We start from the raw sequence: 45,076 nt of genomic DNA, 5'->3' as shown, positions 1-45,076 counted from the left end.
GCCGACGCGCAGACCTGTACCCCGCCGACTTCGGCAGCCGCAGCGGTGCCGCCCTGGTCGCGTTCATCGAGAGCTCGACCACCGACTGCGTCAACACGCTGTTCAACGTCACCGGCACCGACGCGGGCAACATCTTCAAGCAGCAGCAGATGCTGACCGTCGCCCAGGCCTTCCAGAACCTCGCGAGCACCTACACCGGCGACGACTCCACCGGCATCTGGCCAGCTGGTGCTCTTCCTGCGGGCCGGCTACTACGTGCAGTCCTACAACGCGGGCGCGGTCGGCACCTACGACGCCACCCTCGCCACCGCCACCCAGGCCGCCCTGGACACCTTCTTCGCGGCCACCACTGGACCGACGTCACCGACGCCAACGGCAGCGTGCTCTACGACGTGCTGGTCCTCACGGACAGCGCCAACCTGCCCAGAGCAAGTACCTGAACATCTACAAGCAGGTGCTGAACGGCTACAACAGCTCCTACAACGCGTCCGCGAAGATGACGAACGCGGTCAACGCCGTGCTCTTCGCGCCGCTGTGGCGGGGCAACTACAACCCGGACTTCGTCAGCGCGGTCAGCGCGGACCCGGGCATCGTCAGCACCCTGAGCAGCTTCGCGCTCAACCACAAGGACCTGCTCAGCGGCCCGAACGCCCAGCTCGACTCCAATGCGGGCAACGACCTGGCCCGGATGGCCGGTGACAACGCCACCATCGAGGCCGTGGCCAAGCCGCTGGTGAAGGCGGTCCTGGACGCCGCCCCGATCCTCGGCCCCACCGGCGCGCTGTACGTGCACACCGCGTACCAGGCGGACGCCTACGACGCTGCCCAGTGCTCGTACTACAACACCTGCAACCTGCCGGCGAAGCTCAGCGCGACGGTCCTGTCGCACACGCTCACCTGCGACTACCGCACCATCGCGACCGAGTCCCTGTCGCCGGCCGACCTGGCCGCCGTCTGCGCGAGCCTGCGCGGCGAGGACGTCTTCTTCCACAACATGGTCAAGGACAACGGTCCGGTCCCCGGCCAGTACGACAAGAACGTCACGATGGCGGTCTTCTCCAACAACGCCGACTACCTGACGTACTCCTGGGCGATCTACGGCAACTCCACCAACAACGGTGGCGAGACCCCTGATGGACGCGACGGACCCGAGCAACCAGGCCGTGTCGGTGATGTACCAGAAGTCGTGGAACGACGGGTTCACCGCCAACGTGTGGAACCTCAACCACGAGTACACGCACTACATGGACGGCATCTACGACATGAAGGGCAACTTCGGCACCCAGATCTCCGTCCCGGACATCTGGTGGATCGGAAGGGGTCGCCGAGTACGAGTCCTACGCCTACCGCGGCACCACGACACCCAGGCGATGACGGAGGCGGCCAAGCACACGTACAAGCTCAGCACGGTCTTCCAGAACACGTACGACAACTCGGACTCGACCCGGACCTACCCGTGGGGCTACCTCGCCGTCCGGTACATGTTCGAGAAGCACCCGGCCGACATCACCAACATGCTCGGCCACTTCCGCACCGGTGACTTCGCGGGCGCCTACGCGGTCTACAACAGCATCGGCACCGGCTACGACGCCGACTTCGACAACTGGCTCAACACCTGCGCCGCCGGCGCCTGCTACGCGGCCGGCCCGACGTCGCTCTTCAACCAGACGGTGAACGGCGCCACGGTCAGCCCTGACCGACACGTCCGTCGAGACCGCCAGCTCCGCCAAGATCACCTCGTGGAACTGGACCTTCGGCGACGGCACCTCCTCCACCCAGCAGAACCCGAGCCACACCTACGCGGCCGCCGGCACCTACACCGTCGTCCTGACCGTGACCGACAGCAGCGGCAAGTCCGCCAGCACCCCGACCTCGGTCACCGTGACCAGCGGTGGCGTGGTCACCCTGCCGACCTGCACCGACGTGCGCACCGACGCGATGGGCCAGAACTGCTCCCGCGCCAACCGTGCCGAGACCGCCGGTAACACGGACTACATGTACGTCTACCTGCCGGCCGGCACCAGCACGCTGAAGGTCACCACCTCCGGCGGCACCGGTACCGAGTCCCTCTACTACAACCCGACCACCTGGGCGTCGCCGAGCGCCTTCACGGCCTCCTCCACCAACACCGGCACGGCCCAGAGCCTCACCGTCACCAACACCACGGCCGGCTACCGGTACATCAGCCTCTACGCCAACACCGCCTTCAGCGGTGTCACGGTCAGCACCCAGTTCTGAGTTCCGATCCTGTCCCACCCCGGGTAGCCACGGGCACGGCGGTACGCCGTCGCCCCGTGGCTGCCCGGGCCGTTCTGCTGGGGATTTGCCCGTGACACCGAGCGGGAGTAGTGTTCCCTAGTCGCCCGACAGGGAGCACCGGACACGCATCGCGCGGACGGTCCCGGGGTGGCCAATCCTCTGAACCACCACCTCTCTTCTCCGCCGGGTCGCGTCTGCGCGCCTCTGCTCGAATTGTTGTGCGCGTTTATCGGGTTGCGGTCGGATTCGCTTTGCGAAGCGCGGTTCGACTAGAGTTTCGAAACGTCGGACAGGTCATCGCACCTGAATTCGACAAGCCTCCTGAAAGCCGGGAAGCGGGCCGGAAGCACCGGGGAGACCTGGTAGAGTCTGGATCGCCGAAAGGCCGAAGGAATAGCGGATCAGGTAAGCGAAACTCCGGAAAACGGAGCAGAGAACATCTGATACGCTGGAAACACGAAGTGCCGAACGAAACACTCGGAGAGCTTGCGAGAGCGGCTTGAAGACAGTGTCCGTTCCTTGAGAACTCAACAGCGTGCCAAAAGTCAACGCCAGATATGTTGACATCCCCGGCCTCGGTCTCTGATCGGGGTTGGAGATTCCTTTTGAAGTAAGACACAGCGAGGACGCAGTGCACGTGACCGCCCTATTCCGGTGGTTGTCGTGCCGCTCAACGCGGGTGTTCGGCCCGATTACGGGCAGACATTCACGGAGAGTTTGATCCTGGCTCAGGACGAACGCTGGCGGCGTGCTTAACACATGCAAGTCGAACGATGAAGCCTTCGGGTGGATTAGTGGCGAACGGGTGAGTAACACGTGGGAAATCTGCCCTGCACTCTGGGACAAGCCTTGGAAACGAGGTCTAATACCGGATATGACCTGTCCTCGCATGGGGGTGGGTGGAAAGCTCCGGCGGTGCAGGATGATCCCGCGGCCTATCAGCTTGTTGGTGGGGTAATGGCCTACCAAGGCGACGACGGGTAGCCGGCCTGAGAGGGCGACCGGCCACACTGGGACTGAGACACGGCCCAGACTCCTACGGGAGGCAGCAGTGGGGAATATTGCACAATGGGCGAAAGCCTGATGCAGCGACGCCGCGTGAGGGATGAAGGCCTTCGGGTCGTAAACCTCTTTCAGCAGGGAAGAAGCGCAAGTGACGGTACCTGCAGAAGAAGCACCGGCTAACTACGTGCCAGCAGCCGCGGTAATACGTAGGGTGCGAGCGTTGTCCGGAATTATTGGGCGTAAAGAGCTCGTAGGCGGCTTGTCACGTCGGATGTGAAAGCCCGGGGCTTAACCCCGGGTCTGCATTCGATACGGGCAGGCTAGAGTGTGGTAGGGGAGATCGGAATTCCTGGTGTAGCGGTGAAATGCGCAGATATCAGGAGGAACACCGGTGGCGAAGGCGGATCTCTGGGCCATTACTGACGCTGAGGAGCGAAAGCGTGGGGAGCGAACAGGATTAGATACCCTGGTAGTCCACGCCGTAAACGGTGGGAACTAGGTGTTGGCGACATTCCACGTCGTCGGTGCCGCAGCTAACGCATTAAGTTCCCCGCCTGGGGAGTACGGCCGCAAGGCTAAAACTCAAAGGAATTGACGGGGGCCCGCACAAGCAGCGGAGCATGTGGCTTAATTCGACGCAACGCGAAGAACCTTACCAAGGCTTGACATATACCGGAAACGGCCAGAGATGGTCGCCCCCTTGTGGTCGGTATACAGGTGGTGCATGGTTGTCGTCAGCTCGTGTCGTGAGATGTTGGGTTAAGTCCCGCAACGAGCGCAACCCTTGTTCTGTGTTGCCAGCATGCCTTTCGGGGTGATGGGGACTCACAGGAGACTGCCGGGGTCAACTCGGAGGAAGGTGGGGACGACGTCAAATCATCATGCCCCTTATGTCTTGGGCTGCACACGTGCTACAATGGTCGGTACAAAGGGCTGCGATGCCGCGAGGCGGAGCGAATCCCAAAAAGCCGGCCTCAGTTCGGATTGGGGTCTGCAACTCGACCCCATGAAGTTGGAGTTGCTAGTAATCGCAGATCAGCATGCTGCGGTGAATACGTTCCCGGGCCTTGTACACACCGCCCGTCACGTCACGAAAGTCGGTAACACCCGAAGCCGGTGGCCTAACCCGTAAGGGGAGGAGCCGTCGAAGGTGGGACCAGCGATTGGGACGAAGTCGTAACAAGGTAGCCGTACCGGAAGGTGCGGCTGGATCACCTCCTTTCTAAGGAGCACATAGCCAGACCTGGGCGAATGTCCCGGGTTGGTTGCTCATGGGTGGAACGTTGACTATTCGGCACACACGGTTGGTTGTTACCAGTACTGCACTTCGGTGCGTGGAACGTTTCAGCGGGTCGGGTGTGTCGGGCACGTTGTTGGGTCCTGAGGGAACGGCCGTATGGCTGGTACCTCTGGAGCCGGTCCCACGGACATTGCCTTATTCTTGGGGTTGTGTAGGTGGGTGTCTGGTCGTTGTTTGAGAACTGCACAGTGGACGCGAGCATCTGTGGCCAAGTTTTTAAGGGCGCACGGTGGATGCCTTGGCACTAGGAACCGATGAAGGACGTGGGAGGCCACGATAGTCCCCGGGGAGCCGTCAACCAGGCTTTGATCCGGGGGTTTCCGAATGGGGAAACCCGGCAGTCGTCATGGGCTGTCACCCATACCTGAACACATAGGGTATGTGGAGGGAACGAGGGGAAGTGAAACATCTCAGTACCCTCAGGAAGAGAAAACAACCGTGATTCCGGGAGTAGTGGCGAGCGAAACCGGATGAGGCTAAACCGTATTGGTGTGATACCCGGCAGGGGTTGCCAATGCGGGGTCGTGGGAAAGTTCTTCAGTCGTCTGCCGGCGGCTGGGTGAGTCAGAAACCGTATGGGTAGTCGAAGGACATGCGAAAGGTCCGGCGTAGAGGGTAAGACCCCCGTAGACGAAATCTGTACGGCTCACTTGAGCTTCTCCCAAGTAGCACGGAGCCCGAGAAATTCCGTGTGAATCTGGCGGGACCACCCGCTAAGCCTAAATATTCCCTAGTGACCGATAGCGGATAGTACCGTGAGGGAATGGTGAAAAGTACCGCGGGAGCGGAGTGAAATAGTACCTGAAACCGTGTGCCTACAAGCCGTGGGAGCGTCGGACACCAGCTTGCTGTGTGTCTCGTGACTGCGTGCCTTTTGAAGAATGAGCCTGCGAGTTTGCGGTGTGTAGCGAGGTTAACCCGTGTGGGGTAGCCGTAGCGAAAGCGAGTCCGAATAGGGCGGTTGAGTTGCATGCCCAAGACCCGAAGCGGAGTGATCTAGCCATGGGCAGGTTGAAGCGGAGGTAAGACTTCGTGGAGGACCGAACCCACCAGGGTTGAAAACCTGGGGGATGACCTGTGGTTAGGGGTGAAAGGCCAATCAAACTCCGTGATAGCTGGTTCTCCCCGAAATGCATTTAGGTGCAGCGTCACGTGTTTCTTGCCGGAGGTAGAGCACTGGATAGGCGATGGGCCTCACCGGGTTACTGACCTTAGCCAAACTCCGAATGCCGGTAAGTGAGAGCGTGGCAGTGAGACTGTGGGGGATAAGCTCCATGGTCGAGAGGGAAACAGCCCAGAACACCGACTAAGGTCCCTAAGCGTGTGCTAAGTGGGAAAGGATGTGGAGTCGCACAGACAACCAGGAGGTTGGCTTAGAAGCAGCCATCCTTGAAAGAGTGCGTAATAGCTCACTGGTCAAGTGATTCCGCGCCGACAATGTAGCGGGGCTCAAGCACACCACCGAAGTCGTGTCATTGCAGCATGAAGGGCCAACGCCTGCTGTGATGGGTAGGGGAGCGTCGTGTGCCGGGTGAAGCAGCGGAGGAATCCAGTTGTGGACGGTTCACGAGTGAGAATGCAGGCATGAGTAGCGATACAAGAGTGGGAAACTCTTGCGCCGATTGACCAAGGGTTCCTGGGTCAAGCTGATCTGCCCAGGGTAAGTCGGGACCTAAGGCGAGGCCGACAGGCGTAGTCGATGGACAACGGGTTGATATTCCCGTACCCGCTTTGAAGCGCCAACGTCGAACCTCTGAATGCTAAAGCCGCGAAGCCGGCCTGGAGTCTTCGGACGAAGGGACGTGGTGGAGCCGCTGACCCAACAGGGTAGTAGGTGAGCGATGGGGTGACGCAGGAAGGTAGTCCAGCCCGGGCGGTGGTTGTCCCGGGGTAAGGGTGTAGGCCGAGTGATAGGCAAATCCGTCACTCATTGAGGCTGAGACCTGATGCCGAGCCGATTGTGGTGAAGTGGATGATCCTATGCTGTCGAGAAAAGCCTCTAGCGAGTTTCATGGCGGCCCGTACCCCAAACCGACTCAGGTGGTCAGGTAGAGAATACCGAGGCGTTCGGGTGAACTATGGTTAAGGAACTCGGCAAAATGCCCCCGTAACTTCGGGAGAAGGGGGGCCACACCTGGTGATGGAATTTACTTCCTGAGCTGGGGGTGGCCGCAGAGACCAGCGAGAAGCGACTGTTTACTAAAAACACAGGTCCGTGCGAAGCCGTAAGGCGATGTATACGGACTGACGCCTGCCCGGTGCTGGAACGTTAAGGGGACCGGTTAGTCATGATTCGTCGTGGCGAAGCTGAGAACTTAAGCGCCAGTAAACGGCGGTGGTAACTATAACCATCCTAAGGTAGCGAAATTCCTTGTCGGGTAAGTTCCGACCTGCACGAATGGCGTAACGACTTCTCGACTGTCTCAACCATAGGCCCGGTGAAATTGCATTACGAGTAAAGATGCTCGTTTCGCGCAGCAGGACGGAAAGACCCCGGGACCTTTACTATAGCTTGATATTGGTGTTCGGTTCGGCTTGTGTAGGATAGGTGGGAGACTGTGAAGCGGCAACGCCAGTTGTCGTGGAGTCGACGTTGAAATACCACTCTGGTCGTGCTGGATGTCTAACCTAGGTCCGTGATCCGGATCAGGGACAGTGTCTGGTGGGTAGTTTAACTGGGGCGGTTGCCTCCTAAAGAGTAACGGAGGCGCCCAAAGGTTCCCTCAGCCTGGTTGGCAATCAGGTGTTGAGTGTAAGTGCACAAGGGAGCTTGACTGTGAGACCGACGGGTCGAGCAGGTGCGAAAGCAGGGACTAGTGATCCGGCGGTGGCTTGTGGAAGCGCCGTCGCTCAACGGATAAAAGGTACCCCGGGGATAACAGGCTGATCTTCCCCAAGAGTCCATATCGACGGGATGGTTTGGCACCTCGATGTCGGCTCGTCGCATCCTGGGGCTGGAGTAGGTCCCAAGGGTTGGGCTGTTCGCCCATTAAAGCGGTACGCGAGCTGGGTTTAGAACGTCGTGAGACAGTTCGGTCCCTATCCGCTGTGCGCGTAGGAATATTGAGAAGGGCTGTCCCTAGTACGAGAGGACCGGGACGGACGAACCTCTGGTGTGCCAGTTGTCCTGCCAAGGGCATGGCTGGTTGGCTACGTTCGGGAGGGATAACCGCTGAAAGCATCTAAGCGGGAAGCCTGCTTCGAGATGAGTATTCCCACCTCCTTGAGAGGGTAAGGCTCCCAGTAGACGACTGGGTTGATAGGCCGGATGTGGAAGCCCAGTAATGGGTGGAGCTGACCGGTACTAATAGGCCGAGGGCTTGTCCTCAGTTGCTCGCGTCCACTGTGTTGTTCTGAAACAACGACCCCACCCCGTTGGTCACGGGGGTGGTGCGGTTGACAGTTTCATAGTGTTTCGGTGGTCATAGCGTGAGGGAAACGCCCGGTTACATTCCGAACCCGGAAGCTAAGCCTCACAGCGCCGATGGTACTGCAGGGGGGACCCTGTGGGAGAGTAGGACGCCGCCGAACAATCATTCCAGATAACCCCCATCCGAGAAATCGGATGGGGGTTACCTGCGTTTCCGGGACCGTTTCCGGACCGTGCGGTCAGTACTGCGTGGTGACGGTGACTCCGCTGAACGCGGTGTTGGCGTACAGGCTGATGTAGCGGTAGCCGGCCGTGGTGTTGGTGACGGTCAGGCTCTGGTCGTCACCGGAGTTGGTGGAGGACGCCGTGTGGGAGGCGGCGGTGGCCCAGCTGCTCGGACTGTAGTAGAGGTAGGGGTTCCCGGTGCCGCCGGTGGTGCTGACCTTCAGCGTCGTGCTGCCGGCCGGGAGGTAGATGTAGAGGTAGTCGGACGTGCCGGCCGCGGCCGACTGGTTGAGGACGGCGCAGTTCTGCCCCAGCTCCCGTGCGTCGGCGTTGCTGCACTGCGGCAGGGTGGGCGGCGGGGTCGGGGCCGCGCAGGCGCCGGCCGCGCAGGCGGTGAGCCAGCTGTTGAAGTCGGCGTCGTAGCGGGTGCCGATGCCGGAGTTGTAGACCGCGTCGCCGCCGGCGTAGTCGCCCGCGCGGAACTTGGCGAGCATGGCGTAGACGTCCTGCGGGTGCTGCTCGAACATGTACCGCACCGCGAGGTAGCCCCAGGGGTAGGTGCGGGTCTCGTCGGAGTTCTCGTACGTGCTCTGCCACAGGGTGCTCAGCGCGTAGGTGTGGTTGGCCGCCTCGCCGATCGCCTCGGTGTCGGGCACGCCGCGGTAGGTGTAGGAGACGTACTCGGCGAGGCCCTCGATCCACCAGACGTCGGGGACGGCGGTTTCGGCCGTGAAGTCGCCCTTGGTGTCGTAACGGGCGTCGAGGGCGTGGGTGTACTCGTGGTTGAGGTTCCAGATCCCCCCGACGAAGCCGTCGTCGGCGCTCTTCACGTACATGATCGACATCGGCTGGTTGGCCGGGTCGGTCGGGTCACCGGTCAGGGTGATGCCGCCGTTGTTGGTGTCGACGTTGTAGAGCACGCCGGCGTAGGTCTCGTAGTCGGTGGGGCTGGCGAACACGACCAGTTTGACCGTCGACTCGTACTCGCCCGGGATCGGGCCGTTGTCCTTGACCAGGTTGTTGAAGAACGCGTCCTGGTTGATGACGCTGCTGCAGGCGGCGGCGAGGTCGGCGTCGCTCAGCGACTGCGCCAGGATGGTGTGCGCCGAGTCGCAGACGTGGGTGATCGGCAGCGCCGCCGCGGTCAGCTCGGCGACCAGGTTGCAGGTGCCGTACGAGGAGCAGTTCGCCTGGTCGAAGCTGTCGGCCATGCCGGCGACCCCGACCCAGAGCGGCGCCGTCGGGCCGGTCATGGACGAGTCGCTCAGCAGGCCCTGCATCAGCGGGCGCACGGTGGCCGCCAGGGCGGGGTGCTGGATGAAGCGCGCGAGCTCGATACCGGCGTTGGAGTCCAGGAAGGAGTCGCCGGTGCCGAGCAGGTCGAGGTGCTCGGTGGCGAACGAGTCGAGCGTGTTGAGGATGCTCGGGTCGGCCGTCACCGCGGCCACGAAGTCGGCGTTCTGGTGGCCGCGGAAGAGCGGCGTGTACACGTCGTTGACGGCGGTGACCATGCTGGGGATGGCGTTGTAGGAGCTGTTGTAGCCGTTCAGCAGCTGCTGGTAGACGCTGAGGTAGCGGGCCTGTGCGTCGGCGCTGTCCGTCAGGACGACCGCGTCGCCCAGGACGTCGCCGTTCGCGGCGGTGACGTCACGGGAGTGCGCGTTCGCGAAGAACGCGTCCAGGCCGGCCTCGGCGGCGTTCGTCAGCGTCGCGTCGTAGGCCCCGACGGTGGACGCGTTGTTGTACTGCACGTAGTAGCCGGCGCGCAGGAACAGGATCAGCTGCCACACCCCGGTGGAGTCGTCGCCGGGGTAGTCGGCGGCGGCGCTGCCGAGCGCGTCGGCTATCGCGACCATCTGCGGTTCGGCGAACGCGTGGGCCGCGTCCGTGCCGGTCACGTTGAAGAGGGTGTTGACGCAGTCGGTCGTCGAGGCCTGGACGAACGACACCAGCGCGGATCCGGACCTGTTGCCGAAGTCGGCCGGGGTGCAGGACACCGCGGCCGCCGCCCGGGAGGCGCTCCTGGGCTGCACTCCGGGGTGCGAGGCGGGCGGCGCCGTCGGCGCGCTCAGCGGCGGGATCTGGGACGCGGGGAGCCGGCCGTGCTGCTCGGCGGCCTGGTCGGACCTGGCCACGGTCCGACCGGCGGGCGAGAACGCGCGGGGGGTCGTGCGAGCCGCGGGCGTCGTGGCTGCGGCTGCCGTCATCGCGACGCTTCGCGGCTGGGGGGCCGCGATCGCGGGCGTCGCCAGACCGGCGAGCGCGACGACGGTCGCCAGACCGCCCGCCACGATTCCGGGCAGGGGGGAGCGGTAACGCATCTGTGCTCCTTCTTGGATGGACGCCTCTGTGGGGGATTGGCTGAGGCGTGAGAGGGACGCTTCCATCCAGCACCGGCGCATTCAATACGGTGTGACATAGCACCTTGCGGGGCAGCCCATAACACAGTGCTGCCGGGCGTCCTGATCAAACGGCAGATATCCGGCTATGCCCCCGAGGCCCACGCCTGGAAGTGCGACGCCTGGGAGATGAGGTCGTGGTAGGCCGCGGTGGCGCAGCTGAAGAGGGTGTCCGCGACCTCGGCGGCCAGGCCGTCGCACCGCCAGGCCAGCACGTAGCGACACCACAGCGGCGTGCCGGTCAGCGGCTTGACCAGGACGTCGGGGATAGGCCGCATCGTCGCCTGCACGACGGACACCCCGAGGCCGTCGGCGATCATGTTCTGCAGCTGGAGCTGGTCGCCCAGGAACTCGTGGACGGCCGCCGGCGTGAATCCGGCCGCCGCGCAGGCCTGGTGGAAGACCCCCGGCCAGCCGGCGCCGTCGTCGGGGGTCAGGAACCAGGCGTCGTCGGCCAGGTCGGCGAGCGAGACCTCCAGCCGCAGCCGGAGGCGGTGGCGCGCGGGCAGCGCGACGAAGCACGGAGCGGTCGCGATCCCGCGATGCGTCACGGTGTCCGCGTGCCGCAGCGGCAGGCCGGGGTAGTCGGCGGCGATCGCCACGTCGATCTCGCCCTTCCGCAGGAGCTCGACGATCTCGGAGGACGAGTAGACGCTGCGCACGGTGAGTGCGAGATCGGGGACCCGGCTGCGGACCCGGACCATCATGCCGGACAGGATCGGCGAGTTGGTCGCCGCGATGCGCAGGGTCCGACGCGTCCCCGTTCCGCTCCCGCGCGGCCGCTGCCCGATCGCCTCCGCCCGCGACAGGACGTCGCGGGCCTGCGCCAGGACCTCGACGCCGTACTCCGTCGGCACCACGCCCGACACCCTGCGCTCGAACAGCAACTCTCCGAAGTGGCTCTCGATGCGCCGGAGTTGGGTACTCATGGCCGGCTGTGAGTGGCCCAGAACCGAAGCGGCCCGGCCCACACTCCCCGCATCGGCGATCGCACACAGCACCCGCAGGTGTCGTAGCTCCAGCTCCATTCGCGCTTCCCTCCCGAGCGAACTCTCCTCTCATCCGCGCAGCATGAACAGCTCACCCCCCGGGAGCCATGCCCCGGGGGAGTGGCCGGCCACCCGGCGTGACGGCGATCTCACCCCGGGCTCGCGCCGGGTCCCCGCAGCGAGGACTTGCTGCGGCCGGGCACCCTTGCGCGCTCGGCCGGGGTGTGATGCTGGCCATGCCCGGGATCGCCCTGGGCGCCGTCCTGTTGACGACTCCGCCGGGCTTCTCGCAGCTCATGGGGCTGATGCGGCCTGGCGCACCGAGTCGCGAGAAGGCAGGTCCGCGCGGGCGCTCACTCTTCTCTGAAGATAACCTGTGCGTGCGCATGGCCTAGCTCTAGCTCGAAAGATGGACTTGTGACTGTCAACGAAGACGTGTTCACGAACTGGAAGAACCGCGAGGAGATCGCGGAGTCTATGATCCCGATCATCGGGAGGCTGCACCGGGAGAGGGACGTCACCGTCCTGCTGCACAGCCGCTCCCTGGTGAACAAGTCGGTGGTCAGCATCCTCAAGACGCACCGGTTCGCCCGCCAGATAGCCGGCGAGGAGCTCTCGGTCACCGAGACGCTGCCGTTCCTGAACGCGCTCGCCGCGCTCGACCTCGGCCCCTCCCAGATCGACATCGGCATGCTCGCCGCGACCTACGGCAGCGACGACCGCGGTCTCTCGGTCGAGGAGTTCACCGCCGAGGCGGTCGCCGGCGCCACCGGTGCCAACAAGCTGGAGCGCCGCGACGGACGCGACGTCGTCCTGTACGGCTTCGGCCGGATCGGCCGCCTGCTGGCCCGCCTGCTCGTCGAGAAGGCCGGGTCGGGCAACGGGCTGCGGCTGCGTGCCATCGTCGTGCGCAAGAGCGCCGGCGAGGACCTCGTCAAGCGCGCCTCGCTGCTGCGCCGTGACTCCATCCACGGCCAGTTCCAGGGCACGATCACGGTCGACGAGGCGAACAACAAGATCATCGCCAACGGCACCGAGATCACGGTGATCTACTCCGACGACCCGACGTCGGTGGACTACACGGCGTACGGCATCAACGACGCCATCCTGATCGACAACACCGGCCGGTGGCGCGACCGCGAGGGGCTCTCCAAGCACCTGCGCCCCGGCATCGCCAAGGTGGTCCTGACAGCCCCGGGCAAGGGCGACGTGCCCAACATCGTGCACGGCGTCAACCACGACACCATCAAGCCGGACGAGCAGATCCTGTCCTGCGCCTCCTGCACCACCAACGCGATCGTCCCGCCGCTGAAGGCGATGGCGGACGAGTACGGCGTCCTGCGTGGCCACGTGGAGACCGTCCACTCGTACACCAACGACCAGAACCTGCTGGACAACTACCACGACTCGGACCGTCGTGGCCGTTCGGCGGCGCTCAACATGGTCATCACCGAGACCGGCGCCGCCTCGGCCGTCTCGAAGGCGCTGCCGGACCTGAAGGCGACGATCACCGGCAGCTCGATCCGCGTCCCGGTGCCGGACGTCTCGATCGCGATCCTCAACCTCCAGCTCGCGCGCGAGACCAACCGCGCGGAGGTGCTCGACTACCTCCGCAACGTCTCGCTGGCCTCGCCGCTGAAGCGCCAGATCGACTTCATCACCGCGCCCGACGCCGTCTCGAGCGACTTCATCGGCTCGCGCCACGCGTCGATCGTCGACGCCGGTGCGACCAAGGTCGAGGGCGACAACGCGATCCTCTACCTCTGGTACGACAACGAGTTCGGCTACTCGTGCCAGGTCATCCGGGTCGTCCAGCACGTCTCCGGGGTCGAGTACCCGACCTACCCGGTTCCGGCGGTCTGACCCCGCTCCCGCCGCCCTGTCCGTTCCCGCTCCGCAGCGGGAACGGACAGGGCGGCGGCGTTTTCAGCGGGCGCTGCCGAGGTTCCGGTCGCCGTCGGCGCCCTGGAGCATCAGGGTGGTCTCCTCGATGCGGCGGAACCGGCCGTCCGGGGCGATCTCGGCGAAGAGGTAGACCTCCATCCGGACGGTGGAGCCGTCGGTCTTCGTGATGTCGACGATGTGGCGGTCCGCGTAGCGGTCGCCCTGCGCGAGCTCCTCCAGGACCTCGACCGAACCGCCGGCGACCACCGTGCGCAGGTGGGCGATGTGGGACGTGAACGCGCTGTGGTCGTCCCAGCGGCCGTCGGTGCGCTGGCGGTAGTCGGGGGTGAAGTGCCGGTCCACGGCCTCGGTCAGCTCCAGGCCGGGCGTGAGGAGCAGGTCGGTGAGGGCGGCGGCGATGCTGGTCATGACGGGTCTCCTTGGGGGCTGTGTCGGGAAAACTGCGTGCGTCGAGCACGCATCTGTACGGTACTACAAAACGCGTGCTCCGCGCACGGGTTTGCCTGGGTGAAGGTCGCGTTGCTGGTCAGTGGTCCAGACCGCTTGTCAGTGGTCCAGACCTATTGACGGGTCTGGCCGACCCTCCTACGATCCGGTTCGGCACAGCCCCACATGTCCCCACCTCACCCAGAGCCGGGCGTCACGCCCCCACGCGTCGGTCCTGTCCACGGCGCTCGGCGGGAAGGGAGCACCGCATGTTCCGTCGAAGGCCGCGCACTCCACGTCTGTCGGGCGATGTCCGCCCCGGTTCCGATCCCGGCCGCGCCGAGCACGGACCGAGCGTCCCGATGCGTTTCCTGGCCGGGGTGAGCGCCGCCGCCGTCATCGCCGCCGGTATCGCGGTGGCCGGCTCCGTCACGGCCGGCGCCGCCACCACCACCAACCTGGTGGCCAACCCCGGATTCGAGAGCGGACTCTCCGGCTGGACCTGCTCCGCCGGCTCCGGCGCGGTCGTCAGCAGTCCGGTCCACTCCGGCGCCTCCGCGCTGCTGGCCTCGCCGACCGGCCAGGACACCGCCCAGTGCGCCCAGACCGTCAGCGTGCAGCCCAACGCGACGTACACGCTGAGCGCCTACGTCCAGGGCAGTTACGTCTACCTGGGCGCCACCGGCACCGGGCTCACCAGCGCCCCGTCCACCTGGACGCCGAACAGCGCGTCGTACAGCCAGCTCAGCGTCGGCTTCACCACCGGGGCGACCACCACCTCGGTGACCGTCTACCTGCACGGCTGGTACGGGCAGCCCGCGTACTACGCGGACGACGTGTCGCTCACCGGCCCCGGCGGCAGCAGCCCCCCGCCGACCACGGCCCCGCCCACCACCGCGCCGCCCACCACCGCGCCGCCCACCACGGCCCCGCCGACTACCGCCCCGCCGACTACCGCCCCGCCGACCACCGCGCCACCCACCACGACGCCGCCCAGCACGACGCCGCCGCCCGGCGACACCTGCCCCGTGAAGCCCAGGCCGGCGGGCAAGGTCCTGCAGGGGTACTGGGAGAACTGGGACGGCGCCCTGAACGGCGTGCACCCCGGCCTGGGCTGGATCCCCGTCACGGACAGCCGGATCGCCGCGCACGGCTACAACGTCATCAACGCCGCCTTCCCGGTGATCCTTTCGGACGGCACCGTCGAGTGGCAGGACGGCATGGACACCAACGTCAAGGTCGCGACCCCCGCCGAGATGTGCCAGGCCAAGGCGGCCGGGGCGACGATCCTGATGTCGATCGGCGGCGCCGCCGCCGGCATCGACCTCAGCTCCAGCACCGTCGCCGACAAGTTCGTGGCGACCATCGTCCCGATCCTCAAGAAGTACAACTTCGACGGGATCGACATCGACATCGAGACCGGCCTGACCGGCAGCGGCAGCATCACCACGCTGTCCGCCTCCCAGGCCAACCTGGAGCGCATCATCGACGGCGTACTGGCCCAGATGCCCGCGGGCTTCGGTCTGACGATGGCCCCCGAAACCGCGTACGTTACCGGCGGGAGCGTCAGCTACGGGTCGATCTGGGGCGCCTACCTGCCGATCATCAAGAAGTACGCCGACAACGGCCAGCTGTGGTGGCTGAACATGCAGTACTACAACGGCAGCATGTACGGCTGCTCCGGCGACTCCTACCAGGCCGGTACCGTTCAGGGGTTCAGCGCGCAGACCACCTGCCTGAACAACGGCCTGACCATCCAGGGCACCACCGTCAAGGTGCCCTACGACAAGCAGGTGCCCGGCCTGCCGGCCCAACCCGGCGCGGGCGGTGGCTACATGGCGCCGAGCCTGGTCAGCCAGTCGTGGAACGCCTTCGGCGGTTCGTTGAAGGGGCTGATGACCTGGTCCCTCAACTGGGACGGCTCACTGGGCTGGACCTTCGGCGACAACGTCAAGTCCCTTCAGGGCCGTTGACGTCCCGCTGACGTGCCACCGACCTCCCGCGCCCGGGTGTACCGGGGCGCGGGAGGTCGGTTCGGGTTCCCAGGGGGAGCGTCGGGCTACCGCCACCACTGGGGGAGGTCGTGCATGACCTTGCCGACCTGCTCCTCCGGGAAGGCCGTGACGAAGTACACGTTCAGCTGGCCTTCGCGGCCTCGCGAGCGGAAGGCGGTGTTCATCAACGGCCAGCAGTCCTTGCACGGCTGGCGGTCGCTGAAGAGGTTCAGCGGCTTGTAGTTCACCTGCTTGTTCTGCAGTTTATTGATGATTGCTTCCTCCGCATGGTGGTTGCGCTCGCCGGCGTTCCACGCCGCTTCGTGTTCGATCTTCCCGGTGTCCTTGTCGAGGTACTGCAGGACGGCGAAGTTGCTGTGCCAGGGGTTCTTGATCCCGAGTCGGGTGTTCTGGTACTGCGTCCTGACCTGGTGGACCCAGGGCTGGTTGGCCGCGAGGTTGTCGGGGTGATCGGCCTGGAACTCCTTCATCCAGGGGTTGTCCTCGTCCCCCGACGACCGGCAGGGGGCCAGGCCGAGCGGGTCGGAGTCGACCAGGGGGTTGGGGACGTAGGTGTCGGGGTTGGCGGCGGGGGCGATTCCCAGCGGGTCGGGGGAGGCGTAACGGGCCGTCGCCGGGTCGTAGTAGCGGTGGTGGTTGTAGTGCAGCCGGGTCTCGGGGTCGAAGTACTGCCCGGGGAACCGGAGCGGGGTGTAGGCGGTGCTGTCGCTGGGCCAACTGGTGTGGCCCCACAGGGTGGTGTTGCCGCGCCAGGCGATGGTTCCGTCGGCGGTGTCGACGAGTTCGGTGGGCGTGCCGACCAGGTCGGTCACGATGGCGTAGAAGCGCCGGTCGACCTGGTCGCGGTCGGCGGAGGCGATGGTCTCGGTCTGGGCGAGCGGCCGGAAGCCGACGTGGTCCCAGCTCAGCGTGTACGGGCCGGGCAGGGCCTCGGTGCGGGTGGTCTGTTCGGCGAGTCGCGGACCGTCCCAGCTGAAGTCGACGCGCTCCGCCACGGTGCCGTCCGCGGCCAGGCGTTCCTTGGCGATCCGGCGGCCGAGCGGGTCGTAGCGGTAGCGCCAGCGGGTGCCGTCGGGCGTGGTGGCGTGGGTCAGCTGGTCCTGGGCGTCCCACTCGAAGCGCCAGGTGTCGGGCTTGCGGGAGAGCCGCTTGATCTGGCGCAGGGTCACCCGGCCGGCCCGGTCGTACTCGTAGCGCACGTCGCCGGCCCGGGTCAGCTCGCTGCCCTCGCGGGCGCGCTCACCCCGTGCGGCCCGGGTCGCCGCGGTGGCGGGCCAGTCGGCGGCGGTGAGGTGGCCGCCACCGTCGTAGCTGTACCGCTCGTCCTGATCGGCGCTGCGCACCGCGGTCACCCGGCCGGTGGCGGTCAGCTCGAACTCGCGGCTTTGGCCGAGGAGTTCCTCGATCCGGGTCGGGTGGCCGTCCGCCCGGTACTGGTAGGAACGGTGCTGCAGGATCTCCTCGGTGCTCTGCAGGGTCTGGGTGGTGAGCCGGCTCTGGGCGTCCCAGGTGTTGGCGAGGGTGAGGTCGCCGCCGAGGGCGCGGTGCAGTTCGCGGCCCGCGGTGTCGAACGCGAAGTCGAGGCGGCCGCCGGTGCTCTCCAGGCGGACGCGGTGGCCGACGGTGTCGTAGGAGTAGCTGCTGCTGTGGCCGGAGGGCAGGGTGCGGCCGGTGCACCGCCCCAGGACGTCCCAGGCGTAGCTCACCGTGCGGCCGTCGACGGTCTCGGCGAGCAGATTGCCCAGGACGTCGTAGCTGGCGCGCAGTTCGGCGTCCGGGCCGGTCGCGGCGATCAGGTTGCCGGTCACGTCGTAGGCGTAGCTGGTCGTGTGGTCCGCGTACTCGGTGGCGACCAGCTGGTCCAGTACGTCGTAGCGGTGGCGGACGGTCTGGCCGAAGGCGTCCGTGCGGGAGGTCGGGCGCGGTCCCGCGTCCCAGCCGTAGGCGACGGTGCGTCCGTGGAAGTCGGTCTCCGAGCGCAGCCGGCCGGCGGCGTCGTAGGCGTACTGCCACTGCTGGCCCAGCGGGTTGGTCACCGCCACGAGCCGGAGGGTGGCGTCCCAGCTGAAGGTGTAGCGGGAACCGTCGGGGGAGGTGGCCACCGTGACCAGGTCGAACTCGTTGTACTCGAAGCTGCTGGTCTGGCCGAGCTTGTCGGTGTGGCTGCGGATGTTGCCCTCGCCGTCCCACGTCCACGACTCGGCCGTGCCGTCGGGGTCCTGGCGGGCGGCCAGCCGGCCCCCGGCGGTCCAGGTGAAGCGGGTGACGCCGCCCAGGGGGTCGGTGATCGCGGTGGGGCGTCCGAACGGGTCGCGCTCGCAGGAGCTTTGGGTGCCGTCCGGGCCGGTGACCTGCATCGGCAGGCCCGCCGGATCGCACCGCATCTCGGTGGTGGTGCCGAGCGCGTCGGTGGAGGCGGCCAGGTTGCCGTTCTCGTCGTAGCGGTAGCGGGTGACCGCCCCGGCCGGGTTGATCACCGCGGTGCGGCGGCCGGCGGCGTCGTACTCCTGGCGCCAGAGCGCGCCGCCCGGCACCCTGACCTCGGTCGGCAGGGTGGTCAGCCCCTGGTAGGTCAGCTCGGAGCGCTCCCCGTCGGGGCGGACCACGGCCGTCAACGCGCCCAGCCCGTCGTACTCGTAGCGGGTGGTGCGGCGCAGCGCGTCGGTGTGGGCGAGGACCCGGTGGTACTCGTCGTACTCGGTGTGCGTGGTGCGGCCCACCGGGTCGACCGTGGCGACGACCTGCGCCAGGTGGTTGACGTGGTACTCGGTGGTGTTGCCGTGCGCGTCGGTCTCGTAGGTGATCCGGAGCCCGGTGGTCGGATCGGGCTCGGTGTAGCGGAACTGGAACCGCAGGTAGCCGGCCGCGCTGCCCTGGTCGACCACCCGGCCCTGCTCGTCGTAGCGGTAGCTGTACCGGCCGCCGTTGCGGTCGGTCCAGGAGGTGATCCGGTCGTGCTCGTCGTTGGTGAAGCGCAACGCGGCGCCGGAGACGTCGTAGACCGCGGTCAGCCGGCCGTCGGTGTAGCCGTAGCGGACCAGCAGGGCGTGGTGCCCCTCACCGTCGGCGTCGGCCAGCCGCAGGGCGGTGATCCGCCCCCGGTCCACCGTCACCAGCACGCGGTACCCGGCGTGGTGGGTGATGCTCGCGGGTGCGCCGGACGCGTCGTAGTCGAACTCCAGCCAGCGGCCGGAGCGGTCCCGCAGCCGGGTCAGCAGTGCGGTGCTGCTCTGCGGCACGGGGGTGAACTCCCGTACCAGCCCGCCGGCCACGTCGGTGAGCAGGTACGTTCCGCTCTCGTCGAGCTCCAGCTCCCAGCGGTCGCCGGCACTGGCCTGGACCGGCCCGTCGCCGGGCACCGGGTGCGGGTAGAGCTGCGCGACCCGGTCGGGGCCGAGGTAGATCACGCCGTCCGTGTCGCGCTCCAGGCGTTCGTCGAAGGTGCAGGTCCAGCGCCGCCCCAGCCAACGCCCGGCCTGGTAGCCGGACTCGAAGGAGCGGCTGAAGAGCAGCGGCAGCGCGCCGGGCAGCGACACGTCCACGGCGTTCATGAACATCCGCCCGGTGGCCATGTCGACCGGCTCGCCGCCGCCGCAGATCTTGTCGTCCGTGCGGCCCGATTCGTGCGGGTGGTTCACCTGCCCCTTGGCCGGGCCCGCGCCGTCGGTGGTGGGTCGCTTGCCGTCGGGGTGCGGGTGGCCGTCGCCGGTGCCGTCCTTGCCGCCCTTGCCGTTCTCGCCACCCTCGCCGCCGGATCCGCCCTTGCCCTGGGCGTCCTTGCCCGAGTCGCCGCCCGGGCCGCCCTTTCCGGGGTGCCAGTCCTTCTCCCCGGCGTCCTTGGTGTGTAACTTCTGGAGCTCGCCGGCGTGCTTGCTGTCGTTGTCGACGTGGTTCTTGGTGACGCGGTCGAGATTCGCCCCGGTCTGGTGGTAAAGCTTCTTGACGGCTTCTCCGGTGTCCTGTCCCAGTGACTTGCCGATGCGCTTGGCGCCGTCCCCGATGATCTTGGCAATCTCGCTCATTCGAAGCTCATTCCGGAGATACGGTCGGTCAGTTCCTGCGCGTGGGAGGCGATGTCGTCGGCATGGCCGCGCATGGAGGCGGACGCGCTGCTCATCACGTCGGGGTGCAGCAGGATCCCGGTACCCGTGCCGCCGCCGGAGGACTGGCCCAGCGCCGCGGCGGTCTCCTGGTACACCAGGCCGCTCACGGCCTTGGCCACGCTGTCCTCCAGCGGCTCGATGGCGGCCTGGACCACCTGGCCGACGAGGTGGTCCTCCAGGTCCTGGACCAGCTTCTTCATGACGGTCCGGGCCGTGGCCTCCAGCGCGGGCAGCCCGGCCTCGGCCAGGCCGAAGGTGAAGATGGCCGCGGCCTGGTCGGCGACGAAGGCGGCGGCCAGCACGCCCAACTCGACGAGGGCGCCCGCCTTGAGGCCGACCACGGCGTCGGCGGCCAGGTCCAGGGCCTGGGCCACGGCCTGGCAGGCGGACTGGAGTTCTGACATGTGGGTGTTCGACATCTTCGCCCAGGTGGCGATCATGGCCTCGTACGAGGCGCCCTGGTAGCCCTCGGAGAGGTTCTTGAGGGTGACGGTGGCGTTCTGGTGCGAGTCGTCCATCTTTCCGGCGAAGTCCCGGATGTGGCTCGCCAGTTCGCGGATCTTGTCCTCGTTCACCTCCGGCCAGGTCACGCCGATGAAGGAGAGCAGTTTGACCACCGGATCCGGCAGTTCGATTGCCACGAAAGACCCCACCCTTCACTGTCCATGCAGTTTCAGATGAACCGATTATGACGGTTCGTCAGTCAGGGACACGACAGGTGACCGCAGAACGGTTCCCGGAACTGGTTCATGAACTCTTGGCACGATCTTGCTGATCGGCTGCTGGTGGGTCGTGGCCGATCTGCCGATCCGGCCGCTGGCGACGGTGTGATCAGAAGCACAGATGCCTGGTGCTCCGTCGCCGGGATCGGGCAATCTGAGCGTCAAACTCGAAGTCGGATCTGTCCGGCCGAACACAGGAGGTTTCCATGGCCAAGGGCTACTGGGCCAGTGTCTACCCCGCCATTTCCGACCCTGAGAAGCTGACTGCCTACAACGAGTTGGCGGGTCCGGCTGTCCGGGCGGCGGGCGGGCGCCTGCTGTCCCGTGACGGGCGAGTCGTCGCCCACGAGGCCGGAATCCCGCACCGCGTCGTTCTGATCGAGTTCGACAGTTTTGAACAGGCGGTCGCGGCCTACGAGAGCGAGGCGTACCAGAAGGCGTTGGTGGCCCTCCCCGCCGGCTTCGAGCGTGACTTCCGCATCGTCGAAGGCATCGACTGACCGGCGGGCCCAGCCATCGCCGGGCATCCGTCGGTCAGCGCGCCCTTCCCCGTGGCTTCAGGGGCAGTCGGGGCAGCTGGGGAGCGGCCAGCCGGCCACCGTCGTAGCCGTGCACCTCGCCGAAGCGGGTGCCGGTCATCCACTCCTCGCGTGCCTGCCTGATATCCGCGTCGGTCCGGCCGATGAAGTTCCACCACATGACGATCTTCTCCTCGAAGGGCTCGCCGCCGAGCAGCAGCAGGGAGCCGTCGGCCAGTGCGCGGAGCGGCAACTCGCGGCGTCCGGAGCCGAGGTAGAGCATCGAGCCGGGGTCCAGGCGGACCCCGTCCACCTCGGTCAGGCCGGACATGGTGAGCACGGCGTACTCGAAGTCCGGTTCCAGGGGCGGGGCGGTCGAGGTGCCCTCGGTGAGGGTGAGGTCGACGCCGACCAGCGGGGTGAAGGTGCGGCCGGGGGAGGTGGCGCCGTCCATCGAACCGAGGATCACGGTGCCGTGCAGGCCGGTGGCGCTGATCTCGGGGAGGTCGGCGTGGTGTTCGAAGGTGGGAGCCGTGTGCCGGTGGGCGTCGGGGAGGGCGGTCCAGAGTTGGGCGCCGTGCAGGAGGCGGGCGTGGTCGCGCGGGGACTCCTCGGAGTGCGAGATGGCCCGGCCCGAGGTCATCAGTCCGAGTTCGCGCGGGCGGACGGTGGCCAGGCTGCCGAGGCTGTCGCGGTGCAGCACCTCGCCGTCGTGCAGCCAACTGACGGTCTGCAGGCCGATGTGCGGGTGCGGCGGGACCTGCATGCCGGGCTCGTCGGCGATGTCGTCGGGGCCGTAGTGGTCGACGAAGCACCAGGCGCCGACCATCCGCCGGCCCAGGTTGGGCAGCAGGCGCCGGACGACGGTGCTGCCGCCCAGCGCGGTCTCCCGGGGCGCCAGCAGCTCATGGACGGGCCCGGCCGGTACCCGTAGGCGGCCACCGCGTACGGCGGGGGAGGGGGAGATGACGGGATCGGGCTCGCTCACGGCCGGTGTGCTCCCTTGCTGTCGACGGCGACGACGGGCGGGCCGCCGGTCGGGGTGCATTTAATTTATCATTCAACTAGATGATGATCAACGGCGGTGCCCGGCGAGCAGGGCGTCCACCTCGGCGCGTACGGGCAGGGCGTCCTGCGCACCCGGCCGGGTCGCGGCCAGGGCTCCGGCGGCGCAGGCGCGCCGCAGGGCCTCGGGCAGCGGGCGTCCGGTGCCGAGCGCGACGGACAGCTGCGCGCAGAAGGCGTCGCCCGCGCCGACGGTGTCCACCGCCTCGACCGGGAAGGCGGGTTGGCGGTGCCGGCCGGACGGGCCGACCGCGATCGCGCCGGCCGCACCCAGCGTGATCACCACCGTGGTGGGCCCCAGCTCCCGCAGCCGTTCGGCGCGGCCGGGCCAGTCCGGCTCGGCGGCATCGGCGTCGGCGACGGGCCCGAGCAGCCCGGTCGCCTCGGTCTCGTTGACGACCAGGACGTCCACGGCGCGCAGCAGTTCGGCCGTCGACGGCCCGGGCCCGGGCAGCGGCGCGGCGTTCAGCACGGTCAGTGCCCCGGCCGCGCGGGCCGCGCCGGCGGCGGCCAGCACGGTGCGGAGTGGAACCTCCAGTTGCAGCAGCAGGGTGTCGCCGGGGCCGACGAGCGGACCCGGCGTCAGCGACTCCAGGGCGCGCACGTCCAGCCGGCCGTTGGCACCCGGCGAGAGCGTGATGGTGTTCTCGCCGTCCCGCTGGACCACGATCATGGCCAGCCCGGAGGCGGCGCCCGGGAGGGTCGCCACCGCGCTGTCGTCGACGCCCTCGGCGGTGAGCCGGGCGCGCAGCTCGACGCCGAAGGCGTCCTCGCCGAGCAGCCCGACCATCCGCACCCGCGCGCCCAACCGGGCTGCGGCGACGGCCTGGTTGGCCCCCTTGCCGCCGGCGCCGCGCACCACGTCGGCGCCCGAGACGGTCTCGCCCGGGGCCGGCAGGCGCGGGACGGTGACCGAGAGGTCCATGTTGAGACTGCCGACCACGACCAGTCGTTCCGTCATCGTTGCGGGCTCCGTGCTTCTCTTCGTCGGCTTCGACAGCAGTCCGCCAACGGTACGGGCCCAGCCGGTCCGTGATCGATACGATCGCCGGTATGACTGTGGATGAACGGATCGCCGCGCTGTATGAGCGCGACCTGACCTGCCGCACGCTGGGCATCACCCTCGACGAGGTGTCCGAGGGGCGCGCGCTGATGCGGATGCGGGTGGGCGAGTCCATGGTGAACGGGCACGGGACGGCGCACGGCGGCTATCTGTTCCTGCTGGCCGACGCGGCGTTCTCCTACGCCTGCAACAGCTACGGTCCGGTCACCGTCGCGCAGGCCGCGCAGGTCACCTTCCTGACCCCGGCCGCCGTCGGGGACGAGCTGGTCGCCGAGGCGGTGGAGCGGGTGCGCTCCGGGCGCAGCGGCATCTACGACGTGACCGTCCGGCAGGCCGGCGGGAAGGCCGTCGCGGAGTTCCGCGGGCAGAGCTTCGTCCTCGCGGGCCCGCCGCGGAGCGGGTGAGCGACGCCTGCGGGTGAGCGGGCGCCGGGCCTGACCCGGCGCTGCCCACCCGCCCGGCGCCGGGTCAGGCCGGCGGGCGCTCGTCCAGCACCTGGCGGAGCTTGCCGGTGAGCGGGTTGGTGACCAGCTCGGAGCGCGGCACCCACTCGACGACGAGGTCGTGGACCGCGCCCTCGGCCACCTCGGAGGGGTAGAGCGGGATCGCCCGGTAGACGGCCTCGACGAGCCGCGCGCTCAGGTCCGCGGGCGGCTCCTCGATGTGCCCCAGGCGCAGGATGAGGCCGTCCCGGCCGTCCCAGCGGCGCTGCACCAGCTGGATGCCGGAGATGAACCGGCCCGGGTCGGCGGCCACCAGCACCGCGCGGATCTCCTCGGTGGGCATCGCGACGGTGCCGACCCGGGCACCCTCGTTCGCCCGGCCGACGAGGCGGAACCGCTGGCGCCCGGGGTCGACCCACTCGGCGCGGTCGCCGGCCGGGTAGCGGATGATCGGCATCAGGGTGCGGAACAGGTTGGTGACCAGGAGGCGGCCGGGCACGCCGGCGACCGTGATCGGCTCACCGGTCTCGTCGTCGACGATCTCCACCACCACGCGGTTCGCGAACGCCTCGTGCACCCGCACGTCGTCGCCCGGCACCGGCGCGCCGACCAGACCCGCGTCGTTGGACGCGTAGCCGAGCGAGGAGATGGCGGCCTTCGGGAAGGCCCGGTTCAGGATCGGGCGCAGGTCGTCGAAGAGCAGGTCGCCGGCGAAGAAGAGCAGTTCCACGGACTCGGCGCTGCGCCCGCCCTTGATGACGGCCTCGGCCACCGAGCTCAGCTTCATCGGCTCGCCCGCCAGCACCTGCACGTCGAAGGAGGCGATCAGGTCGGCGACGTACTCACCGCTCGTGGTGGCGCCGACCGAGAGCCGGACGTTCTCCACCGGCGCGTGGTGCAGGGCGTTCTCGATGTAGAGGAAGCCGCCGTAGAGCTCGCCCGCGTTGAACAGGTTGGCCACCCGGTGCCCCGGCTTGAGGCCGCCCTGCACCATGCCCGCGCCGAAGGCGGTCACCGAGTCGGCGTGCTCGGTGCGGGTCCAGGGGGAGAGCTTCGGGACGCCGCTGGTGCCGCCGGTCTTGTAGACGCCGGCGTCGGTCAGCGGGCCGGTCAGCAACCGGTTGTCCGGCCAGGTGTTGGCGGCCCAGAAGGCGGTGTGGTCGATGATCGGGAGCTGCGTGAGGTGCGAGATCGTCCGGGGTACGTCGCGGTACGCCTCGGCGTAGAACGGTGAGAGCCGCCGGGCGTGGTCGACCAGCTCCTGTAGTGACTTGGCGGGCACTGTTCCTCCTAGTTGCTGGGTTCCTGAGGGGTTGCCGGCCGCCCGATCCAGGTCCGGGCGAGGCGCTGGACGGTCGAGCCGTCCCGGTCGGCCAGCTTGTGGTCCAGGTAGTCGGCGGCCCACCGGCTGGACGGGATCCGGAAGTCCGGCCGCTCGGCCAGCAGGGTCCGCACCACGACGTCGGCGACCTCCTGCGACAACTGGCCCGCCGCCTCCCAGCCTTGGCCGCCGACCCAGGCGAGGTAGTCGGCGAAGGTGGGCGCGTAGGGGCCGGAGGCGGCCTGGATGGTCGTGCGGTTGATGTCCGGGAAGACCCCGAACGAGGTGTCGGGCACGAAGCCGGGGACCACGACGGACACCTTGACGCCGTGGGCGTCGGCGACCGGGGCCAGGCTCTCCATGAATCCCTCGACGGCGAACTTGGCCGCGCAGTAGGCCTCGTTGAACGGTTGGCCGACGAGTCCGTGCACGCTGCCGATGGTGACCAGGCGCCCGCGGGCCGCCCGCAGCAGCGGCATCGCGGCCCGGCTCACGGCGATGACGCCGAAGAAGTTCACCTCCAGGTTGGCCCGCAGCGCCTCCATCGTCGACATCTCCAGGGTGGGGTCGAAGTTGGAGATGCCGGCGTTGTTGACCACGGCGTCCAGCCGCCCGTAGTCCCGCGCGACGCCCTCGACGCAGGCCGCGACGGAGTCGGCGTCGGTGACGTCGAGGCGGCGCACGTCCAGCGTCACCCGGGCGCGGTCCGCCGCCGCCAGCAGGGCTTCGGCGCGGCCGGGGTCGCGCAGGGTCGCCACCGTGTTGAACCCGGCCTGCGCGGCGGTCACGGCGGTGGCCAGTCCGATGCCCGAGGACGTCCCGGTGATCAGCAGCGTGCCACGATCCGTGCTCATGAGGTGGAGTCCGCCAATTCCGCTTCAGTGACGACCGGTTGAGGCAGGCCTCGGTCGAGCAGTGCCTGGATCCGGACGGCCGGCAGGAAGGAGAGGGCGGCCAGCAGCGTGCCGCCGGCCATCACCGCCCGCGCCGCGTCGAGGATCCCCAGCGGGCCGGTCAGCAGGGTGACGCCCAGGCCGCCGGCGAGCGCGGCCAGCGGGATCACGCCCCAGGTCACGGTCCGGTAGGCCGCGTGCATCACGCCCTGGTTCTCGGCGGACATCCGGGCCTGCCGGGTGGGCGCGCTGCACACGTTGATGCAGGACATGAAGAAGCCGTAGCACCCCATCGTCACGGCGATCACCGGCCCGGCCGGCAGCGCGGGCGCGGCCAGCACACCGAGTCCGACCAGGCAGTGCAGCAGCAGCGCCCAGGCGAACGTCCGTCCCAGGCCCAGGCGTTCGCTGATCCTGGGGGCCACCACCGCGCCGGCCAGCGCGCCGACCGCGGCGACCGACATGGCCAGACCGAAGCCGGCGACCGAGAGGCCGAGCCCCCGGTAGCCGAGGATCGGCAGCACGGTGACGAAGACGGGCCCGCCGCAGTTGAGCGTCACCGCGGCCACGATCACCCGGCGCAGCACCGGATCGGCCCAGTTCAGCCGGAACCCGAGGGTCAGCCGCTCGCGCACCGAACCGGGCACGACCGTCCGCTCGCCCCACGGCCGCATGGAGCGGAAGCAGAGGGCCGAGACCAGGTAGCTGGCCGCGTCCACCAGCAGGGCGGCCACGCCGAGCGCGCTGTAGAGGCCGGCCGCGATCGAGGGACCGGCCACCTCGGAGACCGAACTGCTGCCCTCCAGGCGGGAGTAGGCGCGCACGAGCTGGTCCTGCTCCGACACGACGGCGGGGACGGCCACCAGGTAGCCGACGTTGAAGAAGATCGTCGCGCCGCTGATCACCGCCACGCAGCCGAACAGCAGCGGTGTGGACAGCCACCCCTGCCAGTACGCCAGCGGGATGACCAGCACCGCCACCAGCCGGACGAGGTCGCAGGTCAGCATCGTCCAGCGCTTGTCCCACCGGTCGACCAGCACGCCGGCGACCGGCCCGAGCAGCGGTATGCCCAGGTACTGGGCCATTGAGACGACGCCCACCTGGAGGGCGGAGGCGTGCAGCACGAAGATCATCAGGGTCGGCACGACGAAGACGGTGACCCGGTCGCCGGCCATGCTGACCGTCTGGCCGGCCCAGAACACGCTGAACCCGCGTCCCAGGGAGGCCGGCAGCCGGGGCCTCACGAGCCGTCCCGCAGCACGAGGTTGGCGGTCTTGCCGGTCCGGTCGTTGCTGACCAGCAGCTCGACCCGGCGCAGCTGGAAGGAGTCCGGGTCGTGCTGGAAGGCGGTGCTGAGCGTGAACGTCGCGGACAGCACGTCCCTGCGCAGCCGCTCGACGTCCACGGCGGCGCCCCGGTCGGTGAGCAGCAGGATCTCCACGGCGCTGACCCGGCCGCGCTGTTCGGTGATCACGACCTGGGCCCGGGACACCCCGGGTTCGCGTTCCACCCGCGCGATGACGTCGTCCACGTGCAGCCCCAGACCGCGGACCTGCACCACGCTGTCCCGGCGGCCCAGCACCCGCATGGCCGGGCCCGGCCGCCCGCACGGGCAGGCCACCAACTGTCCGGCGTCGCCTGTCTGGTAGCGCAGCACCGGGTTCAGCATGTCGGGGTTGAGGGTGCTGAAGTCCAGCAGCTCGTCCGGTCCGACGTGCACCAGCTGTTCGGGAAGCGGGTGGAAGGTGTCGGCCGGGCAGTCGGGGGTGTTGGTGCCCACCACCCAGGTCTCGGTGCTGCCGAACATCCCCCAGCGGCGCGCCTGCGGCGCCACCTCGGCGATGTCCTCGTCGAGTTGGGGTTGCCAGGCCTCGCCGAGCCAGAGCACCTTGCGCAGCGCCGGGAGCTTCAGGCCGGCGGCGCGCGCGGCGGCGAACCACATCCGCAGCACGCTCGGCGTCCCGCCGATCGCGGTCACCTCGCGGTCGGCGAAGAACGCCAGCCAGTCGGCGTACTCGTCCCGGCCGACCGAGCCGACCGCGATGACCTGGCAGCCCGACAGGTCGGCCAGTGCGGCGCTGAGGAAGTGCGCGCCCCACATCCGCCCGGCGCCCCAGGCGTTGACGAAGACGTCGGAGCGGTCCAGCGGCTGCCAGTGCGCGTGCACACCGGTCATGTAGAAGCCGGTCGGCGCGTAGCCGACCTTGGGCGCGCCGGTGCTGCCGCCGCTCTGGAAGAGCCAGGTGGCGCCGTGCTCGGCCTGCGGGCGCAGGTGGGCCAGGGCGGTGTTCAGGTCGTCCTTCATCAGGGGCGGCAGCGCGGCGAGGTCGTCCAGCGTGCGCGGCTGCCGGTGACCGGCGTAGCGCGGCGCCAACGCCGGTACGGTGAGCAGTCGTTCCAGGGTCCGCCGGGCCACCTCCAGGCGCGGTTCGGCCTGCTGCGGGGAGAGCGAGAACGAGGGCGTCACCGGATCCCCGTCCCCGTGCCGTTGGCCAGCCACTTCGCGTGGGCGTCCCGGTAGGCGGTGAACCGGGCGCGGGTGACGTCCCGTTGGAGCGTGCGGTGCGGATCGTCGAAGTCCGGCAGGATCACTCCGTCCGGCTCCAGCTCGGAGAACCAGAACCGTTCCCCGTCGAAGAGGAAGTCGACGCAGAAGAACGGGATCGGCAGCCGCTCGGCGAAGTACGCGGTGGCTTCGGCGAGTTCGTCCGGCAGGGCCGGGAACTCCATGCGGCCGTCCCGGCTGGCGTTGGCCACCAGCGAGCCGGGCTCCGGGACCCGCTTCATCACGGCGTACGGCTTGCCGTCGATGACGTACACCCGGTAGTCGACCGTGCCGTCGCCGAGGTAGGGCTGGACCAGCAGGGTGGTGTCGCCGCCCTGCGCCAGGCTGGCCAGGCCGCGCAGGTCCTCGGAGCTGCGGGCCAGGTTGATCCCGCCGCCGCCGCACCACCCGGTCGGCTTGACGATGGCCGGGAAGTCGACGCTCTCCAGCGCCACTTCGTAGAGGTGCTTGCCGATGTCCGGGCCGGTGCCGATCCGCAGGCTGGGTATCGGGCGGACCGGGGAGTCCTTGAAGTACAGCAGGGTGGCCATCTTGTCGTTGCCGATGAGCGAGACCTGCGGTGGGAACGGCAGGTAGAAGCCCGCCTGTTCGAGCACCGCGTACAGCGCGTACTGGTTGAAGACGTCCATCGACTGGTAGGGCAGCGAGTAGAGCGCGGTGATGAAGAGGGTGTCCTGCGGGGTGACCCGCTCGCCGTCCACGTAGACCCGCAGGTCGCCGGGGACGGTGGCGTCCACGGTCACGGCGTCGGGCGCGTGCCGGCTCCAGCGCATTCCCAGCTTCGCGGCCTCCTGGGCGTACAGGTCCCAGAAGAAGTCCTGCCAGAAGGCGGTCGCCCGGGTCGACTCCCGGTCGGGGAAGATCCAGCACATCCGGCGCAGGGAGGTGGGGGGTGGTTCGCTGTTGATCACTGCTGGTCCTTCGGCGGGGGTCAGGGACACGGCTCGGACCACCGGCGGCGGCCGGGTTCCGGGAGGGTGTCCACCGGGTCGTAGTACGGGTGGCGCCGGGCGAGCAGAGCGTCGGGGCCGCTGTCGGCGCTGTCGCCGTCGGTCTCCTGCGCGGTGCGCAGTTCGAGTCCGGTGCGGTAGTTCTTCGTCCAGTAGGAGATGCCGAGTTCGCGGTCGTAGGCGACCGCCTGGTGCACCCAGCGCTTGCCGACGTGCGGGACGTCGCAGACGATCCGCGGGGTGGCGTAGCCGGGCAGGTAGCCCATGATCGCGTCCTGGAGCACCTGGGCCTCGTGCACGGAGGTCCGCCAGTGCTCGGCGTTGGGGATCATGTCGCAGAGGTAGAAGTAGTAGGGCAGGATGTTCGCCTCGTCCTGGAGGGCGAAGCAGAGGTCGAGCAGGTCCTCGGGGGTGGCGTTGACGCCGCGCATCAACACGCCCTGGTTGCGGACGTCCTGGATGCCCACGTCGAGCAGCGCCCGGGCCGCCTCGGCGACCAGCGGGGTCACCGACCGCACGTGGTTGGCGTGGGTGTGCACGGCGAGGTTGACCGAGCGCCGGGCCGCGACCTTCGCCACCCGGCCCAGACCCTCCAGGACCTTCGGTTGCAGCCAGTGCTGCGGCAGGCCGACCACCGCCTTGCTGGCGAGCCGGATGTCGCGCACCGAGCCCAGCTCCAGCAGCCGCATCAGGAACGACTCCAGCTGCGGCCAGGGCACGTTGGCGAGGTCGCCGCCGGAGACCACCACGTCGCGCACGCTCGGCGTGCGCTTGAGGTAGTCGAGCATCTGCTCCTGTCGGTCGGCGGGCCGCAGCTCCAGCCTGGTCTTGGTGACCTGGGCGGTCGAGTTGCCGACCAGGTCCATCCGGGTGCAGTGGCCGCAGTACTGCGGGCAGGTGGCGACCAACTCGGCCAGCACCTTGGTGGGATAGCGGTGGGTGAGGCCCTCCACCACCCACATCTCGGCCTCGTGCAGCGAGTCGCGCTCGGCCTTCGGGTGGCTCGGCCACCGCGGGTGCCGGTCGGCGCGGACCGGCAGCATGTAGCGGCGGACCGGGTCGGCCAGGAACGCTTCGGTGAACGCCTGCGGCTCGGTCGGGGCGTGCGGCGCCATGGTGTTGAGCATCTGCGGTGGCAGCAGCATCGACATCGTGGCGAACTGGGCCTGGTCGGCGGCGAGTTCCTCGTAGAACCGGTCGGTGAGCAGTCCGCCGTAGACGGCCCGCAGCTGGCGGATGTTCTTGACGCAGTGGCTCCGCTGCCACTGCGCGTCCCGCCACTGTGCCGCGGTGACGTCGCGCCAGCCCGGCAGCCGGCGCCAGTCCGGCTCGGTCAACGGCCGCCGCACGTACGGGTACGGCTGCCGGGTCGCGTGGTGGTCCATCGGGTGCTACCGGCCGGTGAAGAGCGTCGCGAAGCGGGTCCGCAGCTCGCGCTTGAGCACCTTGCCGGTGGGCCCCAGCGGGAAGTCCTGCGGCTCCCGGGCGATGCTCACCGCGGCGAGTTCGGCCAGACCGGCGGCGGCCAGCGCCTTGTTGGCGGCGTCCTGGACCAGGGCGGCGTCGGCGTGTCCGGCGTCGGCCTGCAACCGGACGACGGCGATCGGGCGTTGTCCCTCACCGGCCGCTCCGGGCACGCCGACCACCGAGCAGTCCTGGACCAGGTCGGCGCAGTCGGCCAGCAGCACTTCCTCGATCGGCAGGCTGTAGACCGGGCCGGCCGCGGTGTCGATGACGTCCACCGTGCGGTCGAGGTGGTGGAAGTTGCCGTCGGCGTCGCGGCGGGCCACGTCGCCGGTGAGCCAGTAGCCGGCCAGCTCGAAGGTGCCGGTGAGCTTGGGGTTGTTCCAGTAGCCGGGGGTCCGGGACGGCGTGACCACGCCGAGCAACCCGACGGTGCCGTCCGGGACTTCGTCGCCGCTTTCGTCGAGTACGGCGGCCTTCAGCACGACCTCCAGCGGCTTCCCGACGCAGCGGTCGTCGCGGGCGCTCTCCGGAGTGGTCACCTGGCCGAACAGCGCCATGCCCATCTCGGAGGAGCCCAGGCCGTCGATGAACTGCGAACCGGGCAGGGCCGGTTGCTCGGCCTTCTGGTGCGGCAGCAGCCAGGGTTCGATCAGCCCGGCCGGGCGCTCGCCGAGCTGCACCAGCCGGCGGATGTGCCCGTAGTGCGCGCTGTCACCGGTGTTGAACCAGGAGTGCACCTTCGCGGCGCCCTTGACCGGCAGTTCGCCGGTGGCCAGCTCGACGAAGGTCCGGGGGAAGGAGGCGACCATGGTGGGCTGGAAGGCCTCCATCACCGGCTCCACGACCGCGCGCCGCCAGTCGGACATCACCACGGTCGGCAGGCCGAGCAGGGTGGCGGTGAGGAAGTAGCTGAGGCCGCCCGCGTGGGTGTGCGGCATCAGCGACATCAGCCGGTCGTACGGCTCGGCGGGGAAGCGCAGCATGCGCGGCTGCTTGCCGTCCCAGAACTGGCGGTGCGCCAGGATGGTGGACTTCGGCGTGCCGGTGGTGCCCGAGGAGTGGATCAGCGCGACCACGTCGTCCGGGTCGTGTCGGTACGGATAGACCTCGGGGAGCCGGACCGATTCGGCGTCGAAGGCCTGGATCTCGGCCGCCATGGTGATGAAGCGCGGGCGGCGCAGCGGGTCCTCGCGGTAGGCCGAGGCGAGGCGGGTGGGGTCGTCCGCGACGATGCCGACCACGCCGACGTGGTTGAGGTAGCGGACCATGACCTCGTGCCGCATGGCGTCGTTGACCAGGGCCGGGACGGCGCCCAGCGCGCTGAGCGCGAGGAAGTGCAGCAGTGGTTCCAGGCCCTCGCCGACCACCACACCGACCGGCTCGCCCGGGCGCACGCCGTTCGCCCAGTACCACCGGGCGTACTGGTCGCGCAGGGCGGCGAGGTCGAGCAGGCTGTGCCCGCGCAGCACGACGGCGCCGCGGTGGTCGGTGTGGTGGCTGTAGACGAACGGGACCGCGCGCTGGGGGTTGGCCGCGATGGCCTGGTCCAGGAAGTTGCCGGCACCGAGCGTGGGCTCGGTCATCAGCCGCTGTCTGGCGGAAAGGGGGGCGACGGAACTCTGGTCGCTCATGGCGTTCATGGCGTTCTCCCAGGGCGGGGGCGTCCGGCCCGCGCTCTTGTGGAGGCGGGGCCGGACGGACATGGGTGAAGGACGGCGGAAAGGGGGTGCTAGAGCCGGGTGAGGATCTCGGCGACCACGCGGGTGCCGGAGCGGATCGCGCCTTCCATGAGCCCGAAGTACTCGGTGCTCGTCTCGGTGCCGGCCCAGTGCACCCGGTGGTGCGCGGTGGTCAGTGTGGGGCCGTGTCGCAGCCAGTCGCCCGGTCCGAAGAGGGCGGCGTAACAGCCCTGGCTGTACTGCTCGTTGACCCAGTCGGTGACATGGAAACCGATCGGGGGCGGGAGCATCGGGAAGAGCCGGGCGGCCTGCTCGACCGCCGCCGCGCGCTGCCGCCGTGCGTCGAGTGCCGCGAACCGGTGGGCCTCGCTCCCCGTGACGAAGCCGGTCAGCACGCCGACCCCGTCCGCGGCCGGCGAGTCGTCCACGGTGGACAGCAGCGGGCCTTCGGCGTTCACCGACCAGCCGGAGAGCCCGTGTTGACGCCAGAGCGGCTCCGGGTAGACCAGGTTGACCTTGACCGCGCAGCCGCGAGCGGTCCGTCCGCCGGCCCGCCGGACGGGGAGCCCCGGCCGGTAGTCGATGGTGTCGGCGAGCAGCGGCGGCAGCGCCACCACCGCGACGTCCGCCCGGTAACTGCCCCGCGTCGAGTGGGCGGTGACCCCGTCGGCGTCCTGGTGGACGGCGAGCACGGGCTCGCCGAGCCGTACCCGGGTGCCCAGCCGCTCGGCCAGCCGCTCGCATACCTGGTGGGCGCCACCGTCGATCCGGTCCTGCTGGGCACCGCCCTCGAAGGCGTTGAGGTAGCGGATGCCGCCGCCCGAGCGCAGGTAGAAGGCCAGGTGCAGGACGGAGACGTCGGCCGGGTCGGCGGCCATCATCTCGCCCAGGAAGAGCGGGAAGAAGAGCCGGGCGTCGGGGTGGGTCAGGTGCTCGTCGGCCCAGGCCGCGGCGGTCGTGGTGTCCAGCCGTTCGGCGTCGGGGGTGAGCCAGGGCGCCTCGGGCCTTACCGCGGCGGTCAGTTCGTCCAGCAGCTCGAACATGTCGCCGAGGGCTACGGCGTTCAGCGGCGGGAACCGCCCGTCCCGGGTGGCGTGTTGGGCGCCCAGCGCGAAGCGGCTGGCGCCGAGCATCGTGGTGGGTGTGGTCTTGAGGTCCAACTCGGCGACCAGGGAGAGCAGTTCGGTGTGTCGGTCGCCCAGGTAGGCGGCGCCGGCGTCGATCTGCCGTCCGGGGGCGACCGCGAGGCCGTGGGTGCGGCCGCCGACCCGGTCGCGGGCCTCCAGCACGGTGACCTCGATCCCGCGGGCGGTCAGACCGGCCGCGGCGGTGAGCCCGGCAAGTCCCGCCCCGACCACGACGGCGGTGGCCACGGGTCGGCCGGCGGTTGGTTCGGCGGCCGACCCGGTGGCGGCGTCGCGCGGGCCGCTCATCTGCCGGCCGCGATCTTCGCGGCGAGACCCTCGGGGGTCGGCGCCAGCACGAAGTCCTCGAAGGACAGCTCCACGCCGTGGCCGCGGGCGATCGCGCTCAGCACCCGGGTGGCGATCAGCGAGTCGCCGCCGAGCTCGAAGAAGTCGGAGTCCGCCACGACGTCCGTGCTCTCCAGCACGCGGCAGAAGATCGCCACCAGGTCCTGGACCTCGGCGGTGGGCGAGGCGGTGGGGGAGGTGGTGGCGGTGCTGCTGTCAGGGCTCATCGAAGGTCTCCTTTGGCCTGGGGGTGGGCCGCGTGTCGCTGGTGCGATGCTGTTCGGTCGACTTTTCCGCTCGCGGTGAGTTCGAGTCGGGGGACGACGGTGATCCGGCTGGGCACCAGGTGGCCGGGCACCCGCTCGCGCAGGTAGGACAGGACGTCGGCGTCCAGCGTCCCGACCGTCGTGTGGGGTCTCGGCACCACGTAGGCGACCAGGGTGGAGCGGCCGGCGACGGTCGCCCCGGCCACGGCCACCGCGGTCACCTCGGGGTGGGTCGCGATGTGCGCCTCGACCTCGGCGGGGTCCACCCGGATGCCGCGGACCTTGATCTCGTGGTCCAACCGGCCCTGGTGGGTGAGGACGCCGTCCGGAGCGCTGCTCACCCGGTCGCCGGTGCGGAAGCAGCGCGTGCCGTCCAGCACCGGGAACCTGGCCTCGGTGGCCTGCGGCAGTCCGAGGTAGCCGAGCGCGAGGGCCGGCCCGCCGATCAGCAACTCGCCCTGCTCGCTGATCCGTTGGACGACGTGCGGCAGCGCCCGTCCGATCGGCGCCCGGGCGCCGGCGTCCCACCGGGCCCCGGGTGAGGGGACCCGGGGTCCGTGCAGGTCCACGGCGTGGGTAATCAATGTCGTCTCGGTGCAGCCGTAGGTGTTGAGCAACCGGATCCGCCCGGTGTCCAGGCCGCTCCAGTCGGCCAGCCGGGCCGGGCTCGCTGCCTCGCCGCCGATCACCAGCAGCCGGACGCAGCTCGGCAGGGCGAGCCGGTCCTCGGCCAGATGTAGCACCAGCTCGTGCCAGAAGGCGGTGGGCAGGTCCAGGACGGTGATCCGTTCACGCTCGACCATCCGCAGGAACCGGGGGAACGACCCCGCGTGCGCCTCGGCGTCCAGGACGAGTGTGGCTCCCGTGGTGAGCGTCGGCAGGATCTCCTCGAAGCAGGTGTCCCAGTTCAGTGAGGCGAACTGCAGCACGCGGTCCTCGGGCGTGAGCTCGAACAGCTCCCGCAGCGAGTGCACGGTGGCGGAGATCGCCCGGCGGGGGGTGACGACGGGCTTCGGCCGTCCGGTTGAGCCGGATGTGAAGAGGATGTAGGCCGGTTCGTCGGGCCCGACCTCGATGTGACCGGCCGGTGGGACCGGTAACCGGGCGGTGTTCGCGACGGATTCCACGAGCGGCTCTAACGCGACGCAAACCGGACCGAGCGGGGATGCCGTCTCCGGTTCGGCGGTGACCATTGCGCGGCAGTCGACCGCGGCCAGCATCTCCTGTCGGCGCTGAAGCGGGAATGCCGGATCGACCGGGCAGTAGACGCCCCCGGCGGCGAGCACGCCGAGCAGTCCGACGACGGTTTCCGGCGTGTGGGCTGCCTGGACCGCCACCACGCCCGGCCGGGTGCCCAGGCGGGTGGCCAGGGTGCCTGCCCAGGCGCGGAGTTGGCGATAACTCACGGCGTGTCCATGGTGGAAAAGCGCCGGGCGCTCCGGATATCGCAGGGCAATTTCCGTGAACGCGTCAAACAAGTCGGAAGAAGTCTCTTTGGTGTCGTGGTTCTTTGACATGCCCGCCCCAATTAATGCCTGCGAGTGCCCGTCTGTGCTCGGCGAATCGGGACTCTACCTTCGAACATGAGTTGCCACAATGGTTGGTAAAGGGGTCTGAGTTTGCCTCAATTCGCTTTACCTAAACTAGAGTCAGCCAACTGGGCCGCACGGGGGAGAGGCGCCGCCGCAGGGCGCCGTGCCCGCTGACCCCCGGGGCTGTGCGGCCCGGCGCCGGCCCGTATCCGTACCCGCCGCCGTACCCCTACGGGCAGGTAGGAGGACAATAGGACGCATATCGCCCGGGGAGCGCCTCGTGGCGGTCCGTGACGCCGACCTGTCCTGGAGCCGTCCGCCCATGGCCCGACACCGTTCCTCCCATCCGTCGAGCGCCCACGAGCTGCTGGGCAGACTGGGCCGGCTCACCGCGCAGGCGCTGGACCACGCCGAGCTGCACCGGGCCCGGGTCGAGCTGGCGATGGCGCTGCAGCGCGGGCTGCTCCCGGCGGGACTGCCGACCGCGCCGGGGCTGTGGACGGCTGCCCGCTACGCGCCGGCCCGCAACGGCCTGGACATCGGTGGTGACTGGTACGACGGTTTCGCCCTGCCCGACGGCACCCTCGCGTTCTCGATCGGCGACGTCCAGGGCCACGACGTCGAGGCGGCCGCGTTCATGGGACAGGTCCGGATCGGCCTGCGCGCGCTGGCGACCGGCGCCGTCGACCCGGGGGAGGTGCTGGGCCGGGCCAACGAACTGCTGCTGTCGATGGCCGGCGAGCTCTTCGCCACCTGCACCTTTCTCCGTTTCGACCCCGCCACCGGGGAGCTGTCCGACGCCCGCGCCGGCCATGTCCCCGCGCTCTGGGCCAGCGCCGACGGCCGCTGCGGGATCGAGGACGACGACGCCGGCCTCCCGCTCGGCATCCTGCCCGGGGAGGTGTACCCGGTGACCCGGCGCGTGCTGTCGGAGCCGGGCGCGGTCGTGCTGGTCACCGACGGCGTGGTCGAGGGGCCCTCGTTCCCGATCGAGGAGGGCATGACGCAGGTGCTGTCCGTGGTACGCGCCGGGGCCGAGGCGGAGCCGGGCCGGCTGGCGGCCGACGTGATCAAGGTGGCCGAGCGGACCGGCCACAAGGACGACGCCGCCGTCCTCGTCCTGCGCCACGACGGCTTCCACGAGCGGACGGGCGGGACGGAGGCGGGCACGGCCGAGTGAGGGCGCGGGGCCGCCGCGAGGGCGTGTCACGCCGTCGTCCGTCGGCGGAGGCGGTCTGATGGCTCTGTGGCGCGCAACGAGACGATCCGACGACTCACGGCGACCGGCCTGTGGATCCTGGGCGTCGCCGCCGCCTACTACGGGGGCGGCAAGCTCGGCCTCCTGGAGCAGGTGGTGGTCGGCGGGGTGCGGGTGACGCCGCTGTGGCCGCCGACGGGCATCGCCGTGGCGGGCCTGCTGCTGCTGGGCTGGCGGGTCTGGCCGGGCATCGCGCTGGGTGCGCTGCTGATCATCCTGGGCTTCGGGCCGTTGACCCTCTCCTCGTTCGGGATCGCCGTGGGCAACACGCTGGCCCCGCTGGCCGCCTGCTGGCTACTGCGGCGGGTGGGCTTCCGCGTCGAGCTGGACCGGCTGGGGGACGGGGTCGTGCTGGTCTTCCTGGGGGCGCTGACCGCGATGCTGATCAGCAGCGGCACGGCGTGCGGCGTGCTGCTGCTGAACGGGTCGGTGCCCGAGGGACAGTTCTGGCCGGTCTGGTCGGCCTGGTGGACGGGCGACGCGATGGGCGTGCTGGTGGTCGCGCCGGTGTTGCTGGCGGGCTACGCGGCCCGGCTGCCCCGGGACACCCCGCTGCTGCGCTGGGGCGAGGCGGCGGTCCTGCTGGCGAGCACCGCCGTCGTCGCGCTGGTGGTCACCCAGAGCACGCTCTCCCTGCTGTTCCTGGTCCTGCCGCTGGTGATGTGGGCGGCGCTGCGCTTTCAGCTGCCCGGCGCCGCGCCGTGCGTGCTGATGGTGTCGGTCTTCGCGGTGCCGGCCGCGACCGACCAGGTCGGGCCGTTCGCCGGCCACGGCCTGCTGGCGACCATGGTCATCCTGCAGGCGCTCAACGGGTCCGCGGCGCTGACCGGGCTGTTGCTGGCCGCGATGATCACCGAGCGCAACAACACCCTGCGGACCATCGAGCAGGCCTGCGCCCGACTCGCCGAGCTGGTCGCCCACCTCTCCCCGGCCGAGGCCGACCAGCCCTGGCCGGACGCGGACGACGACACCGCGGAGCACTGAGCCCCGGCTCGATGACGCGGCGACTCGCTGACGCGGCGGCTCGCCGACACCCCGGCTCGATGACGCGGTCCGGCGCACGCAGAATGTGCTCATGACCCTGTCGCCCGATGCGCTCAAAGCCGCCTGCCTGGACCTCAACGGGGCCGAGGAGACCTTCCCGTTCAACGCCGAGACCTCGGTCTTCAAGGTCGGCGGGAAGATCTTCGCGATCAGCGCGCTGGACGCCGAGCCGTTGCGGGTGAGCCTCAAGTGCGACCCCGAGCTGGCCGTGCGGCTGCGGGCGGAGCATCCGGCGATCGTCGGGGGGTGGCACCTCAACAAGCGCCACTGGAACACCGTGACGATCGACGGCTCGGTCCCGGAGCGCCTGCTGCGCGAGCTGATCGAGGACTCCTACGACCTGATCGTCGCCGGACTCCCGCGCCGGCAGCAGCTGGTCCTCGACTGGCCGGGCGTGGCGGCCGCGGCGGGCCGGGGCGGCGGGAGTGGGGGCGGGGCTACTGCGGCTCCAGCACCACCCACACCTGGCCGGGGTGGAAGTTCATCGGCTGCCCGCCGAAGCTGAACGTCGTGCCGCCGTTCGGATCGGGCCGGGACCAGCTGCCCTGGTAGGCGTTGCCGTCGCGCAGCACCACGGTGTTCCCGCCGCCCGTCGTCGGGGCGTAGGGGGAGAGGACCCCCGGGGAGTCCATGAAACCGCGCGGTGAGGTGGTTTCGGCGACCTTCTGGATGACGATGGTCGGAGCGCCCATCTGCCCGGCGTCGGTGGTCATCGCGGGCTTGCCGTCCATCGCGACCAGGTACCTGCCCTCACTCGCCGACCAGGTGAAGGTGAACGAGGCCGCCGGCATCCTGGCGGTGAAGCTGTTGGTCGGCACACCGCCGGCAGGTGCGGCGCCGAAGCGGAAGCCGATGTCCTTGGCCTGCGCCGAGTCGGGGAAGTCGTGCAGGACGGCCGACGGCTTCACGTACAGGTTGTACGGCGCGACGTTGCCGGTGCCCCGGAAGTAGGGCGAACCGTCCTGCTGCGGCGAGGCGTTGAAGATGTCTGCCTGGTCGAGGACCGGCAGGAACCTGGACAGCGCGCCCGAGTAGGCGAAGTCGACCTTGCCGTACTGCTGGAGGATCGGCAGGTCGCTCTCGCGGGCGCTGCGCACCGGGCCGACGGCGTCGCCCGGGGGCAGGTGGTGGGAGTCGAAGACGGTGAGGAAGCGCGAGATGCCGCCCTCGACCTCGATCGCGTAGACCACGGCGGCGGAGTTGACGCCGGTCTGCGGGCGGGCGTTCACGATGTTGTCGATCTTGATGGCGAGGACCTGGCCCGGCTCGCCCGGCAGCCCCGTGAGCGGGGAGACCACCGGGCCGGTGGGCGACGGCGCGGGCGGTGTGGCGGAGCTGCTCGCTACGCTCGGTGAGGCGGTGGTGTGCGGTTTGGAGGCCGAGCCGCATCCGCTCAGGCCGACCAGCAGCAGGGTGACCGCCGCGGCCGCGACCGCGGGAGCGGCGAGGGAGCGCCGCGGTGAACCCGGCATCGGAGACCACCTCCTGTCCCGGTCCCACTGTAGTGGCCCGGTACCACCGGCGCAGCTGGGCGGACCGGCGGCCGGATCTGCCGCGGCCCGCCGGGTGCGGATCCGGCCTTGCCCCGGTGCGGCAGTCAACACCGCACCGGGGCGAGGCTGTTGGCGTCAGCTGGCGATCATGCTGCCGACCGCGTCGGCCTCCTGGATCTGGTCCGTGACGAACCGCCACGGCACGGTGAAGTAGCCGTTGGCGCCCCAGGAGCCACCCCACGAGTTGGCGATCTTCACGCCCTGGTCGTTGTAGCCGACGATGGTCACCTCGTGGCCGCCGAGCGGCTGCCCGGCCAGCTCGTCGTCACTCGGGTAGTAGCTGTAGTCCGCGGCGGTGGAGGAGTTGAGGTCCTCCATGCTCTGGTACACGTTGAACGCGAAGACCACCGGTTCGCCCTGCGCGAGCGAGCTCTTCACCTCGTTGACCAGCGCGCTGCCGGTGTCCAGGGCGGTGTAGCCGGACAGCTTCCAGTGGGCCGCGTTGGAGGTCTCGTTGGCGTCGGGCTGGGTGGTGTAGTCGAAGTCGCCCTGCCAGTAGTCGGACTTGGTGTCCAGGCCCTGGCTGGTCAGGATGTCGAAGTGCTGGCTGGCGTAGCTGCCCTGGTCGTTGCCCTGGGCGATCTGGGCGTAGGTGTACATCGGCGCGTGCGGGGCACCGGTGATGCCCTGCTCGCCCTCCATGATGGTGATCGCCGACCAGTCGATGGCCCACGCCACGCAGGACCCGACCTGGCCCTGGTCCCCCACGGAGGGAAGGTAGTTGCTCAGGTCCACGCTCGCCGGGACGTCCGCCGCGCGGAAGGCGTGCGGGGCGATCGCGGTGTGGGTGTGGTCCCGCTGCGGGGTCAACAGCGCGCCGTAGTGGTGCTGCTGGTGGTGGCGGTGCGCGGGGGAGGCGGGCGCCGCGGAGGCGGCGGGGGCGAGCGCCGAGCAGATCGCGCCGGTTATCGCCAGGACCGCGATCGCGCGGCCGTAGGAGTTCCTGTTCACTGCGGTCTTCCTTCTGTTGTGGGGGCCGGTGCGCGACGGCAGGGGTGGGGGTCGTCGCGGACCGGCGTGCGAACGGCCTGGGGCCGTGGAGCTGGAAGGAGAGCGGGTGGAACCGGTGGTGCGGTCCGGCTCCGGTGACTGGGGGGTCGCCGGGTGGGTGCCGGGGCCGGGGCCGGCGGAACACGGCCCCGCTGTGGTGTTGCTGCTGTTGCCCGGTCATGTCAAGTGCGGGACCATCACCGGGACTTGACTGACCATAGGGCTTACTGTCAGGTACATGCCAGCAGTTACCCAGTCGCCTATCAGCCATAGCCGGAACACGACAGAAATTAATGAAGTCGGTGTTTCGAGGTTTGCAGCCTGCCGCAACTGTTCGGGCCCCGGCTGCGGCGTCGGTTCCGGTCCGCCGAACGGAGGACGGCGCGAACGCGGGCGGCCTGCCTGCGCGTTCGTCGGGCCGCGGTCGGGCAGCATGCCGATGCCATGACCAACGGTCCCGGGCACACCGGCACCCGGCACCCGGCGGTCGGCGTTCGGGAGGACGGGAGACCGCGATGGACCGACCTGATCGCCAACTGCTGAACCGCCGGGGCTGCTGGGCACGGCCGGCGCCGTGGCGGCCGGCGTCCTGGCCCCGGGCCCGCGCCGTCGGCCGCCGCCGCGACCGGCGGGGTGCGGCAGGCGGGGGGACGACCGCGCCGGAGCCGACGGCGTTCGGGCCGGTGGCGGTGGGCCCGGACGACTCCCGCTACGACAGCCTGCTGCGCGGCAACAACTTCCGGTTCGTGGGCCGCCCGGACGAGATCCGCGTCGTCGGCTCGACGGACCAGGTGGTGCGCGCCGTGTCGGACGCGGTGTGCTCCGGGCGGCGGATCGCGGTGCGCAGCGGCGGGCACTGTTTCGAGAACTTCACCGCCGACCCGGCGGTTCGGATGCTGCTCGACCTCTCGCCGATGGACGCGGTCGGCTACGACCCCGGGCGGCGGGCGTTCGCGGTGCAGCCGGGAGCCACCCTCGGGCACGTGTACCGGACGCTCTACAAGGGGTGGGGCGTGACGATCCCGGCCGGCGGCTGCCCGGAGGTGGGCGCCGGCGGGCACTTCGCCGGCGGCGGGTACGGCCCGCTGTCGCGCCGGTACGGCTCGGTGGTGGACCACCTCCACGCCGTGGAGGTGGTGGTGGTCGACCGGGACGGCGGCGTCCGCGCGGTGGTGGCCACCCGCGAGCCGGACGACCCGCACCGCGACCTGTGGTGGGCCCACACCGGCGGCGGGGGCGGCAACTTCGGCGTGGTCACCCGGTACTGGCTGCGCGCGCCCGACGCCGACCCGGCGGCCGACCCCGCCCGGCTGCTGCCGCCCGCGCCGCGCGCGATGCTCGGCTGCCTGGTCAACTGGGCCTGGGACGAGCGGATGACCGAGCAGGCGTTCACCACACTGCTGCGCAACTTCGGCCGCTGGCACGAGGCCAACAGCGCGCCCGGCTCGCCGTACGCCGGCCTGTACGCGATCCTCGCGCCGACACACCGCAGCGCGGGCAGCTTCCTCCTGACCGTCCAGATCGACGCGGACCTGCCGAACGCGAACGGCCTGGTGAGCGACTTCGTGGCCGCGCTGACCGCCGGCACCGGAGTCGAGCCGGCCTACCAGGCCCGGCGGACCCTGCCGTGGCTGCACCCGACGACCTGGCCGGGCGCCAACGAACCCGGCGACGTGGTCACCCGCCGGTACAAGCTCAAGGCCGGCTACCTGCGCCGCTCACTCACCGACACCCAACTCGCCGCCGTTCACCGCCATCTGACGAACAGAACCGGCGGCCCCACCGGCGGCCTGCTGCTCGTCGGATACGGCTGCCAGGTCGACGCGGTGCCCTCCGACGCCACCGCGGTGGCCCAGCGCGACGTGGTGATGAAGGCGGTCTACCAGACGATCTGGGCCGAGGAGTCGGACGACGCGGCCAACCTCGGCTGGATCCGCGCGTTCTACCGCGACGTCTACACGCAGACCGGTGGCGTCCCGGTGCCGGACGAGGTGAGCGACGGCAGTTACATCAACTACCCGGACGTCGACCTGGCCGACCCCGTCTGGAACACCTCCGGCGTGCCGTGGCACACGCTCTACTACAAGGACAACTACCCGCGGCTGCAGGAGGTGAAGGCCCGCTGGGATCCGCGCGGGGTGTTCCGGCACGCGTTGGCGATCGAGCCGCCCGCCTGACCGCCGCGCCCGGCTGCCTCGTCCGGAAACGGCGCGGCGCCCCGTACCGGATGCGGTACGGGGCGCCGGGCGGACCTGGATCAGGCCGGGGTGATGTTCTCCGCCTGCGGGCCCTTCTGGCCCTGCGTGACGTCGAAGTTCACCTTCTGGCCCTCCTGGAGCTCACGGAAGCCCTGGGTGGCGATGTTGGAGTAGTGCGCGAAGACGTCCGGGCCTCCACCCTCCTGCTCGATGAAGCCGAAGCCCTTCTCGGCGTTGAACCACTTCACGGTGCCGGTGGCCATGCTGTTCTCCTTGATGCGTACAGCCGCCGGCGCCCGCACAGTACGGGCGCCGAGGCGCCCGGGCCGCACCGCACCACCGATCGGATCCCGGACGCGCGAAACGCCCGTGATCGCGATCACGGGCGAGCGGGAACTCGGGAACCACGACTGCTACTGCTCTGTACGCTACTCTGCCCGGTCCCCTCGTGCCAGGAGGCACGAGAGCAGGCCACCGGCCGTGCCGCGCCGTCGGTCGGTGGGCACGGTCGGCGGCCGTGTCTCAGACCTTGTCGGCCGCGATCATCAGGTAGTGGAAGCTGTCCTCCTTGTAGGCGGTCAGGAAGGCCTCCTCGATGCCGGTGGCCACGGACGACTGGGCCCGCAGCTCCCAGTAGGGGATGGTCGCGGCGGTCAGGTCGACGACGCTGATCGGGAGCAGGTTGTTCGCCGACATGGCCGCGAAGTAGTCGCTGCGCGGGTGGATGTCGCAGATGTAGTGGGCGTCGATCTGGCTGACGGCCCGGGACGGCTGACGGCCGTGGACGTCGTTGTAGCACCCGGTGATGGTGACGTAGCGGCCGCCGGGCTTCAGGACGCGGGCGTGCTCCGCGAAGAGCTCGTGCAGGTCGACGTACATGGTGCTCTCGTTGTTCCAGATCGCCTGGAAGGAGGCGGCGGGGAACCCGTTGTCGAGCATGTTCCGGAAGTGGAAGGCCACCCGGTCGTCCACGCCCCGCTCCCGGGCCTGGTCGTTGGCGAACCGCACCTGCTTCTCGGAGATGGAGATGCCGTCCACCTGGCAGCCGAAGCGGAGGTTGGCCAGGAAGCTGGTGCCGCCCCGGCCGGAGCCGGCGTCCAGGATCCGGTCCGCCGCGGTGAGGTCGCCGAGCTGCTCCAGCAGGAAGTCGGACTGCGCGCCCTCCAGACGGTGCATCTCCTCGATGATCCGCGCGTCGCGGGTGGCGGCGGGGCCCTCCAGCACCGACCAGTCGACATCGCCGATGCCGTAGTGGTGGTGGAAGGTGCCGGAGACCTCGCCGAGGCGCAGATTGACCGGGTCCTGCTCCTTGTTCCAGTACTCGGCCACGGACTTCTGGTACTTGGTGGACAGGACGTCGGCGCCGGTGCTGTTGTCGGTCATGGTCATGGTGCGGATTCCTTAGCTCTGGTTGTAGCGCGGGCTGGAGGCGTGCCACTCCCTGTTGCCGCCGAGCCAGGCCCACAGGCCCGCGAGGTAGCGGGTCAGCACCGGATCACCGGTGCGGCCGAGCTCGGCTGCGGCGGTCTCGAAGGAGCGCACGAGTTCGTTGTGGATGTCGGCGGAGCGCTGGATCGCCACGTCGAGCGAGCAGCCGTCCTCTGCGGCGATCACCAGCGGCAGGTTGTACTCGACGCCCTCGGCGCTGCTCTCCTTGTGCACCGAGTAGACGTCGTTGAGCAGGACGGAGGCGAGGGCGGCCAGCAGCGTCGCGCGGCGCACGTCCGGGCGTCCGTACACCTGGGCGGGCAGCTCGTAGCCGCCTATCGAGTCGACCAGGGCCATGCAGGGCAGGAAGCTGTTCATCTGACGGTTCGCCAGGTACTCCCAGACGGGCGGCAGCCGGCCGCCGATCCGCCACCCCGCCTCGGCGTCCATGCCGAGGAAGAGCCCGGCGATCTCCTGCCGGAGCCGGTTGACCTGCGCGCCGCCGGCGTACGGCGCCAGCTCCTCGACGGAGCGTCGCAGGGCGTTCCACACCGGCTGCTCGCGCAGCGAGCGCTCGTAGCGCTCCCGGGTGCCGTGGGGCAGCTGGGCCGGGTCGATCGCCGACTGGGCCAGCATCAACTGCGGTCCGAGG

General features: G+C 69.4%; 30 protein-coding genes, 3 rRNA genes and 6 pseudogenes (1 of these 39 only partly in view). 17 read left to right on the top strand and 22 right to left on the bottom strand.

What is annotated here, in order from left to right:
* Positions 1–14 precede the first annotated feature (14 nt).
* The 9 genes and pseudogenes from BS80_RS42775 to rrf all read left to right on the top strand — a co-directional run.
* Positions 15–164 (top strand): annotated as a pseudogene (locus BS80_RS42775) (M9 family metallopeptidase N-terminal domain-containing protein); the annotation flags it as partial.
* Between the two features lie 64 nt (positions 165–228).
* Positions 229–291 (top strand): annotated as a pseudogene (locus tag BS80_RS43835) (M9 family metallopeptidase N-terminal domain-containing protein); the annotation flags it as partial.
* A gap of 163 nt (positions 292–454) precedes the next feature.
* Positions 455–1,078 (top strand): annotated as a pseudogene (locus BS80_RS44085) (collagenase); the annotation flags it as partial.
* 55 nt (positions 1,079–1,133) lie between these two features.
* Positions 1,134–1,547: pseudogene (locus tag BS80_RS44080) on the top strand (collagenase); the annotation flags it as partial.
* 145 nt (positions 1,548–1,692) lie between these two features.
* Positions 1,693–1,815, top strand: a pseudogene (locus BS80_RS42760) (PKD domain-containing protein); the annotation flags it as partial.
* An 18-nt stretch (positions 1,816–1,833) separates the two neighbouring features.
* A complete protein-coding gene (locus tag BS80_RS42755; protein ID WP_232246460.1) occupies positions 1,834–2,238 on the top strand; it encodes a PPC domain-containing protein in 405 nt (134 codons plus the stop codon).
* Positions 2,239–2,964: 726 nt separating this feature from the next.
* Positions 2,965–4,486: ribosomal RNA gene (locus BS80_RS14065) — 16S ribosomal RNA — on the top strand.
* Between the two features lie 284 nt (positions 4,487–4,770).
* Positions 4,771–7,892, top strand: a 23S ribosomal RNA gene (locus tag BS80_RS14060).
* A gap of 86 nt (positions 7,893–7,978) precedes the next feature.
* Positions 7,979–8,095, top strand: a 5S ribosomal RNA gene (gene rrf / locus BS80_RS14055).
* The 16S, 23S and 5S rRNA genes sit together here, the layout of an rRNA operon.
* A 78-nt stretch (positions 8,096–8,173) precedes the next feature.
* Here rrf and BS80_RS14050 read toward each other — a convergent pair.
* Both BS80_RS14050 and BS80_RS14045 read right to left on the bottom strand, forming a co-directional pair.
* Positions 8,174–10,480, bottom strand: a complete 2,307-nt coding sequence (locus BS80_RS14050) for a M9 family metallopeptidase (RefSeq protein ID WP_035796912.1) — start codon at positions 10,478–10,480, stop codon at positions 8,174–8,176.
* 164 nt (positions 10,481–10,644) lie between these two features.
* Positions 10,645–11,586 carry a LysR family transcriptional regulator gene (locus BS80_RS14045; RefSeq protein WP_035796909.1) on the bottom strand — a complete coding sequence of 314 codons (942 nt, stop codon included), beginning with the start codon at positions 11,584–11,586 and terminating at the stop codon, positions 10,645–10,647.
* Between the two features lie 378 nt (positions 11,587–11,964).
* Between BS80_RS14045 and BS80_RS14040 the strand changes: the two genes are divergently transcribed.
* The gene (locus BS80_RS14040; protein WP_035796906.1) at positions 11,965–13,410 is read left to right on the top strand and encodes a glyceraldehyde-3-phosphate dehydrogenase; all 1,446 of its coding nucleotides are present in this window, start codon (positions 11,965–11,967) and stop codon (positions 13,408–13,410) included.
* Between the two features lie 63 nt (positions 13,411–13,473).
* On the opposite strand, the gene BS80_RS14035 is transcribed toward BS80_RS14040, so the two are convergent.
* Positions 13,474–13,860 carry a nuclear transport factor 2 family protein gene (locus tag BS80_RS14035; RefSeq protein WP_035796904.1) on the bottom strand — a complete coding sequence of 129 codons (387 nt, stop codon included), beginning with the start codon at positions 13,858–13,860 and terminating at the stop codon, positions 13,474–13,476.
* Positions 13,861–14,147: 287 nt separating this feature from the next.
* Between BS80_RS14035 and BS80_RS14030 the strand changes: the two genes are divergently transcribed.
* On the top strand, positions 14,148–15,851 hold the full coding sequence (locus BS80_RS14030) for a carbohydrate binding domain-containing protein (RefSeq protein WP_035796901.1): 1,704 nt from the start codon (positions 14,148–14,150) through the stop codon (positions 15,849–15,851).
* Positions 15,852–15,937: 86 nt separating this feature from the next.
* Here BS80_RS14030 and BS80_RS14025 read toward each other — a convergent pair whose 3' ends face one another.
* Positions 15,938–19,915, bottom strand: coding sequence for a DUF6531 domain-containing protein (locus BS80_RS14025; RefSeq protein WP_051966570.1), 3,978 nt, complete (start codon positions 19,913–19,915; stop codon positions 15,938–15,940).
* Positions 19,912–20,637 carry a WXG100-like domain-containing protein gene (locus BS80_RS14020; RefSeq protein ID WP_035796898.1) on the bottom strand — a complete coding sequence of 242 codons (726 nt, stop codon included), beginning with the start codon at positions 20,635–20,637 and terminating at the stop codon, positions 19,912–19,914. Before BS80_RS14020 ends, BS80_RS14025 begins: the two co-directional genes overlap by 4 nt.
* Positions 20,638–20,924: 287 nt before the next feature.
* Between BS80_RS14020 and BS80_RS14015 the strand changes: the two genes are divergently transcribed.
* Complete coding sequence (locus BS80_RS14015) at positions 20,925–21,218, top strand: DUF1330 domain-containing protein (RefSeq protein WP_035796895.1); 294 nt, start codon at positions 20,925–20,927, stop codon at positions 21,216–21,218.
* 34 nt (positions 21,219–21,252) lie between these two features.
* On the opposite strand, the gene BS80_RS14010 is transcribed toward BS80_RS14015, so the two are convergent.
* Together BS80_RS14010 and BS80_RS14005 are read right to left on the bottom strand one after the other, a co-directional pair.
* Positions 21,253–22,224: a pirin family protein gene (locus BS80_RS14010; RefSeq protein ID WP_051966569.1), complete on the bottom strand. Its 972-nt coding sequence runs from the start codon at positions 22,222–22,224 to the stop codon at positions 21,253–21,255.
* Between the two features lie 87 nt (positions 22,225–22,311).
* The gene (locus BS80_RS14005) at positions 22,312–23,262 is read right to left on the bottom strand and encodes a ribokinase (RefSeq protein ID WP_035796893.1); all 951 of its coding nucleotides are present in this window, start codon (positions 23,260–23,262) and stop codon (positions 22,312–22,314) included.
* 92 nt (positions 23,263–23,354) lie between these two features.
* On the opposite strand from BS80_RS14005, the gene paaI reads away from it, so the two are divergent.
* Entirely contained in the window at positions 23,355–23,768 is a 414-nt protein-coding gene (gene paaI, locus BS80_RS14000; protein WP_051966568.1) for a hydroxyphenylacetyl-CoA thioesterase PaaI, read from the top strand.
* 64 nt (positions 23,769–23,832) lie between these two features.
* Here the strand turns inward: paaI and BS80_RS13995 are convergent, their stop codons facing one another.
* The 10 genes from BS80_RS13995 to BS80_RS13950 all read right to left on the bottom strand — a co-directional run bounded on the left by BS80_RS13995 (position 23,833) and on the right by BS80_RS13950 (position 35,938).
* Entirely contained in the window at positions 23,833–25,089 is a 1,257-nt protein-coding gene (locus BS80_RS13995) for a phenylacetate--CoA ligase family protein (RefSeq protein WP_035796891.1), read from the bottom strand.
* An 8-nt stretch (positions 25,090–25,097) separates the two neighbouring features.
* The gene (locus BS80_RS13990; RefSeq protein ID WP_035796889.1) at positions 25,098–25,982 is read right to left on the bottom strand and encodes an SDR family NAD(P)-dependent oxidoreductase; all 885 of its coding nucleotides are present in this window, start codon (positions 25,980–25,982) and stop codon (positions 25,098–25,100) included.
* Positions 25,979–27,265: an MFS transporter gene (locus BS80_RS13985; RefSeq protein ID WP_035796887.1), complete on the bottom strand. Its 1,287-nt coding sequence runs from the start codon at positions 27,263–27,265 to the stop codon at positions 25,979–25,981. Before BS80_RS13985 ends, BS80_RS13990 begins: the two co-directional genes overlap by 4 nt.
* Positions 27,262–28,488: an AMP-binding protein gene (locus tag BS80_RS13980; RefSeq protein ID WP_035796885.1), complete on the bottom strand. Its 1,227-nt coding sequence runs from the start codon at positions 28,486–28,488 to the stop codon at positions 27,262–27,264. Before BS80_RS13980 ends, BS80_RS13985 begins: the two co-directional genes overlap by 4 nt.
* Positions 28,485–29,498: an ATP-grasp domain-containing protein gene (locus BS80_RS13975; RefSeq protein ID WP_035796882.1), complete on the bottom strand. Its 1,014-nt coding sequence runs from the start codon at positions 29,496–29,498 to the stop codon at positions 28,485–28,487. Before BS80_RS13975 ends, BS80_RS13980 begins: the two co-directional genes overlap by 4 nt.
* 20 nt (positions 29,499–29,518) lie before the next feature.
* Positions 29,519–30,922 carry a KamA family radical SAM protein gene (locus tag BS80_RS13970; RefSeq protein ID WP_035796879.1) on the bottom strand — a complete coding sequence of 468 codons (1,404 nt, stop codon included), beginning with the start codon at positions 30,920–30,922 and terminating at the stop codon, positions 29,519–29,521.
* 6 nt (positions 30,923–30,928) lie between these two features.
* On the bottom strand, positions 30,929–32,587 hold the full coding sequence (locus BS80_RS13965) for a class I adenylate-forming enzyme family protein (RefSeq protein ID WP_198045514.1): 1,659 nt from the start codon (positions 32,585–32,587) through the stop codon (positions 30,929–30,931).
* A 146-nt stretch (positions 32,588–32,733) separates the two neighbouring features.
* Complete coding sequence (locus tag BS80_RS13960) at positions 32,734–34,116, bottom strand: flavin monoamine oxidase family protein (RefSeq protein ID WP_083974614.1); 1,383 nt, start codon at positions 34,114–34,116, stop codon at positions 32,734–32,736.
* On the bottom strand, positions 34,113–34,382 hold the full coding sequence (locus BS80_RS13955; RefSeq protein ID WP_083974612.1) for a phosphopantetheine-binding protein: 270 nt from the start codon (positions 34,380–34,382) through the stop codon (positions 34,113–34,115). Before BS80_RS13955 ends, BS80_RS13960 begins: the two co-directional genes overlap by 4 nt.
* The gene (locus BS80_RS13950) at positions 34,379–35,938 is read right to left on the bottom strand and encodes an amino acid adenylation domain-containing protein (protein WP_035796875.1); all 1,560 of its coding nucleotides are present in this window, start codon (positions 35,936–35,938) and stop codon (positions 34,379–34,381) included. Before BS80_RS13950 ends, BS80_RS13955 begins: the two co-directional genes overlap by 4 nt.
* 337 nt (positions 35,939–36,275) lie before the next feature.
* Between BS80_RS13950 and BS80_RS13945 the strand changes: the two genes are divergently transcribed.
* The 3 genes and pseudogenes from BS80_RS13945 to BS80_RS13935 form a co-directional block, all read left to right on the top strand.
* Positions 36,276–37,133 carry a PP2C family protein-serine/threonine phosphatase gene (locus BS80_RS13945; protein ID WP_051966618.1) on the top strand — a complete coding sequence of 286 codons (858 nt, stop codon included), beginning with the start codon at positions 36,276–36,278 and terminating at the stop codon, positions 37,131–37,133.
* Positions 37,134–37,199: 66 nt separating this feature from the next.
* Positions 37,200–38,195: an MASE1 domain-containing protein gene (locus BS80_RS13940; protein WP_035796872.1), complete on the top strand. Its 996-nt coding sequence runs from the start codon at positions 37,200–37,202 to the stop codon at positions 38,193–38,195.
* A 91-nt stretch (positions 38,196–38,286) separates the two neighbouring features.
* Positions 38,287–38,649: pseudogene (locus BS80_RS13935) on the top strand (MmcQ/YjbR family DNA-binding protein); the annotation flags it as partial.
* Between the two features lie 43 nt (positions 38,650–38,692).
* On the opposite strand, the gene BS80_RS13930 reads toward BS80_RS13935, so the two are convergent.
* Complete coding sequence (locus BS80_RS13930; RefSeq protein ID WP_035796871.1) at positions 38,693–39,727, bottom strand: DUF3048 domain-containing protein; 1,035 nt, start codon at positions 39,725–39,727, stop codon at positions 38,693–38,695.
* Positions 39,728–39,883: 156 nt separating this feature from the next.
* The gene (locus BS80_RS13925) at positions 39,884–40,759 is read right to left on the bottom strand and encodes a C1 family peptidase (protein ID WP_083974610.1); all 876 of its coding nucleotides are present in this window, start codon (positions 40,757–40,759) and stop codon (positions 39,884–39,886) included.
* Positions 40,760–41,313: 554 nt separating this feature from the next.
* Between BS80_RS13925 and BS80_RS13920 the strand changes: the two genes are divergently transcribed.
* Complete coding sequence (locus tag BS80_RS13920; RefSeq protein WP_083974609.1) at positions 41,314–42,975, top strand: FAD-dependent oxidoreductase; 1,662 nt, start codon at positions 41,314–41,316, stop codon at positions 42,973–42,975.
* Between the two features lie 80 nt (positions 42,976–43,055).
* Here BS80_RS13920 and BS80_RS13915 read toward each other — a convergent pair whose 3' ends face one another.
* From BS80_RS13915 to BS80_RS13905, 3 genes are all read right to left on the bottom strand, one after another.
* Positions 43,056–43,259, bottom strand: coding sequence for a cold-shock protein (locus BS80_RS13915; RefSeq protein WP_035796868.1), 204 nt, complete (start codon positions 43,257–43,259; stop codon positions 43,056–43,058).
* Between the two features lie 259 nt (positions 43,260–43,518).
* Positions 43,519–44,385 (bottom strand): geranyl diphosphate 2-C-methyltransferase, encoded by an 867-nt coding sequence (locus BS80_RS13910; RefSeq protein ID WP_198045512.1) that lies wholly within the window; start codon positions 44,383–44,385, stop codon positions 43,519–43,521.
* Positions 44,386–44,397: 12 nt separating this feature from the next.
* Positions 44,398–45,076, bottom strand: partial view of a family 2 encapsulin nanocompartment cargo protein terpene cyclase gene (locus BS80_RS13905; protein ID WP_083974607.1) — the 3' portion only. 407 nt of this gene lie beyond the right edge of the window; 679 of the gene's 1,086 nt are visible here — the last part of the coding sequence; the start codon falls outside the window, past its right edge; its stop codon occupies positions 44,398–44,400.

The sequence above is a fragment of the Kitasatospora mediocidica KCTC 9733 genome, from assembly GCF_000744225.1.
Taxonomy (GTDB): domain Bacteria; phylum Actinomycetota; class Actinomycetes; order Streptomycetales; family Streptomycetaceae; genus Kitasatospora; species Kitasatospora mediocidica.
This window is presented reverse-complemented; position numbering and strand designations above follow the sequence as displayed.

Coding starts and splice junctions, on each gene's coding strand:
- BS80_RS14050 (WP_035796912.1), bottom strand. CDS start 10,480: ATGCGTTACCGCTCCCCCCTGCCCGGAATCGTGGCGGGCGGTCTGGCG.
- BS80_RS14045 (WP_035796909.1), bottom strand. CDS start 11,586: ATGGAGCTGGAGCTACGACACCTGCGGGTGCTGTGTGCGATCGCCGAT.
- BS80_RS14035 (WP_035796904.1), bottom strand. CDS start 13,860: ATGACCAGCATCGCCGCCGCCCTCACCGACCTGCTCCTCACGCCCGGC.
- BS80_RS14030 (WP_035796901.1), top strand. CDS start 14,148: ATGTTCCGTCGAAGGCCGCGCACTCCACGTCTGTCGGGCGATGTCCGC.
- BS80_RS14025 (WP_051966570.1), bottom strand. CDS start 19,915: ATGAGCGAGATTGCCAAGATCATCGGGGACGGCGCCAAGCGCATCGGC.
- BS80_RS14015 (WP_035796895.1), top strand. CDS start 20,925: ATGGCCAAGGGCTACTGGGCCAGTGTCTACCCCGCCATTTCCGACCCT.
- BS80_RS14005 (WP_035796893.1), bottom strand. CDS start 23,262: ATGACGGAACGACTGGTCGTGGTCGGCAGTCTCAACATGGACCTCTCG.
- paaI (WP_051966568.1), top strand. CDS start 23,355: ATGACTGTGGATGAACGGATCGCCGCGCTGTATGAGCGCGACCTGACC.
- BS80_RS13990 (WP_035796889.1), bottom strand. CDS start 25,982: ATGAGCACGGATCGTGGCACGCTGCTGATCACCGGGACGTCCTCGGGC.
- BS80_RS13970 (WP_035796879.1), bottom strand. CDS start 30,922: ATGGACCACCACGCGACCCGGCAGCCGTACCCGTACGTGCGGCGGCCG.
- BS80_RS13965 (WP_198045514.1), bottom strand. CDS start 32,587: ATGACCGAGCCCACGCTCGGTGCCGGCAACTTCCTGGACCAGGCCATC.
- BS80_RS13960 (WP_083974614.1), bottom strand. CDS start 34,116: ATGAGCGGCCCGCGCGACGCCGCCACCGGGTCGGCCGCCGAACCAACC.
- BS80_RS13955 (WP_083974612.1), bottom strand. CDS start 34,382: ATGAGCCCTGACAGCAGCACCGCCACCACCTCCCCCACCGCCTCGCCC.
- BS80_RS13950 (WP_035796875.1), bottom strand. CDS start 35,938: ATGTCAAAGAACCACGACACCAAAGAGACTTCTTCCGACTTGTTTGAC.
- BS80_RS13945 (WP_051966618.1), top strand. CDS start 36,276: ATGGCCCGACACCGTTCCTCCCATCCGTCGAGCGCCCACGAGCTGCTG.
- BS80_RS13930 (WP_035796871.1), bottom strand. CDS start 39,727: ATGCCGGGTTCACCGCGGCGCTCCCTCGCCGCTCCCGCGGTCGCGGCC.
- BS80_RS13920 (WP_083974609.1), top strand. CDS start 41,314: ATGGACCGACCTGATCGCCAACTGCTGAACCGCCGGGGCTGCTGGGCA.
- BS80_RS13915 (WP_035796868.1), bottom strand. CDS start 43,259: ATGGCCACCGGCACCGTGAAGTGGTTCAACGCCGAGAAGGGCTTCGGC.
- BS80_RS13910 (WP_198045512.1), bottom strand. CDS start 44,385: ATGACCATGACCGACAACAGCACCGGCGCCGACGTCCTGTCCACCAAG.